This window comes from Pseudomonas sp. V98_8, assembly GCF_029967975.1.
Lineage (GTDB): Bacteria > Pseudomonadota > Gammaproteobacteria > Pseudomonadales > Pseudomonadaceae > Aquipseudomonas > Aquipseudomonas umsongensis.
The window spans coordinates 285,432-340,178 of the sequence record NZ_JASCAE010000001.1; the positions used below are offsets into that span (position 1 = coordinate 285,432).

Consider the following 54,747-nt stretch of genomic DNA (forward strand, 5'->3'; position numbering starts at 1 on the left):
ATCAGCACCAGTTGGTATTCCGGATTGTCCGTAGGCATGCGGTAAATCAAGCGTGTCTGGGTGACTTGCAGAGCATCGCGGGTTTTTGGCGGCCAATGGCTCGGTGGCCAGGCTTGCGAGACGCCCAGTACCGGAATGGCCCGGGTGCCATGGTCAAGTACGACCAGCAGGCTGCTTCCCGGCGAAAGGTCGACCATGTCGGTCAAATGGCCGCGAGACGTCGCAACCCGGAAATTGCCGCGTCCGAGCATCAGCGCGGCACGGTTTTCATCAGGTTCGGTGGTGGTATTCAACCAGTAGCTATAGGTGGGGCCCTTGATGTCCGGTGGGCGTATCAATGACAAACCTTCCTGGCGCGGACGGTTGGAGCAGATTCGCGAGGCGTCCATGTAGGCTGCCTCATAGACGAAGCGATAATTGAAGGTGACCTGCTGCAAAGTCGCGATCATGTCGTCGTCGCAGCTGCGCAACGGCTGGGCTTCCAGGTCGTCAAGGCTTTCACGCAACTGGCCGAACAGTTGCTCCAGACGAGCGAGAAAACGTTCACCCTGGGCGTTCATTTCCCAGCTTTCGTTTTGCTCAACCTGGTGAATGGCAACGAAGTAACTGCCGGCCATCATCAACGTAGCGCTCAAGACAGCAGCCAGCATCGCCAGAAACCAAGGGCGATAGAACCAGCTGCGAAGTGTCTCTCGAGCAACAGTCATTATGTAATATCCGACGAATTACCAATGAGTTATAGCTGCTATTTGAGAAACGCGCTGACCGTCGGGCGATCGTCATTATTTTGTCTGATTTAAAACCTGAAGCAGCGCTGCCGTTTGTGCGTCCGGCGTACCGTCGAAGCGCGACGGTCGAAAATGCATCTGGAAGGCCGCCAGCACGTGGCGGGTGGCAACGTCCAGTTCGCCCGTTTGCGGCGTGTCATAACCGACGCGTGCCAGTTGTGCCTGGTACCAGCTGATGCTCGGCAGCTGTGTTTCGAACCGGGTCTGCTGACGGGCTACGGCTTGTTCGTTCGGCCAAATACCCAACCCTTGCTCGGCCAGGCGCTTCCAGGGAAACAGGGGGCCCGGATCCAGCTTGCGCAAGGGCGCGATGTCGCTATGGCCGACAATGCTGCGAGGACTGATTGCGTAGCGCTGGCTGATATCCTTGAGCAGGACGATCAGGGACTCGACCTGCGCTTCGGAGTAGGGATACCACAGGCGCCCGGTCGGGGTGTCCTTGAAGCCCGGATTGACGATTTCGATGCCGATGGAACTGGAGTTCATCCAGGTGCGGCCTTGCCATTGGCTTTCCCCGGCGTGCCAGGCCCGCAGGTTTTCATCCATCAGCTTGTAGATGGTCGCCTTCTTGTCGTCGCCAATCAGGTAGTGACTGCTGACTTCGCCATGGGTCAGCAGTTGCAGCGAGCGCTCCTGCGATGCATTGGTGTAGTGGAGCACGACGAACTGAATACGACTGTCGTGATTGGCCGAAGCATGGCTGGTGTCGTAGCGGGGGCCGCTGGCGCAGCCCGCCAACAGGATCAGCGACACGATGAGAGAAAGATATTTCATGGGGGAAGCCAACACGCTAGAGACAGTAATGCAACAGTGTAACGTACTGGCTGGTGCGTGTTGGGCCACCGCAATGATTTGAATAAAATGGAGCGACAATCGCTCAGCCTGGCTCGACCCGGTTGCGCCCGGCATTTTTCGCCCGGTACAACGCCTGATCGGCTCTTTTGAGCACTACATCGCCATGCTCGCCATGCCTGAATGTTGCCAAGCCTATGGAGAGGGTGACGGTCACCGGTTCACCCCTGAAGTGAAATGGGCAGGCTTCGATAGAGGCGCGCAGGGTTTCCAGGAGTTTCATGCCGTCCGCCGGGACTGTGGACGGCATTAGCAGGACAAATTCCTCGCCGCCAAAACGCGCAATGAAGTCCGTTGGGCGCAGGCGTTTACGCAGCACATTGGCAATGATTTTCAGGACTTTGTCGCCTGCCAGGTGCCCATAATTATCATTGATGCGCTTGAAGTGATCGAGGTCGAGCATGGCCAGCATCAGGGTGTTGCCGTGTTTCTGCCATTGGCCGATCTCATACTCAAGGCGCTCGCTCCAGGCCGCGCGGTTTGGCAGGCCGGTCAGCGGATCGATCAAGGCTTTCTGGCGTTGCTCTTCGAGGTGTTCGCGAAATCCCTGGGCTTCCTGCTCCATGTGGGCGACCCGCTCGGCCAGGCTTTGCAGGCGGGCCGCCACTTCCTGCTCACGCTCATCGCGCTGCTGGCGGTGCTGGTCCATGGTGCCAAGCAAGACTTCCAGATGATTTTCCAGCACGTGCTTGAGATCATCCAGGTCGGCCGCTTCCTGCACGCTGCTCTGCAGGCCGTCGACCTGTTCGCGAATCTGCGTGTCCATCGCCTGTGCGGCGGATCGGCTGTCGGCATGGCCGGCGCTGGCGGCCTGCAAGTTGCTCTGGAACGATTCCAGGCGTTCGTTGAGCCGCTGCAGATAAGCTTCGAATTCGTGTTGGCCACCGTCGGAGATTGCCAGCATCAAAGTCGCCAGATCGTCGAGAATCGGCAGCAACTCGTACCAGTTAAGGCCATTTTTCAGCCGTTCACGCATGGATTCGGCTTGGGGGCGATGACGTTCCGGTACGGTCAGATCATCGAGCAATCCCAGCAAGGTATCTTCGATGTGTTTGGCCACCGAGCTGTAGGACGGCTCGGGCGAGTCGGGCAGGGCGTAGAGCGTGTCTTGCTCGGGCTGCTGCGGATCGATGGCAGCCAGTGCTTGGGCAATGGGCGAGGGCAGTGGCAGGGTATCGAGCAGTACCGCCGGGCTCAATTCGTCGGGATTGACTGCCATTTCAGCCGGGAGGGTGGGAGTGCCGACAGGTTCGGACAGTCTCACGGGTTGTAGCGTTTCGGCTTCGGGCATGACTTGCGCAGGCCGGGCTGGCGCGTGCTGCGGCTCGAGGGTTGGCGCAACAGCAATGGGCTGGGTTACATCTGGCGTTTCGTGCAGCAACGGCGGCACGGTGTCTGCAATGACCGGTGGGGTTGCGACGACGGACGCCGGAACGGTTTCGGCCGTCTGCGCGATAAGAGCGTGTCCTGCGGGGACGGTCGCCTCTTCGGTGTCACGCTGACCGAACAGCCGCTGCAGCAGTCCCGGTCGTTCCGGTTCCGCCGGACTCTCCAGCTGGCTCAGGGCCTTGCCCTGCAGTCCGCTCAGCTCGCCGAGCAGTAGCGGGATCTCGCGTGCCTGGCTGACGCGACTGTCCAGTTGTTTGGCGAAGTGCTTGAGGGGGCGGCTCACTTCTCGGGGTAGCGGTAATGTTTGCAGCTGCGTGACCAGAGCGGTGAGTGCGGCGCTGGTCTGGTAGACCCGGGTTTCCCGACGCTGCTCGGAATCGAGTACGGCTTTTTCCAGGCGAGGCAGCAGGGCGGCGAGTCCGGCGTCCATGTCGTCGGTACGCACGACTTCGCGCATCTCCTTCATGCATTGGTCAACGGCGCGGTCGGTGCCTTCCGCCGCCAGCGTGCTGCGCACCAGTCCCCGGCGCAGCAGGTCTAGCCTGGCATCCCAGCGACGTTCGAGCTTTTCCTGGTGTTCGATGCTTTGCAGGTACTTCTCTTTCCAGCGTTGTGCTTCGTCGCTCATTCATGGGATCCGCGGAGGGGCAGGACTCAACGCGGGCAATGCATCGGCCGTGAGCGAACCCGGCAGACGAATCTCTACCGCGACCGGCAGGTGATCGGAAATGGGTTGTGCCAGCACCTCGACCTTTTCAAGGGTCAGGCTCGGGCTCAGTAGAATATGGTCCAGGCAGCGCTGCGGGCGCCAGCTTGGGAACGTCGCTTCCATTTGTGGGGCCAGCAGCCCGAGGTCGCGCAATGGAGAGTGTTGCAGCAGGTCACTGGCGTGGGTGTTCATGTCACCCATCAGCACTTGATGCTTATAACCGCCAATGACTTCACGAATGTAAGCCAATTGCATGCTGCGCGCTCGTGCGCCCAGTGCCAGGTGCATCATGACCACCACCAGCGCTTCCGGACCTTCGCCGAAGCGCACCAGAATCGCTCCGCGGCCCTTCGGCCCTGGCAGTGGATGATCCTCGATCGCCCAAGGCCGCAGGCGGCTGAGCACGCCGTTGCTGTGCTGGCCGAGGCGTCCGAGATTGCGATTGAGTTGTTGATACCAGTAGGGAAAGGCGCCGAGCTGGGCCAGGTGTTCGACCTGGTTGACGTAGCCTGAACGCAGGCTTCCACCGTCGGCCTCCTGAAGGGCGACCAGGTCGAAGTCACCCAGCAGATTGCCGATTTTTTGCAGATTGTCGGCACGCCCGGTGTGCGGCAACAGATGTTGCCATCCCCGGGTCAGGTAATGCCGATACCGCTCGGTGCTGATACCCACCTGGATATTGAAGCTAAGCAAGCGCAGACGGCTGTCGGCGGGCAGGCCTGTCGATTCCAGATGATGTTCGTTGACCCGCGGATCATGCAGGCCAACGATGCGTTCGGTTCCCCAGCGGCGCATGGCAGGCGCCTCGCTTAGTTGGCGGCAGCCTTGTTAGCCGCTCGCTCTTGATCGACCAGTTTATCGGCCAGTTGCAGGGCTTGTTCAGCGCCGCCAGCCGAACCTACGTCAAAACGATATTTGCCGTTGACGATCATGGTCGGAACCCCGGTGATTTCATATTTTTTCGCCAGCTCACGCGCCTTGTTGATCTGGCCCTTGATGGCGAAGGAGTCAAACGTGGCGAGGAACTTGTCCTTGTCGACGCCCTGGGTGGCCAGGAAGTCCGCCATGTCGTTCTTGTCGGTCAGCTTCTTGTGTTCTTTCTGGATGGCTTCGAACACTGCAGCATGGACCTTGTGCTCGACGCCCATGGCTTCGAGGGTCAGGAACATCTGGCCGTGTGCATCCCATGGGCCGCCGAACATGGCCGGAATACGTACGAAATTCACGTCCGAAGGCAGTTTTTCAACCCATGGGTTGATCACGGGTTCAAAGGCGTAGCAGTGCGGGCAACCGTACCAGAACAGCTCCACCACTTCGATCTTGCCGGGCACGGCGACCGGAACCGGATTGCTCAGCTCGACATAAGGTGCAGCGGGGGCTTCAGCGGCTTGGGCAGTCATGCCGAACAGGCTGGCAGCGGCAAAAACGGCGCTGATGATCAGATTACGCATGCTTTACTCCTGGACAATTTTTTCGCCTCGCGAGACCTGATTTCAGACAGGTCATGGCGGGCCTTAGTTCTGTAGTGTAACGGCAGCGGCCACAAAAAAGGGCGGCCAAAGCCACCCTTTTTATACTTGCTGTGACGGATTAATCGAGCGTTAACGCTGCAAGGGTTCGATGCCTTGCGCAACGCCCGATCCATCGCTCTTAGTGCAGGCCCTGGATATAGCTGGACACTGCGGCGATGTCTTCGTCGCTCAGCTTTTTGGCAATGCTCTGCATCGGTTTGGTATCGCCGTCGTTATTGCGACCGCCTTCTTCCTTGCGGAAGTCAGTCAGTTGCTTGGCGATATATTGAGCGTGCTGGCCACCCAGGTGTGGGAAGCCGGCGGCCGCGTTGCCCGCGCCGTTTGGCGAGTGGCAGCCGGTGCACGATGGCAGACCCTTGGCCAGGTCGCCGCCACGGAACAGTGCTTCACCGCGAGCCACGACTTTCGGGTCGGCGGCACCGACGCTGCCCTTCTGGCTGGCGAAGTAGGCGGCGATGTCTGCCAGATCCTGGTCACTCAGGTTGGTCAGCAGGCCGGTCATTTCCAGGACGGTGCGCTTGCCCGACTTGATATCGTGCAACTGCTTGGTCAGGTAGCGTTCACCCTGGCCTGCCAGTTTTGGAAAGTTAGGTGCCATGCTGTTGCCATCCGGGCCATGACAGGCGCCACATACGGCGGCTTTTGCCTGGCCTGCGGCGGCGTCACCAGGTTTGACTGGCTCACCTGCAGCATGGGCAATGCCGGAGATCCCCACGGTCAACAGCAGACTCACGATCAATTTGTTCATCAGCTAATCCAACTACGGCTAAGGGTTAAGTTATGGACCGGGTTTACTCGCTCATCCAGCGGATGATGGCTTGGTAATCCTCGGCACTGCAGTCCATGCACAAACCACGCGGCGGCATCGCCTTGAAACCCTGGGTCACGTGTTGCACCAGCGTCTCCATACCTTTCGCCAACCTCGGCGTCCAAGCTTCCTGAACGCCCTTGCGGGGCGCCGTGGGTAGTTGGCCGGAATGACAGGCACCACAAACACGGTTGTACACAGTTTCCGGATCCTGTGTAGCCTGAGCGCTGTAAAGCGGCATCAAGACTCCGGCAACTAGCAGCCATTTCGTCATAAAACGACCTTTTCAGGGTTGAGAGCGATCTGCGTTCTAGTGCGCAATCAAGGTCTGTCGCTCTCGTGAACTTCATCCTGCGTCGGGACAAAGCGCACACAAAATCTGCGGCATTATATACTGGCGTCACTGAAACGGAAGCGACACTGCTTGCCGCGCCCATTCCTGGCGCCGCCCACATCGGAAATCCCATGCAACTCAAGAATCCCATCCTCGGTCTGTGCCAACAGTCCACCTTCATGCTCAGCGCCGCCAAAGTCGACCAATGTCCAGATGACGAGGGCTTTGAAGTCGCCTTCGCCGGGCGTTCCAACGCCGGCAAGTCCAGTGCTCTGAACACCCTGACGCATGCCAGCCTGGCGCGCACCTCGAAAACACCGGGGCGCACGCAACTGTTGAACTTCTTCAAGCTAGACGATGAACGCCGTCTGGTCGACCTGCCGGGCTACGGTTATGCAAAAGTACCGATCCCGCTCAAGCAACACTGGCAACGTCACCTGGAAGCTTACCTGGGCGGTCGCGAGAGCTTGAAAGGTCTGATCCTGATGATGGACATCCGCCACCCGATGACCGACTTCGACCTGTTGATGCTCGATTGGGCCGTTGCAGCCGGCATGCCGATGCACATTTTGCTGACCAAGGCGGACAAGCTGACCTACGGCGCGGCCAAGAACACCCTGCTCAAGGTGCAGGCGCAAATCCGCAAGGGTTGGGGCGACAGCGTGACGATCCAGTTGTTTTCGGCACCCAAGCGCATGGGCCTGGAAGACGCCTACACTGTATTGGCAAACTGGATGGAACTGCCGGACAAAGGCGCTGACGAAGTAACTGGATAAGCGTGAAAAAACTGTCTCAGGAGCGGTCAGGCCAGCGTGGCATGACCGCATCAGGCAGTTTTCAGGCAAAAAAAACCCCGGACTTCTATGGGGAGGGGGAAGTTCCGGGGTTCAAGTTCTAGACCGCTAGGGCGGGGTCCAGATATCTGCCAACACTTAACACAACATAGGAGCATCGAAGGGCTTCACCAGCCATTCAGTAAATCTGAGTGGTCCTGGCGAGATTAGTTCAGTTTATTTTCAGAAGCTTTGGAATAAACCCAATCACTTTTTGGACTAAGCAGCGCAGATTGGGGCCTGCCGCGGCATCATGCCGCAGCAGCGTTCATGCTCAGTGCGCCTCATCCCAGTTATTGCCGACCCCGACTTCCACCAGCAGTGGCACATCCAGTTTCGCCGCGCCGCCCATGTGCAGGCGAATCTCGTTGCTGACGTGATCGACAAGGTCCTCGCGCACTTCAAGTACCAATTCATCGTGGACCTGCAGGATGACCTTGGCGTCCAGGCCGGAAGAGGTCAGCCATTCATCCACGGCCACCATGGCTTTCTTGATGATGTCGGCTGCCGTGCCTTGCATCGGCGCGTTGATGGCCGTGCGTTCGGCTGCGGCACGCTCTTGCGGCTTGTTGGAATTGATCTCCGGCAGGTACAGCCGTCGCCCGAAGAACGTTTCCACGTAGCCTTGATCCGCGGCCTGCGCGCGGGTGCGATCCATGTATTCGCGCACACCGGGGTAACGGGCGAAGTAGGTGTCGATATACGCCTTGGCGGTCTTGGTATCGACGCCGATGTCCTTGCCGAGTTTCTGCGCACCCATGCCATAGATCAGGCCGAAGTTGATCGCCTTGGCGCTGCGACGCTGATCGGAGGTGACCTGGTCCAGTTCGACCTTGAACACCTCGGCAGCGGTTGCAGTGTGCACGTCCAGGTTATTGCGGAAGGCATTCATCAGGCCTTCATCGCGAGACAGGTGCGCCATGATCCGCAGTTCAATCTGCGAGTAGTCGGCCGCCAGCAGCTTGTAGCCGGTCGGGGCAACAAAGGCCTGGCGGATACGCCGCCCTTCCGCTGTGCGCACCGGGATGTTCTGCAGATTCGGGTCGCTGGATGAGAGACGCCCGGTGGACGCCACGGCCTGGTGATAGGAGGTGTGGATGCGCCCGGTGCGCGGATTGATCTGTTCCGGCAGACGGTCGGTGTAGGTGCTTTTGAGCTTGCTCATGGAACGGTATTCCATCAGCACCTTGGGCAGCCGATAGTCGTCCTCGGCCAGCTTGGCCAGCACTTCTTCGGCGGTGGACGGTTGGCCCTTGGCGGTCTTTTTCAGTACCGGCAGCCCGAGCTTCTCGTAAAGGATGACGCCGAGCTGCTTGGGTGAGCCCAGGTTGAATTCCTCTCCGGCAATCTCGAAGGCTTCACGCTCCAGCGCCACCATCTTGTCGCCCAGTTCGATGCTCTGCACGCCCAGCAGGGCGGCATCTACGAATGCGCCTTGGCGTTCGATACGTGCGAGCACAGGCACCAGGGGCATTTCGATGCTCGTAAGCACGCTGGCCAGGGTCGGGATGGCGGTCAGCTTGTCGAACAAGGCCTGGTGCAGGCGCAGGGTGATGTCCGCATCCTCGGCGGCGTAAGGCCCGGCCTGCTCCAGCGCAATTTGATCGAACGTCAGTTGCTTTACGCCTTTGCCGGCAATGTCCTGGAAACTCACGGTGGTGTGATCCAGGTATTTCAGCGCCAGGCTGTCCATGTCATGGCGGGTGGCTGTGGAATTGAGCACATAGGATTCGAGCATGGTGTCGAAAGCGACCCCGCGCACGGTGATGCCGTTTGCCTGATCGCCACCGATGGCGCAGTTGGCGAGAATGTTCATGTCGAACTTGGCGTGCTGGCCGACCTTGAGTTTGTTTGGATCTTCCAGGATCGGCTTGAGGGCGCGCAGGACCGTGTCGCGATCCAGTTGCTCAGGTACGCCGATGTACGAGTGGGTCAACGGGATGTAGGCCGCTTCGTTTGCTTGCACCGCAAAAGACAGGCCCACCAGTTGTGCCTGCTGTGCGTCGATGCCGGTGGTTTCGGTGTCGAAGGCGAACAGCGTGGCGTTTTTCAGTTTATTCAGCCAAACGTCGAATCGCGCTTGATCGAGGACGGTTTCATAGCGGGTTTCTGACGTTGTCGCGGGTACTTCAGCTTCAGGGCCCGCTTCGGCGGCGCTGAACAGATCGACGATTGGAGCAGGCTCGGAGGCAGCACCGCTCAATTCAAGACGCTTGGCGTCCCGATCAAGATCGTTCAGCCAGCTTTTGAATTCCAGCAGGGTGTAGAGCTCGTAGAGCTTGGCCGGATCTTCCGGGCCCATTTGCAAGTCATCGAGGCCAATGTCCAGCGGCACATCTACCTTGATGGTCGCCAATTGGTAGGAGAGGAACGCCATCTCCCTGTGCTCTTCGAGCTTGGCCGGCAGGGTCTTGGCGCCGCGGATCGGCAGGGTTGGAACGATGTCGAGCTGCGCGTAGAGCTCGGTCAAGCCGCCATTCACGCCCACCAGAAGGCCGGAAGCGGTCTTTGGACCGATGCCCGGAACGCCAGGGATGTTGTCGGACGAATCGCCCATGAGTGCCAGATAATCGATGATCTGCTCGGGAGCGACGCCGAATTTCTCCTTCACGCCCTCTACGTCCATGCTGCTACCGGTCATGGTATTGACCAAGGTAATGTGGCCGTCGACCAGCTGCGCCATGTCCTTGTCCCCGGTGGAGATGATCACCGGGCGATCGGCCGCCGCGCTGCTGCGGGCCAGCGTGCCGATTACATCATCGGCCTCGACGCCTTCTACGCACAGCAGCGGGAAGCCCAGGGCGATCACGCTTTGATGCAGGGGCTCGATCTGCACGCGCATATCGTCGGGCATGCTCGGCCGATTGGCCTTGTATTCTGCGTACATGTCATCGCGAAATGTCCCGCCCTTGGCATCGAATACCACGGCGAAGGGACTGTCCGGGTACTGCTTGCGCAGACTCTTGAGCATGTTCAGCACGCCCTTGACCGCGCCGGTGGGCAGGCCTTTGGACGTGGTCAGCGGTGGCAACGCATGAAAGGCGCGGTACAGGTAAGAAGAACCGTCCACCAGGACGAGGGGGGCTTGGCTCATGAGCAGGATCAACCTTTTCGGCGGGTCCGGCGCTAGAATAGCGGGACCGTTGACGACAAAGGGACAAGGTTATCATGCGCACACTAAATCGCCTGTTGCTGGCTGGCTTGTTTGCAATTACACCGCTGGCCGTGATGGCGGCGGACGATGCGCCATCGCCAGATCCGGAAGTAACCATTCGCACGGAAGGCGACAAAACGATTCAGGAGTACCGACAGAATGGTTTTCTTTACGCCATCAAAGTTACGCCGTCAGTGGGTAAGCCCTATTTTCTGGTGCGCGCCGATGGTTCAGACGGTAATTTCATCCGCTCGGATCAGCCGGATATGCTGATACCGTCGTGGAAGATCTTTGAGTGGAAGTAGTTTCTTAATTTCAATCGGCGTTGGCTCAAGGGCGGCGCCTCCTACTGGCAGTTTTAATCATGTCTGTGTTTACCCCCCTGGCTCGGCCCGAGCTGGAAGCTTTTCTCGCCCCTTATGGCCTAGGCCGCCTGCTTGATTTCCAGGGGATTGCCGCCGGTAGCGAAAACACCAATTTCTTTATCAGCCTGGAGCAGGGCGAATTCGTCCTGACCCTGGTCGAGCGCGGCCCGGTCCAGGAGATGCCGTTCTTCATCGAATTGCTCGACGTGTTGCACGAAGCCGACTTGCCGGTGCCTTACGCGCTGCGCACTACCGACGGCGTCGCGTTGCGCGAGCTGGCTGGCAAGCCTGCGCTGCTGCAACCGCGCCTGGCCGGCAAGCACATCAAGCAAGCCAACGCACAGCATTGCGCGCAAGTAGGCGAGTTGCTTGCTCACCTGCACCTGGCGACCCAGGCCAAGATGATCAAGCGCAAGACCGATCGTGGCCTGGACTGGATGCTGGAAGAGGGCACGCAATTTCTCTCGCACCTCAACGCCGGGCAGAAAGCTTTGCTGGAGCGGGCGCTGGAAGAAATCACACAGCAGAAAGAGAGAATTCTGGCGTTGCCGCGCGCCAATATCCACGCCGACCTGTTCCGCGATAACGCGATGTTCGAAGGCACGCACCTGACCGGTCTGATCGATTTCTACAACGCCTGCTCGGGGCCAATGCTCTACGACGTGGCGATCGCCTTGAATGACTGGTGTTCGGACGATGACGGCTTGATCGACGGCCCTCGGGCGCGGGCGTTGCTGGGGGCTTATGCCGCGTTGCGTCCATTCACCGCGGCCGAGGCCGAGCTGTGGCCGACCATGTTGCGGGTGGCGTGCGTGCGCTTCTGGTTGTCGCGCTTGATCGCGGCGGAGTCGTTTGCCGGGCAGGACGTGTTGATTCACGATCCGATGGAGTTTGAGCTGCGGTTGGCGCAGCGGCAGACGGTCAATACGCCGCTGCCTTTCGCCCTGTAGGAGCGAGCTGGGTTGTTACAACGACTCCAGGCACCCCGCCAAATCGTTACCCAGCTTCTCCAGCACCTGCTCATACCCTTGGGCGGTCGCCGGCGTATACCCGCCCAGCGCATCCAGCTGCGCCAGTTTCACCGGGAGCCCGGCCACCAGGGTTTCCGCCAGGCGCGGGCGCAGTGGTGGTTCGCTGAATACACAGGTCTTTCCAACTTCCTGCAGCCGCGCACGCATTGCCGCAACGTGCTGGGCACCAGGTTGTACTTCAGCGGCGACACTGAACACACCGGCGTGCTTCAGGCCGTAGGCGTCTTCGAAGTAGTCGAACGCTTCGTGGAACACGAAGTAAGGTTTGCCTTCAATACCCCCCAGGCGTTTCTTCAGGCGTGCGTCCAGCGCATCGAGGCGCTCGTCAAATGCCTTCAGGTTGCTCTGGTAGCGTGCCGCGTTGACCGAGTCGGCTGCACTCAGGTCCGCCGCCATCTTCGCTGCAATAACCCGGGCGTTGGCCGGCGATAGCCACAAATGCGCATCCAGGCTGCCTGGGCGATGGTCGTGGTCATGTTCGTCCGCTTCTTCAGCGTGGGAGTGGTTGTCCTCGGCGAAATGTCGCAGTTTCAGGCCAGGAAGGTCCTGCACGGCAACGCTCGGCAGCGTTCGACCATTGAGCACCCGCGGCATGAAACCTTCCATGTCCGGCCCGATCCAGTACAGCAGATCCACCGATTGCACCTTCCGTACGTCGGATGGACGCAAGGCATAGTTATGCGGCGAAGCGCCGGGTGGCAACAAGACTTCCGGGATCGCCACACCGTCCTGTACGGCAGCGGCGATCAGCTGTAGCGGCTTGATGCTGGTGAGGACCTTGACCTCGGCTTGCGCCGTGCCGATCAGCAGAAAACTTGTGAAAAATGCGACAAAGATGGAAAAAAGTCGGGACACGATGACCACTCGAAGAGGCGAGAACGGGTAACATAATAACGTCTCTCACAATACTCGTCGCCGCTCATGCCTAAAACACCGATAGCCAGCCGTCCCCACGACCACTCTCATTGCGTTCACAGCGCACTGTCTGAGGCCGATGCCCTGTGTGCGCGCCAGGGCTTGCGCCTGACCGCGTTGCGTCGGCGGGTGCTGGAACTGGTGTGGCAAAGCCATAAGCCACTGGGCGCCTATGACATTCTTGCGGTCCTCAGTGAACAGGACGGGCGCCGGGCCGCACCACCAACGGTTTACCGCGCGCTGGATTTCCTGCTGGAAAACGGCCTGGTCCACCGTATCTCCTCGCTCAATGCCTTCATCGGCTGTAATCACCCGACGCACGCCCACCAGGGTCAGTTCCTGATCTGCCGTGAATGCCACGCCGCCATCGAACTCGAACAGAAGTCCATCAGCGACGCGATCATCGCCAGTGCCAGGGACGTCGGGTTTGTCGTCGAAGGCCAAACCGTTGAAGTGATCGGTCTCTGTTCGGGCTGCCAGGGGGCTTGATGAGCAACGCGCTGATCCGCCTCGAGCAGGTTGCCGTCACGTTTGCCGGGCAACCGGTGCTGGATAACATCGAACTGAGCGTCGAGCCGGGGCAGATCGTGACCCTGATCGGCCCCAATGGCGCCGGCAAGACCACACTGGTGCGCGCCGTGCTCGGTCTGCTGAAGCCCGACAGCGGCAGCGTCTGGCGCAAGCCGAAACTGCGGGTCGGCTACATGCCGCAAAAGCTGCATGTTGACCCGACCCTGCCGCTCTCGGTGCTGCGCTTCTTGCGCCTGGTGCCGGGTGTGGACCGCGCGATGGCGTTGGCCGCGCTCAAGGAAGTCGGCGCCGAGCAGGTGATCGACAGCCCCGTGCAAAGTGTTTCCGGCGGTGAAATGCAACGTGTCCTGTTGGCCCGGGCCTTGTTGCGTGAGCCTGAGCTGCTGGTGCTCGACGAACCGGTACAAGGCGTCGACGTGGCCGGCCAAGCTGAACTCTATAGCCTGATCACCCGCCTGAGAGACCGTCACGGCTGCGGTGTGTTGATGGTTTCCCACGATTTGCACCTGGTGATGAGCACCACCGACCAGGTCGTTTGCCTGAATCGCCATGTCTGCTGCTCGGGCCACCCCGAGCAGGTCAGCGGCGATCCGGCATTTGTCGAGCTTTTCGGAAAAAACGCACAAAGCCTGGCGATTTATCACCACCACCACGACCACGCCCACGATCTGCACGGCTCGGTGGTCAAGGCGCCGACATCGGGTCATACCCATATTCACGGAGATAGCTGCAAGCATGGCTGATTTTCTGCTCTACGCCCTGCTTGCAGGATTGGCTCTGGCAGTTGTGGCGGGCCCGTTGGGCTCCTTCGTGGTCTGGCGGCGCATGGCCTATTTCGGCGACACCCTGTCCCACGCGGCATTGCTGGGCGTGGCGCTGGGCTTCTTGCTGGATGTCAGCCCGACTGTAGCCGTCACCGTCGGCTGCTTGCTGTTGGCGGTGTTGCTGGTGACCTTGCAACAGCGTCAGCCGCTGGCCTCCGACACCCTTTTGGGAATTCTTGCACCCAGCACCCTCTCTTTGGGCCTGGTGGTACTAAGCTTCATGCACGAAGTGCGGATCGACCTGATGGCCTATCTGTTCGGTGACTTGCTGGCGATCAGCCCGACCGATCTGGCATGGATCCTCGGGGGTAGCGCCGCGGTGCTGGCGTTGCTGGTGACGTTGTGGCGGCCGTTGCTGGCAATCACGGTGCACGAAGAGTTGGCGAGGGTCGAAGGGCTGCCGGTGGCGGGATTGCGCCTGGCGCTGATGCTGTTGATTGCCGTAGTGATTGCCGTGGCGATGAAAATCGTCGGTGTGTTGCTGATCACATCGTTGTTGATCATTCCGGCCGCCGCGGCACAACGTCACGCCCGTTCACCGGAGCAGATGGCACTGGGCGCCAGCCTGCTGGGCGTGCTCGCCGTGTGCGGCGGGTTGGCGTTGTCCTGGTTCAAGGACACCCCGGCGGGCCCGTCGATTGTAGTGGCGGCCGCCGCGCTGTTTCTGCTGAGTTTTGTTCTGCCCCGTCGAGGGGTGTAGACTTGCTCGTTTTTTGCGCAAATAGAGAGTCGCAGGAATGAAGTCGTTCGCCTCCCGTTATCTGCTCCTTGTCGCATTTTCTTTGCTGCTGGGCGCTTGTCAAAGCACGCCACCGGCAGCCACCGAGGCCCCGGATGCGCGAGCCACGGCCATTGCACAGCTGGAACAAAGCCTGGCCAGCAGCGAGCTGGCCACAGCCGAGAATCAATTGGCAGCGTTGCAGGCCGAGTCCCCCAACGATCAGTCCCTAGAGCAATACCAGCGCCAACTGGCCGAAGCCTATCTGCTGCGCAGCCAGATCGTTTTGCAAAAGGGCGATGTAAATGCTGCTGCCACTGCATTGGCCCGGGCGCGGGTCCTGATGCCTAAAGCGCCTGCGCTGACTGGTGGCGTCAACGGCGCCATCGCACAAGCCCGCAAGGCTGAACTGGAAAAGGCCGAAGCAGACCTCAAGTCCGCCGAAGCCAAGCGCAAGGCCAAGGTCATTGACCCTGAGGCTGAAAGCACTACCGTGAAGCTGAAAATCACCGATATGGGGAAAATGCGACGTCAATTGGATGCTATTGCCGCCGATGTGGTGAATTTTCAGTGCGATGTGAGCATTCAGGTTCCGCGTACCGATGATTATCCTTGGGTGGCCAACTTGCTGACCAAGCGGGTGAAGAAGCTTGATCCACAGTTTGATCTGAAGCTGGATCGGCAGATTCTGCGCAGCGTTCCGGCGCAGATGGTATTGAGTCCCCGCAAAGCCCCTTGAAAGCATCGCGGGCTAGCCCGCGATGGCATCCTATGCGACGAAAAAGCTTTCTAGGCCGGAATCGCTTTAGCCTTCGGCTCCCTGTCCCAAACCCGATGCTGTCCAATCGCAGCAAAGAATGGCTTGGCCAACTTGCTGTCCGCCCCTACGACCAACCCCGCATCAACCTCCAGTTTCAACACATCCAGCAACTGCTTCGCCTCACCGTGCAGCGCAATCGCTTTCAAATGCTTGTAAGCCTCCAGTACGTAATGCAACGCCACACCGTCAGTGCTCAGCGCCTTGATCGATGCCGCGCCTCCAGGCACGAACACAGCGTCGAATGTTACTGAAGGCGAGCCTTCCATGGACGCATCTACCGGCAACGACTTGCCATCGGAGGTTTTCACCGGGGCTGAGGTCGGGCCGAGCAATTTGGCATGCGCCCCTTCAGCTTCCAGCGCTTTCTTCATGGCATCGATTGCTGCCCCGTCCACGCCATCCGCCGCCAGGATCGCTACCTTTCGGGTTTTGATGTCGCCTGGCAGCAGGTTGGCCTGGCTCAGGGCCGGCGAGCGGTCCGGGGACGTTTTCGGTACATCGACGGTCCCCGCTTTCGGCGCCGCAAGCCCGAGGTTCTGTGCCACCCGTTTGGCTAGCTCCAGATCGATGTTGGCCAGGATTTCATTCACCTGCCTGGCCCGGATGAACTCACGCTCAACCTTGCCCAGCTCAAAACTGTACGCCGCGATGATGTGTTCTTGCTCATGCTTGCTCATGCTGTGGAAAAACAGCCGTGCCTGGGAGAAGTGGTCGCTGAACGACTCGCTGCGCTGCCGGATCTTGTTGGCGTCGATGCGCTCCGCATAACTTTCGAAACCGCCGTCCTGGGCTGCGGGGGGTGTTTCTTTCGGCCATCCGCCGTCGATGGAGTTGGGTTCGTAGGACGCACGCCCCTTGTCGATGGTGGTGCGGTGTAATGCATCACGCTGGCCGTTATGGAGTGGTGTTACCGGACGATTGATCGGGATTTCATGGAAATTCGGTCCACCAAGTCGGCTGATCTGCGTATCGGTGTAGGAAAACAGCCGACCTTGTAGCAACGGATCATTGGAAAAGTCGATCCCGGGCACGATATGCCCCGGGCAGAAAGCAACCTGCTCGGTTTCGGCGAAGAAATTATCCGGGTTGCGGTTGAGCGTCATTTTCCCCAGCGGCGTAATGGGCACGAGCTCTTCAGGAATCAGCTTGGTGGGGTCGAGGATGTCGAAATCGAAGGCGTGTTCGTTTTCCTCCTCAATGATCTGCACGCCGAGTTCCCATTCCGGGTAGTCACCCATCTCGATGGCTTCCCAAAGATCGCGGCGGTGATAATCAGTGTCTTTACCCGCCAGTTTCTGCGCTTCATCCCACACCAGCGAGCAGGTCCCGGCGGCGGGGCGCCAGTGGAATTTGACGAAACGCGATTTACCCTCGGCATTGATCAAACGGAAGGTGTGCACGCCGAAGCCTTGCATGCTGCGCAGGCTTTTCGGGATGGCCCGGTCGGACATGGCCCAGATCACCATATGGGCTGATTCAGGTTGCAGTGAGACAAAGTCCCAAAACGTATCGTGGGCCGAGCCGCCAGTAGGGATTTCGTTGTGAGGCTCGGGTTTTACTGCATGGACAAAGTCGGGAAATTTGATGGCGTCCTGGATGAAAAACACGGGCATGTTATTGCCCACCAGGTCGAAGTTGCCTTCGTCGGTGAAAAACTTCACAGCGAAACCCCGTACGTCCCGCACGGTATCGCCTGAACCACGGGGCCCCTGCACGGTGGAAAAACGCACGAACACCGGCGTTTTCTGCGCCGGGTCTTGCAGGAAACCGGCCTTGGTCAGTACTGAGTGGTTCTCGTAAGACTGGAAGAAACCATGGGCTCCGGTGCCGCGGGCATGCACGATGCGCTCGGGGATGCGCTCATGGTCAAAGTGCGTGATTTTTTCACGCATGATGAAGTCTTCCAGTAACGATGGCCCTCGGGCGCCGGCTTTCAAGGTGTTCTGATTGTCCGCCACCTTCACGCCCTGATTGGTACGCAAGGCCTGACCGGTGGCGTCGGAACGGAATTTTTCCAGGCTATCGAGCTTGGTATTGGTGTTGCTGCGGTCCAGGGTATCGGTCCCGGCCAGTGCGCTCTTGGGGGCGGCAGGCTTCTTGGTGCTCATCAGGCATGACTCCTCGGGGATTGTTTCGAGTGACCTAATTAGTGACTGATGACGTTTCGAGCCGTTCCTTTTATCTGACCTTTGATCGCGTTATTGCCAAATGACTGGTTGAATACGAAATAAATGCTAAGAACTGCTATACGGACAGGCTAAAATGCGCGCCCGGCTAACCGCTGATCCTTTTCCAACGCGCCCCACAAGGTTCGCTACGTGATCGAGTTTCAAAACGTCCATAAAACCTACCGCGTCGCCGGTAAGGATATCCCCGCCCTGCATCCGACCAGTCTGACGATAGAGAATGGTCAGGTCTTTGGTCTGATTGGCCATTCCGGTGCGGGAAAAAGTACCCTACTGCGTCTGATCAATCGCCTGGAAAATTCCAGCGGCGGCAAGATCATCGTGGACGGCGAAGAAGTCACTGCGCTTGATGCCAACGGACTGCGCCGTTTCCGTCAGCAGGTCGGAATGATTTTCCAGCACTTCAACCTGCTGGCGTCCAAGACCGTTGCCGACAACGTTGCGCTGCCGCTGACGCTGGCCGGTGAACTGTCCCGCCGCGACATCGATCTGCGCGTGGCCGAGTTATTGGCCCGGGTCGGTTTGTCCGATCACGCCAACAAGTATCCAGCCCAGTTGTCCGGTGGCCAGAAGCAGCGTGTCGGCATTGCCCGCGCCTTGGCGACCAAGCCGAAAATCCTGCTGTGCGACGAAGCCACCAGTGCACTGGACCCGCAGACCACGGCGTCGGTCCTGCAATTATTGGCTGAGATCAATCGTGAGCTGAAGTTGACCATCGTGCTGATCACCCATGAAATGGACGTGATCCGCCGAGTCTGCGACCAGGTAGGCGTCATGGACGCTGGCGTGATTGTCGAGCAAGGTTCGGTGGCCGAGGTGTTCCTGCATCCGAAACACCCAACGACCAAGCGTTTCGTGCAAGAAGACGAGCACATCGACGAAAGCGAACAGCGTGACGACTTCGCACACGTGCCAGGCCGCATCGTGCGTCTGACCTTCCAGGGCGAAGCGACCTACGCGCCCCTGCTGGGAACCGTCGCTCGGGAGACCGGTGTGGACTACAGCATCCTGGCTGGTCGGATCGATCGCATCAAGGACGTCCCGTATGGGCAACTGACCCTGGCCGTGACCGGTGGTGACATGGAAGCGGCTTTTGCCCGCTTCACCGCGGCCGACGTTCACATGGAGGTGCTGCGCTAATGGAAGCCCTGACTAGTTTTTTCGCCAACATCGACTGGTTCGAAATCTGGCTGGCCACCGGTGATACGCTGCTGATGCTCGGTGGTTCGCTGTTGTTCACCGTGTTGCTGGGCCTGCCGCTGGGCGTGCTGTTGTTCCTCTGCAGCCCGCGTCAGTTGCTGGAAGCCAAAGGCGTCTACGCGATGTTGTCTCTGGTGGTGAACATCCTGCGTTCGCTGCCCTTCATCATTCTGTTGATCGTGATGATTCCGTTCACCGTATTGATCACCGGTACTTCCCTGGGGGTCGCCGGCGCGATCCCGCCGCTGGTGGTCGGTGCCACGCCGTTTTTCGCGCGACTGGTGGAAACCGCTCTGCGCGAAGTGGATCGCGGCATCATCGAAGCGACCCAGGCCATGGGCGCGACGACGCGGCAGATCATCACCAATGCATTGCTGCCCGAAGCCCGCCCGGGCATTTTCGCGGCGATTACGGTGACTGCCATTACACTGGTGTCCTACACGGCAATGGCCGGTGTGGTCGGTGCCGGTGGTCTGGGTGACTTGGCGATCCGCTTCGGCTACCAGCGTTTCCAGACTGACGTAATGGTGGTCACGGTGGTGTTACTGCTGGTGCTGGTTCAGGTATTGCAAACCGTCGGCGACAAATTGGTCGTCCACTTTTCTCGTAAGTAAGACATGAGCCGGCCATTCGCTGGCAGGCGCCAATCGGGCGCCTCACATGGAGTTAGCTGAATGAAAAAACTACTCGCCGCATTCGCTGCTGTTGCAGCCTTTTCCGCCCACGCCGCCGACACCCTGACAGTCGCAGCGACTCCGGTTCCGCACGCGGAAATCCTCGAGTTCGTCAAACCGACCCTGGCCCAGCAAGGCGTGGACCTCAAGGTTAAAGTCTTCACCGATTACATCCAGCCGAACGTGCAGGTCGCGGAAAAACGCCTGGACGCCAACTTCTTCCAGCATCAGCCGTACCTGGATGAGTTCAACAAGGCCAAGGGCACCAACCTGGTCTCGGTGGCCGGCGTGCACCTGGAACCACTGGGTGCTTACTCCAGCAAGTACAAGACCCTGGAAGAGCTGCCAAGCACCGCCACCGTGGTGATCCCGAACGACGCCACCAACGGCGGGCGTGCGCTGTTGCTGCTGGCCAAGGCCGGAGTGATCAAGCTGCAGGATTCGAACAACATCCTGTCGACGGTCAAGGACATCACCGAGAACCCGAAAAACCTGAAGTTCCGTGAGCTGGAAGCCGCGACCATCCCGCGCGTGCTGACCCAGGTCGACCTGGCGCTGATCAACACCAACTACGCCCTGGAAGCCAAGCTCGATCCATCCAAGGACGCGCTGGTCATCGAAGGCAGCGACTCGCCTTACGTGAACATCCTCGTTGCCCGCCCGGACGACAAGGACAGCGAAGCGATGAAGAAGCTGGTGGCTGCCTTGCACAGCCCGGAAGTGAAGGCCTTCATTCTCGAGAAGTACAAAGGCGCGGTCGTGCCGGCGTTCTGATCTACTGACGCAACGAAAAAGGGGATGCCATAAGCGTCCCCTTTTTTTGTGCCTGGCTCCTACGGGAGCGCTATGGTGGTTATTTGCGGTTGAGCATCACCGGCAACTGCGCCACCAGTTTCACATTGTTCAAGGGAGCCCGAATAAACCCGCGCTGGGTTCCGTCCGGGCCGATCACCGCCAAGTTGCCGCTGTGGTCGACGGTGTAGTTCGGCTTGCTGGTATCGGCCGGAATGAACGGAATGCTCACCGCATTGGCGACTTTCTGCAGCTCTTCTACCGACGTTGGCGTCAGCCCGACAAACTGCGGATCGAAGTAGCCCAGGTACTGCTTGAGCTGCTTGGGCGTATCGCGGTGTGGATCGACACTGACCAGCACGATCTGCAACTTATCCACAGCCTCCGGCGGCAGTTCACTCTTGATCTGACGCAGTTGGGCGAGGGTGGTCGGGCAGATGTCCGGGCAAAAGGTGTAGCCGAAGAACAGCAGGCTCCACTTGCCTTTGAGTTCGTTGATTGCCACCGGCTTGCCGTCCTGATCGGTCATCTTCACATCCGGCAGGTTGCGGCTTTGCGGCAGCAGGATGATCCCCGCGTCGATCAGTGCCGTCGGGTCGCCCTGGCCTTTGCCGGAGAGCACTTTGTTGATGGTCAGGCCCAGGACCAGCGCGATCAGGGCGACAAGGATGAAGACGGTTTTCTGGGTTCGGGTCATAGGTTCAACAATAAGTAGTGGTCAACGAGCAGGGCGATGAACAGCAGGAACAAGTAGTAAATAGAGTACTTGAAGGTGTTGATCGCCGCGTGCGGCCGAGTGCCACGGTACAGCACCACGGCCCATTGCAGGAATCTGGCGCCAAGACCGATGGCGCAAGTCAGGTACAGCAGGCCGCTCATGTGGATCACGTAGGGCATCAGACTGACGGCCAGCAGCGCGCCGGTGTAAAGCAGGATGTGGATCTTGGTGTAGTGCTCGCCGTGGGTCACCGGCAGCATCGGGATGTCGGCCTTGGCATATTCCTCCTTGCGATGGATCGCAAGGGCCCAGAAGTGTGGCGGGGTCCAGGCGAAGATGATCAGCACCAAAAGCAGCGGTTCGGCGCTGACGTGGCCGGTGGCGGCGGTCCAGCCGAGCAGCGGCGGAGCGGCCCCGGCCAGGCCTCCGATCACGATATTCTGCGGCGTCGCGCGCTTGAGGAAACCGGTGTAGACCACTGCGTAGCCGAGCAGGGAGGCGAGGGTCAGCCATGCGGTCAGCGGATTGGTGAAGGCCAGCAACAAGGCCTGACCCAGCAGTGCCAGCACCAGGGCAAAAGTCAGCGCGGCGGCCGGAGATACCCGGCCTTCGGCCAGTGGCCGTTTGTGGGTGCGTGCCATGACCGCATCGATCCTGCGGTCCACCACGTGGTTGACCGCTGCCGCACCGCCTGCACACAAGGCAATGCCCAGGTTGCCGAACACCAGCACGGTCCACGGCACTCCGGCGCGCGTTGCGAGGAACATCCCTACCAGTGAAGTGATGAGCATCAGCACCACCACTTTTGGTTTGGTCAGCTCCAGGTAGTCACGCCAGATTGCCTGGCTGTGACGCTCGCCGATCAGAATCGCCATGGCGTCTCTCCTTTTATTGTTATGGGCCCGGCTGAATGTTTACGCGGGCTGAAACGCCAGCGTGTCGGCTGCTTGACCCGAACCAGGCTGGTCCGGGCGTGGTAATTGACCAACACCATCGTCAGCAACAGCGCTGCGCCCCCGGCGTTATGGGCGACGGCAATCGGTAGCGGCAGGTGCAACAGCACGTTGCTGATGCCCAGGGTGATTTGCGCCGCGAGGGCGATCAGCACCAACCCGGCGAGTCGCGTCATGCCGACGACTTTCAGTTGCCAGGCGAGGCCCAGTAACACCAGGGTCACCAACAACGCGCCGATCCGGTGTGTCAGGTGAATCGCGGTGCGAGCGTCGCTGTCCAGTTGCCCGCCGAGGTAGTTCGGGCCGATGTGCTGGGTCAGGTGAAAGCCGTTGGCGAAGTCCGCAGGTGGCAGCCATTGCCCGTGGCACGTCGGAAAGTCGATGCAGGCCACAGCGGCGTAGTTGGAGCTGACCCAGCCACCCAAGGCGATTTGCCCGATCACCAGCAACAGCCCCGCCGTCGCCCAGTACTGCAGGCGTCGCGGCACCGTCAATGCGGGCAGTACGCCGGACAGGCGCAAGGTCAGCAGAAACAGCAGGCTCAGGGTCGCAAAGCCGCCAAGCAGATGTCCGGTGACAACTTGCGGCCAGAGCTTGAGTGTCACCGTCCACATGCCGAACGCGGCTTGAGCGAACACTACCGCCAGCAGGAACAACGGCAGCTTCACCGGTTGTCCTGGATGCCGGCGATGGACCCAGGCCCTACCGGCCAACACCGATATCAGCAGCCCCAGCGTGCCGGCGAAGTAGCGGTGGATCATCTCGTTCCAGCCTTTATGGGCTTCTACAGGCGTGTCCGGAAAATGCAATTCGGCATGGGCCAGTTGTGCTTCGCTTTTGGGCACGCTGATAAAGCCGTAGCAGCCAGGCCAGTCCGGACAGCCCAAGCCTGCGTGGGTCAGGCGGGTATAGGCACCGAGCAACACCACAATCAGTGCCAGCAAGGTGGCAAACAGCGCGAGGCGAAATCCAGGCTTGGCCATGACGATGCCCTTATCCGATGTTCGACAGTTTCAGCAGGTGCCGCAGGTCATTGAGCAGGTCCTTGCCCTTGACTGACGGGTCGTAGCGCAAGACCAGATTGCCGTGGGGATCGATGATCCACAGGTGTGGAGAGTCATTACTCTGAGCTCCTTTGGTGTAGGTCGGCAGGTCCAGTGGATAGCGCTGCAACTGCGGGTACTCGCGTTGAAGTTTAGTCTCGTAATCACTGCTCAGCGGCTGTGTCGCCGCCAGTGCGTGACTGGCGCGACCGGCATCGCGACCCAGGCCGATCTGGATTTGGCGCGCCAGATAAACCAGTTGCTGGCAGTCCACCGAGCACTCTTTCGGTGCCGTCACCAGCAACTGCCAGCGGTCTTCCTGCGCCCGTACGCCAAGGTCGGCGCGGCTCTGTCCGTTGCCGATCAGTTCGCCGTGATAACTGCGTCCTTCCGGCACCCAGAAATTCAGTTTGTACATGCCGGTCGCCAGGATCATCGGACCGACCACCCCGAGCACAATCAGCAGTAACTGCAACCGTCCCTTGCGCCGGTTCACCGGCGTTTTGGCCTCAGACATGCTGGGTGGATTCATGGCCGTTCCCATGGTGTTTCTCCTTTGCGTTGTGCCAGCCGAGGTAGAGGTAAAGACCGAACAGGGCGATCGACATGGCGAACCACTGCACGGCATAAGCGATGTGTTTTTCCGGCCCCATGGCCACTACCGGCCAATCGGCCTGGTACGTCGCGGGTCCGGTTTCTGCGCGTAATTCGTAGGCAAAACCTTCACGGCCCAGGGCTGCCCAGAGTGCGTTCGGGTCAATGGCCGTGAGTAGTTTTGGCCAGGTGCTGGTGCTTGGGTCGGCGTGGAGCTGGAAGGTCGCGCCGGGTGAAACGTAGACCCATGCATCGAGACTCAAGGCATCGGTCGGTGTGGTGAATTGCGGCGGCGTCCGACGGTCGGGCCAAGGCAGCCAGCCGCGATTGACCAGCAGCCACAGCCCTGTTGCCTGATCCTGAAACGGTTGCAGCAGCTCGACGCCGACTTTGCCGCCACGCTGACGGTTATCCAGCAACAGGCTGTGCGCGGAATCGAACTGGCCATGCAGGTGAATCCGTCTGAAGGCCGGGTCTGCGGTGTGCTGCAGCTCGGTGCTGGCCATCGGTTCTGCAGCCCGGCGTTCAGTGTAGGTTTGCAGTAGCGCGCTTTTCTCCGCGCCCCGGCTCAATTGCCAGAACCCGAGCGACACCAGCAGGGGCAGCAACAGCGCAACCACCAATGTCGGAATGATGCCCGGCCGAAAGCGCTTCATGGCATCGCCAGAAAGTCGGTCGTCGCGATAGCTATACTCAGATGCATCGCTTGTCCCCCCGGAGTCCCACCATGCTCAAAGCAGCCATCGTCCTGATGCTGATTGCCACGGTTGTCAGCCTGTTCAGCGGCCTGTTTTTTCTGGTCAAGGACGACAGCAGCTCGAACCGCCTCGTCATTGCCTTGAGTGTTCGTGTAGCCCTTGCCGCCATTACCGTCGGCTTGATCGCCTGGGGCTTTTTCAGCGGCCAGCTTGTATCTCACGCACCCTGGTAACCGTAGGAGTGAGCATGCTCGCGAAAAACTCGAAAGCATCGCGGGGTGTCAGGTTCCCCGCGTTATCGTTGGGTACCATCGCGACCGTGCTCGCTCCTACAGCACATAGACGAAAACGAACAGCCCGATCCACACCACATCCACGAAGTGCCAGTACCAACTCGCTGCCTCGAAACCGAACTGATGTTCGCTGTCGAAGTGCCCACGCATGACCCGCATCAGCATCACGAACAGGATGATGGTGCCGATCGTCACGTGGGCGCCGTGGAACCCGGTGAGCATGAAGAACGTGGCGCCGTAGATGCCCGAACCCAGGGTCAGGCCCAGTTCGTGATAGGCGTGCATGTACTCTTCGGCCTGAAAGCCGAGAAACGCGCAGCCGAGCAGCACAGTAAGCGCCAGCCAGATTTTCAGCGCACCGCGATGGCCCTTCTTCAAGGCATGGTGGGCGATGGTCACGGTGACGCTGGAGCTCACCAGTATCACGGTATTGAGCAGTGGCAATCCCCAGGGGCTAATGACCTCCTTGGGGGGTGGGAACAGCTTGGAGTCGGGGTTGTTCAGCAGTGGCCAGGTCCACTCGAAGGCAGGCCACAGCATGTGAGCGAGGCCTTTGGCACCTTCACCGCCGAGTGCGGGGCCGGACACATGGCGCACATAAAACAGCGCGCCGAAAAAGGCGATGAAAAACATCACCTCCGAGAAAATGAACCAGCTCATGCCCCAGCGGAACGAACGATCCATCTGCGCGCTGTACAAGCCGCCGCGACTTTCCTTGATCACCGTGCCGAACCAGCCAAAGAGCATGTAGGCCAGCAACAGGCCACCGACGAAAAAGATCAGCGGGCCGTGGGATTCCGGCCGCGCCGCTTTCAGATCGTTGAACCAGGTGGCCAGGCCGAACACCGTGACGAACATCCCGACCGTAGCGATGATCGGCCATTTGCTCTGGGCCGGAACGTAATAGTGTTCATGAGTTGCCATTTATTGTTCTCCTTATCGGGCACGCTCAACCGCCAGTATTTACTGCGACCGGTGGATGTCGGGCGGTGATATCGAACAGCGTGTAGGACAGCGTCAGGTGCTTCACATCCTTGGGCATGTCACGGTCAACGATGAAACGTACCGGCATCTCGATCCGTTGACCGGGCTGCAGCACTTGTTGGGTGAAGCAGAAGCATTCGGTCTTATGGAAGTACGCCGCCGCCGCGCTGGGCGCGATGCTCGGCACCGCCTGAGCGCTCATCGGGCGATCGGTAGGGTTGTGCGCGATGAAGATCATCTCGTTCACTGCCCCGGGGTTGGCCGTCAATTCATCATGCTTGGGATAGAAATCCCAAGACATGTCGGCGGAGTTGGTCGACAGGAACTGCACGCGAACCTGCCGCGAGGTATCGACCGTTTGCTCGCCCTCATACTGCCCGGCGGTCTTGCCGTTGATGCCGAATGCCTTGCACATCACGTCGTAGATCGGCACCAGGGCAAAACCGAAGACAAACATCGCGACCACCACCAGTAACAGGCGGGTGACCAGCTTCTTCATTGAAATCGAGTCAGCCATGATTTCTCACCTGCGCCGAGAGCCCTGTGGGAGCGAGCCTGCTCGCGAAGCAGACGCCACGGTTTGGCAGGTAGACCGCGTCATCGTTTTTCGCGAGCAGGCTCGCTCCCACAAAGGCCATGGCGCTCATTTCATTTCACTTCCGGCGGCGTGGTGAAGGTGTGGTACGGCGCCGGTGAGGGAATGCTCCATTCCAGGCCTTCGGCCCCATCCCACGGTTTGGCCGGTGCTGGCGGGCCACCGCGAATGGTCTTGATCACGATGAACAGGAAGAAAATCTGCGTTGCACCGAACATGAAGGCGCCGATCGACGACACCATGTTGAAGTCGGCGAATTGCAGGTTGTAGTCCGGAATCCGTCGAGGCATGCCCGCAAGCCCGACGAAGTGCATCGGGAAGAAAGCCATGTTCATGCCGATGAACGACAGCCAGAAATGCAACTTGCCGAGGGTTTCGTCGTACATGTGGCCAGTCCATTTTGGCAGCCAGAAGTACGCCGAAGCGAAGATCCCGAAGATCGCCCCAGGCACCAACACGTAGTGGAAGTGCGCCACCACGAAGTAGGTGTCCTGGTACTGGAAGTCCGCCGGGGCGATGGCCAGCATCAGGCCGGAGAATCCGCCGATGGAGAACAGGATCACGAACGCCACCGCGAACAGCATCGGCGTCTCGAAGGTCAGCGAACCTTGCCACATGGTACTGGCCCAGTTGAACACCTTGACCCCGGTGGGTACCGCGATCAACAACGTGGCGTACATGAAGAACAGCTCACCCACCAGCGGGATACCGACCACGAACATGTGGTGCGCCCAGACGATGAACGACAGGAACGCGATACTCGCCGTGGCGTAGACCATCGAGGTGTAGCCGAACAGCGGCTTGCGCGAGAAGGCTGGAATGATCGAGCTGACGGCACCAAAGGCCGGCAGGATCATGATGTACACCTCGGGATGGCCGAAGAACCAGAACACATGCTGGAACAGCACCGGGTCACCGCCACCGGCGGCGCTGAAGAAGCTGGTGCCGAAGTGGATGTCCATCAGCATCATCGTCACGCAACCGGCCAGTACCGGCATTACCGCGATCAGCAGGAACGCGGTGATCAGCCAGGTCCAGACGAACAGCGGCATTTTCATCAGCGTCATGCCGGGGGCGCGCAGGTTGAGAATGGTGGCGATCACGTTGATCGCACCCATGATCGAACTGATCCCCATCAAGTGGATGGCAAAGATGAAGAAGGTCACGCTTTCCGGCGCGTAGGTCGTCGACAGCGGCGCGTAGAACGTCCAGCCGAAGTTGGGTCCGCCTCCGGGGGTGAACAGGGTCGAAACCAGCAGGATGAATGCCGCTGGCAACAGCCAGAAGCTGAAGTTGTTCATCCGCGGTAGTGCCATGTCGGGTGCGCCGATCATCAGCGGAACCATCCAGTTGGCAAGGCCGACAAAGGCCGGCATCACCGCACCGAAGACCATCACCAGGCCGTGCATGGTGGTCATCTGGTTGAAAAATTCCGGCTGGACGATCTGCAACCCTGGCTGGAACAGTTCGGCGCGAATCACCATCGCGAACGAGCCGCCGAGCAGGAACATGGAAAACGCAAACCACAGGTACAGCGTACCGATGTCCTTGTGATTGGTAGTCAGCACCCAGCGCATCAGGCCTTTGGCGGGGCCATGGGCGTGCTCGTGGGCGGTGCCGGTCTGAACATGGTCATCGACTACAACAGTCATGTCCTGTCTCCTGCAAACAGATGGGCTGGGCAGGTCGGGGCGTGATGCTCCGACTGGTTCCTTGGGTGCGCAATAGACTGGGTCATTTGCTTTCCGCCTGTTTCAGCTCCAGCACTTCTTTGGGGGTGACCATGTCGCCCTTGTTGTTGCCCCAGGCGTTTCGCTCGTAGGTCACGATCGCTGCGATATCGACTTCCGACAGTTGCTTGCCGAACGCCGCCATGGCGGTGCCAGGCTTGCCATGGAAGACAATGCTCAAGTGTTCCTTGATGGGGCCGGTGGCGATTTTTGAGCCTTTGAGTGCCGGGAACATGGGCGGCAGGCCCTGGCCTTCTGCCTGGTGACAGGCCACGCAGGTGGTGTGATAGACCTTGTCGCCGCGCTCTTTGAGCTCGTCGAGGGTCCATTCCTTACTGGTCAGCTCCTTGAGTTGTGCAGCCTCAGCCTTGCGTTCAGCCAACCACTTTTCGTAATCGGGCTTGTCCTTGACCTCAACCACGATCGGCATGAACCCATGATCCTTGCCGCACAGCTCCGCGCATTGGCCGCGGTAGACGCCGGGTTTTTCGATACGGGTCCAGGCTTCGTTGACAAACCCCGGGATCGCATCGCGCTTGACCGCAAAGGCCGGCACCCACCAGGAGTGAATCACGTCGGCAGAGGTCACCAGAAAGCGCACCTTGGCGCCGATCGGAAGCACCAGGGGCTTGTCGACCTCGAGCAGGTAATGCTCGCTCTTGGCTTCCTTGTTGTGGATCTGATCGGCTGGAGTGGCCAGGTTGCTGAAGAATTCAACGTCCTGGCCCAGGTACTTGTAATGCCATTTCCACTGATAGCCGGTGACCTGGATATCGATATCCGGCTCACTGGCGTCGTACATCTTGATCAGGGTGGCAGTCGCCGGAACCGCCATGGCCACCAGAATGATGAAGGGCACGATGGTCCAGAGAATTTCGACGGTGGTACTTTCATGAAATTTTGCCGCCACCTGCCCGGTAGAGCGGCGGTGCAAGATCATCGACCAGAACATGGCGCCAAAGACGATGATGCCGATCACTACACAGATCCAGAAAATGGTCATGTGCAGGTCAAACACAGCGTGACTGATTTCAGTCGCTCCAGGCGCCATATTCACAGTCCAGGCCGCTTGTGCCTGACTGAAAATCGACCACAACAGGAGGCCCATCCAGACATGTGGATGTCGCATCATTGCGGGTTCCCCTTATCGTTCTTGTTATCCCGCCGGCTTTCACCTGCGGCAAGGGAGCGGCTGCATCAGACTACGAACTTGAATCGCCGGGCCTTGCTGCATTGCAGTCGGGCGTCATCAGCTAACTCCATTCCAACCCGAGTATAGACAGCGACTCTCACCTCGCAACGTGCTGACGTAAATCATCTGAAACAGCATTAACTTGCTTTGCAGGGCACGAATGGAGAAGGATGCAGACGAGTGGTGGCCATTCGATATAGCTTTGGCGTCTCAAGGATGAAATATTTATGACAAATGCGTCTTAGCGTTTTTCACGCGCCAGCTAAGTTATGTCTTCCCTATTTCATTGCCTTTGTTTCCTGGAGTTTTCATGAACACCGCCGCATTGCGCGAGCAGATCCAAAAAGCACAACAACACGAAGCTGAAACCAGCCTGCTGACGCGTCAGCTGGAAAGCAAATTGCCTCATCTACACCCGGCGATTCAATTGCCGGAGACGGACGCCAACGGCGTGCTGACGCGGTTTGTCACCGCCTATATCGAGGAAGTACCTGATCTGCTGGATGCAGCCAATGAAGTTGCCAGGGAAGCGGGTATCGAGTCACAGATCAAGCCGGTGCTGAAAATCGCCGAACAGTACTTCCTGCAGCCGCCAGCGATCATGACCGGGCACGTCGGGCTCGATGGTCTTCTGGACGAAGCTTATTTGGCGCATCGGTTCGTCGAAGAGGTCAACGACCTGTATATCAAGCATTTCGGCCAGCCACTGATCCCGTTGGACATGACGGTCGCCAATCTGATTGCTCACCAGTTGATCGGTGAGGAATTTGCCAACCAACTGGACGAGGCGGTGCATCACGCCGTGGACGAGATGCTTAACGACGAAAGCTTTGCGCTGGAGTCGGTCGAAGCCTACCGCGAGAAACTCAGCAGCCCGGACACCGGCGCAGCATGGAAGCGCTGGCCGTGCATGTCCCGCCGCCTGGGCGTGGGCCTGGAGCTGGAACAGCCGGTGGCTTGATTCAAGGGCCAACCCTATCCCAATGTGGGAGCGGGCTTGCTCGCGAAGGCGTCAAGTCAGTCGACGCTGATGTTGACTGACACACCGCCTTCGCGAGCAAGCCCGCTCCCACAGGGTTATTCAGCCAGCCGCACCAATACCGATATTGGTCCGCACCCGCCCCTCCAACCTGCGCTTTAACCCGCGCGATTCGATCAACAGCTTCGAACCCTTTGCCGCGTTGGCCCGACCCCACTCTTCCAGCAATTCCAGGCAGGAGTGATCGATATAGGTCAGGTTATTGAGCGGCACATGCACCGTTGAGCCCGCTGGGATGCTGCCCAATACCTGTGTCAAAGCCGGCACCTTGAGAAAAGTCGCCGCCCCCACCAGGCGCAGCTCCATTTCGCCGTCCCGTGGAAGGTCGATCAGGCTTATTTTCAGCCGTGAGGCTTTCAGCGCCAGCTTCACCAAGGTCAAGCCGAAGCCGATCAGCACGCCTGTCAGCAAGTCGGTGAAAATAATCGCCAGCGCTGTCGCGGCGTAGGTGAACATCGGCATTCGACCGTATCGACCCAAACCGCGAAAAGCCTTGAGATCGACCAGTTTGAAACCGGTGTAAACCAACACACCGGCCAGGCTCGCCACGGGAATGCTTTGCAGCACGCTCGACAGCAGCATCACGAACGCCAGCAGCCACAATCCATGGAAAATCGTTGAGTAGCGCGTGGTGGCACCGGCCTGGACATTCGCCGAGCTGCGTACGATCACCCCGGTCATCGGCAACGCGCCGAGCAATCCGCAAAGCATGTTACCGACGCCTTGGGCGGACAGCTCGCGGTCGAAGTCCGAGCGTTGACCACTGTGCATGCGGTCGACTGCGGCAGCGGATAGCAAGGTTTCGGCGCTGGCAATGAATGCGACCGCGAATGCCGCGATCAGCAATGCAGGGTCAGCCAGGTTCAGCAAGTCGGCAGGTTTCAGCCAGTCGATGGCTTCGGCCAGGTTTGCGGGTACTTCCACCCGTTTGACTTGCAGCGCCAAGGCCAGGCTGACGAAGGTAGCGATCCCAACCCCCAGTAGCGCGCCGGGAACGAATCGCAGGGAGTGGGGACGCAGCTTTTCCCACAACCACATGACGGCGATCGTTCCCAACCCAAGCAAACCGGCCTGCCAGCCAAAGGATGGCAAAGCCTGAGCCACGGCGGCCGGGAAGGCTGCCAGGTTATCCAGCCCCGAAGGCTTGGGCGTGGCGTCCAGCATCACATGCAGCTGTGACAGGACGATCAACACCCCGATCCCCGCGAGCATGCCGTAGACAACCGCAGGCGCAGTCACACGAAACCAACAGCCCAGTTTCAAGCGACCAGCGACCAACTGTAAAAAGCCCGCCAACAGCAGGATCGGCCCGAGCATGACCACGCCGTGCTGGCGTATCAGCTCGAATACCAACACCGCCAGGCCGGCCGCCGGGCCGCTGACCTGCAGCGGCGAGCCGGCCAGCCAACCGACCACCAGTCCACCGATGATCCCGGTGATCAGGCCTTTGGCCGGTGGCAATCCTGAAGCAATGGCAATGCCCATGCACAGGGGCAGGGCAACCAGAAACACAACCACCGAAGCCAGCAGCTCCCGTGGCAGCACAGCTTTAAGTTGCGCAGCACGCATGATGATTCTCCCGAAGTTTTCTTCAGGCATGGCAAGGCCGGGCCGCTGAAACAGCGGCCGGCATCAAACCACACAGATGGTTAGGAGGATTTAGAAGCGCGCTTTGGGCGTCGCCACCGGAATCGGATGGCTGCCGTCGAGCGGCAGGAAACGACCCTGATCCGCGTCGTAAGCTTTGATTTCGCTGGTTTCGATGTCATAGACCCAGCCATGGATGAACAGCTGACCGTTCGCCATGCGCGAGGCTACCGAGGGATGGGTCCGCAAGTGTTGCAACTGTGCGATGACATTTTCATCGGTGAGGATGTGCATGCGTTCGTTTTCGTCGGCGCAGTTGCAGTTGTCGTGCACCATGGTTTTCGCGACTTCCGCATGCCTTAACCAGGCTTTGACCGTAGGCATTTTTTCCAGGCTATCGGGATTGAGTACCGCACGCATCGCTCCGCAATCGGAGTGGCCACAGATGATGATGTGCTGTACGCCCAGCGCCAGCACTGCGTACTCGATGGCGGTGGACACACCACCGTTCATCTGGCCGTAAGGTGGTACGACATTGCCGACGTTGCGAGTGACGAACAGGTCGCCCGGCGAGCTGTGGGTGATGAGCTCGGGGACGATGCGCGAGTCAGCGCAGGTAATGAACATCGCCCGTGGCTGCTGGGCCGTGGCAAGTTTTTTGAAGAGTTCTTCCTGTTGCGGAAAGATCTCATGATGAAAATGCAAAAAGCCGTCAACGATATGCTGCAGCGCTGCATCGGCGGTTTCCGCCCCGGGTTGGGCAGAAGCCGACGCAGCCAACGGCTGTTTATCCTTGTCACTCATGATTCATCCTCTTTGGCGGAGTCAGGGATATTCCCGTTCTGTCCGGTGTGAAGCCAGTGGCTGCCTAAAAAACATCCAGGTCGTCGATCGACCCATCAGTCACTCGATGAACAAGGTAACCGCCGAATCTTAACTCAAACTGAAAAGACCGCTCTAGAACCTGTGTTCCAGGTCACAAAAAACGTGACTGGTGAAAAAGCTGAGCGCGATCCCCCGTTCTCAACCATAGGCTAATTGCCCTTAAATCAACGACATTTGACGACCCGGCGGACAGAAGGCATCGCAGTCCAGGTTGAAACCTTCCCGATGGTTGAGCCCCAGGCGTTTGATGGCTTTGGCAAAACGTTGTGCCAACAAATCGGCAAAAGGGCCTTCACCACGCATGCGTGCGCCAAAGCGACTGTCGTACAACTCGCCGCCGCGGCTCTGGCGAATCAGGCTCAGGACATGGGTCGCACGTTGCGGATAGTGGGCCGCCAGCCACTCTTCGAACAGGGGCGCGACTTCCAGGGGCAATCGCAGCATCATGTAAGCCGCGCTTTGTGCTCCGGCGGCATGGGCTTCTGTGAGCAGGTTTTCGATTTCGCTGTCGTTGATCATCGGAATCATGGGTGAGCACAGAACGCCCACAGGAACTCCCGCTTCGTGCAGCACCCTGATCGCCCGCAGCCGGGCCTTGGGGGCCGCAGCGCGGGGTTCGAGGATGCGCTTGAGCTCGTCGTCCAGCGTGGTCAGGCTGATCATCACTGCCACCAGCCTTTGACGGGCGAGTTCGGCCAGCAGGTCCAGATCGCGCAGAATCAACGAGCCTTTAGTCACGATGGTTACCGGATGACGATAGCGCAGCAGCACTTCGAGGGTTTGGCGCGTGATCTTGTACTCGCGCTCGATGGGCTGGTAAGGATCGGTGTTGGACCCCAGGTTGATGGGTGCACATTGGTAGCCACGCCTGGAAAGCTGTTCCTCCAATATGTCCGCGGCATTGGTCTTGGCAATCAGCTTCGTTTCGAAATCCAGGCCTGGCGACATGTCCCAATAGGCGTGACTGGGCCGTGCATAACAGTAGATGCAGCCGTGCTCGCAGCCACGATAAGGATTGATCGAGCGATCGAAGGGCAGGTCCGGTGAATTATTGCGGGTGATGATGGTTTTCGCAGTCTCGATGGACACCTCGGTGCCTTGGGTCATCGGCGCTTCCTGATACCAGCCGTCATCCTCGGCGACCGAGCGATGGGGTGCAAAGCGGTTGTGCGGGTTGGTCGCTGTACCGCGACCGCGTGGGGGCAATGGCGCGTTCATGGGGATAGCTCGCGTGCTGTATGCCCATACAGTATACGTGAAAGGTTCGTGTGACCAGTGCCGTTTGGCAGCACATAGGCGGGGTTTTCGAAGTCATCGAACGATACATATCGTGTCTGGTTGAATCGCTCCAGGTACCGGTATTGTTGTGGTCGCCCCACCCACTGACATGAGTATCAATTAAAAGGATTTAATGATGTCGATGTTTAATCGCCGCGGTATTTTTTTGCAAAAGCTTGGTCCGACTGTCGTCGATCCAAATGAAGTGCTTGTATCAATGCAGTTCGCATTGAAAGAAGAGACTTGGGATAACAAAAATTTCGCGACGACCACCGCTTTGCTGGACTCCACTACCCTCATTGCCTCCTCAAATGATGGGGGGCAATCATTCAAGATCCGTAATTTCAAGAAAGATGTCGATGGTGACGGCGATATTGACGCCGAAGACTTGATGAAACTTCTGGCGCTGGCTAAAGCCTACGTCAGCATTTCCACGCCTTGACTGAAAGTCCATAAGCGACACCTCCCACGGCATTGCGCCGTGGGAGGTGTTGTTTTCTACTCAGTGTTGTTCGTCAGGCTTTTTCTTCAGCTTCGGGTTCGGAAAAAACTGCACGGCCTGAACCTTGGTGTCTGCAGGTTTCAGCGCGGAAGTGTTGACCCGGGTGCCCAGTTCCTTGGGAACGGACAGGCCTTGTTCATTCAGCGTATCGGAGTAACCGCAAGCCACGCACTCGCGATGCGGTACGTCGTCTTCGCTCCACATCATCAACTTGTCCGGCTCGCTGCAGGCTGGACAAACCGCGCCGGCGATAAAGCGTCGTTTGGTAATCACGGGACTCTCACTCATGCTGCCGCGCCCTCACTCAGGCCGCTGTGGCGCAAGAGTGCGTCAATCGACGGCTCACGACCACGGAAATCGACGAACAGCACCATCGGCTCTTGAGAGCCGCCGCGCGCCAGGATCGCTTCGCGGAACGCCCGGCCGGTGTCGGCATTGAGCACGCCCTCTTCCTCGAATTTGGAGAAAGCATCGGCCGAGAGTACTTCAGCCCATTTGTAGCTGTAGTAACCCGCCGCGTAACCACCGGCGAAGATGTGCGCGAAGCTGTTAGGGAAGCGGTTGTAGGCCGGAGGACGCATCACCGACACTTCGTCGCGCACGCCTTCAAGCACTTGCAATACGCTGCGACCGTCACCATGGGTGGCGTGCAGTTCGAAGTCGAACAGCGAGAACTCCAGTTGGCGGACCATCATCAGGCCGGACTGGAAGTTTTTCGCAGCGAGCATTTTCTGCAGCAGGTCCTGGGGCAGTGGGTCGCCGGTTTCATAGTGACCGGAGATCAGCGCCAGCCCCTCGGGCTCCCAGCACCAGTTTTCCATGAATTGGCTTGGCAGCTCGACCGCGTCCCAGGCCACACCGTTGATGCCGGACACCCCGGCGTGTTCGACGCGGGTCAGCAGGTGATGCAGGCCATGACCGAACTCGTGGAACAGGGTGGTGACTTCATCGTGGGTCAGCAGCGCAGGCTTGCCGCTGTCGGCCGGAGTGAAATTGCACACCAGGTTGGCCACCGGGTTTTGCAGCACACCTTCGGCGGTGCGGCGACGATCGCGGGCACCGTCCATCCAGGCACCGCCGCGTTTGTTGGCGCGGGCGTAGAGGTCGAAGAAGAAGCGGCCGACGTGCTGGCCGTTTTCCTTGATTTCGAACAGACGCACATCCGGGTGCCAGGTGTCGAAGCCTTGCTGCTCGGCAATTTCGATGCCGTACAGGCGTTGCACGATGGCGAACAGGCCGCCCAGTACTTTATCGATTGGGAAGTAGGCTCGCAGGGCTTCCTGGGCAACGCTGTAACGTTGCTCGCGAAGTTTTTCGCCGTAGAAGCCGCTGTCCCAGCTTTGCAGGTCCGGGCAGCCCTGTTCGGCCGCGTAGGCCTTGAGCTGTTCCAGGTCCTGGGCGGCGAACGGCTTGCTGCGCTTGGCCAGGTCGCGCAGGAAGCTCAGCACTTGATCGCTGGATTCCGCCATTTTGGTGGCCAGGCTGAGTTCCGAGAAACTCGCGAACCCCAGGAGCTTGGCCAGCTCCTGACGCAGGTCGAGGATTTCCTGCATGACCGGTCCGTTGTCGTTCTGGCCGGCATTCGGGCCCTGGTCCGAGGCGCGGGTGCAGTACGCAGCGTAGACTTCTTCACGCAGCGCGCGGTCGTGGGCGTAGGTCATCACCGCGTAGTAGCTCGGGAATTCCAGGGTGATCAGCCAGCCATCGAGGTCCTTGGCTTGCGCGGCGGCGGCCATTTGCCCCTTGGCCGAATCGGTCAGGCCGGCGAGGGCAGTTTCGTCGGTGATGTGCTTGGTCCAGGCCTGGGTGGCATCCAGCAATTGGTTGGAGAAGCGGCTACCCAGCTCCGACAGTTTGCTCTGCACTTGGGCGTAGCGCTTCTGCTCGGCTTCCGGCAGGTCGATACCCGACAGACGGAAATCGCGCAGGGCGTGTTCCAGGATAGTTTTCTGCGCTACGTCAAAACCGGCGGCTTCCGGACTGTTGGCCAAGGCCTCATAAGCCTGGAACAATTCACGGTTCTGGCCCATTTCCGTGGAGTAGGCGCTCAAGGCAGGCAGGCAAGCCTCATAGGCTTCACGCAGTTCGGCACTGTTGCACACGGCATTCAAATGGCTCACCGGGCTCCACGCCGCACCCAGGCGGTCATTGAGCTCGTCCATGGCCAGCACCAGGCCGGCCCAGGTCGGTTGTTTGCCCTGGGTCTTGAGGATCTCGATAATGGCGGCGCGGTTGTCAGCCAGGATCTGTTCAATGGCCGGTTGCACATGCTCGGCACGGATCGCGGAGAACGGCGGCAGGTCGTAGGACTGCAAAAGAGGGTTGTTCACGCTCACGGTTGGCACCTTGGCTGGAAGAAACATGCAGCCATCTTAATTACAATCGACACTCACCGCAGCTATCAGCGACAGAGAGAGAACCTATCGTGTCCCTTCGCAAGTACCAGAACCACACGCCGTTGCTCGGCAAAGGCGCTTTTGTCGACAGTTCGGCGGTGGTGATCGGCGATGTTGAAATCGGCGAAGACAGCTCGGTATGGCCATTGACGGTGATCCGCGGCGACATGCACCGCATCCGCATTGGCACGCGTACCAGCGTGCAGGATGGCTGTGTGCTGCACATCACTCATGCCGGGCCGTTCAATCCGGAGGGTTTCCCGTTACTTATTGGCGACGACGTGACCATCGCCCACAAAGTCATGCTGCACGGCTGTGCGGTGGGCAGCCGGGTGTTGATCGGCATGGGCAGCATCGTCATGGACGGCGCGGTGGTCGCCGACGACGTTATTATCGGTGCCGGAAGCCTGGTACCTCCGGGTAAACGCCTGGAAAGCGGTTTCCTGTATGTGGGCAGCCCGGTGAAACAGATCCGGCCACTGACTGACAAGGAACAAGCTTTTTTCACCTACAGCGCGGCGAACTACGTGAAACTCAAGAATCTGCATCTGGCCGAAGGCTACGACCAGATCTGAAATGTCTCACTATCGCCCAGGAATCTTCATGCATTACCAAACCGTTCTGTTCGACCTTGATGGCACCCTGACCGACCCGCGCGAGGGCATCACCCGTTCGATCCAGTTTGCCCTGGGTAAGCTGGGCATCGAGGAACCCGACCTGACCAAGCTCGAACACTTCATCGGTCCGCCCTTGTTACAGGCTTTCATGCAGTTTTATAGCTTTGACGAGGCCAGGGCCTGGGAGGCGGTGAACTTCTATCGCGAACGCTTCAAGGTCACCGGGCTTTATGAAAACCGCGTATTCGACGGTGTTACGCCGCTGCTCGAAACCCTGGGTGGGCAAGGACGACAGCTGTACATCGCGACCTCCAAACCCTGGGTTTTCGCCCGGGAAATCGCTCGCCATTTCGACTTCGCCAAACACTTCAAGGTGATCTATGGCAGCGAACTGGACGGCACCCGGACCAACAAGGTCGAACTGATCGCCCACCTGATGGCCGAAGAAGGCCTCGACCCGGCCAGTACCCTGATGATTGGCGACCGTAAGCACGACCTGATCGGCGCGCGCAGCAACGGGCTGGATGCGGCAGCGGTGGGTTATGGGTTCGGTAGTCGGGAGGAGTTGAGTGCCGAAGCGCCAACTTATCATTTTGAAACATTGGACGAGATGCATCAGGCGTTTTTGCGCGTGTAGGAGCGAGCGGACGGCGATCCGACTTGCCCGCGAAGATCGATGGCGCGGTGCAGCAGATACACCGCGGCACCCGGATCGCCGGCGAGCCTGGCTCCTACAACGCCTTCAACGCCGCTTTACGCTGTTCAACCGGCAACGCACCCAACTTTTCGACCTGTGCATAAAACTTCACCCAATCCCCACCTGCTTGCCTGAACAGCGCCGCAAACGCCGGCACCCATTGGTCATACAGACCAAACGGCAGCAATCGCGCATTGTTCATCGGCGCATTAATCCAAGCGTCGTAGCGTTTGTCCCCGGCCCATTGTTCATCACGCATCTGGCGGTATTCGGCGCGCAACTGTTCGAACGCCTCAGCTTTACGCTGGCGCATTTGTTCGGGCGGCAGCGGTAGGCTGTACAGTTTTTCCAACCGGGTGCGGGTGTCCAGGATCAGCTGGATAAATTGGTCCCTTTGCTGCGCCTTTGTTTCGCTTTCGGGGGGCAGGCTGCGAAATGCCCGCCACTGTCGAGTGCCTTCCTGCTCGACAAAGGTGGCGAATGACTCGTTGAACTCAGTGTCATCCTTCACATAAACACGCTGATGCGCGAGTTCATGAAAAATCAGCGTGGCCAGTCGTTCATCGCCCCAGCCCATCATTGAGTTCATGATCGGATCGTTGAACCACCCCAGGGTCGAATAGGCCTCTACGCCACCGATGGACACGTCCATGCCTTGCAGGCGCTGCAGCGCCGCCTCACCGCGAGCCGCACTCTGGCTGTAATAGCCGCGATACGCCACACAACCGGCTATGGGGAAGCAATGGTTTTGTGGCTTCAGGGAAAATTCCGGTGTGACAAACACGTTCCAGACCACGTAGGGACGGCCAATGTCGGCATACAGGCGGTAACTCTGATTATCCGGCAGGTGCAGTTGCTGGGTGGCAAAGGTCCGGGCTTTTTGTGATTGGACCAGGTGCGCGCGCAGTTTCTGATCGCGCTGTGGGTCGGCAATGACGCGGGCAACGGGTTCCCGGGCCCGCAGCAGTTGCAGTTGACCACTGGCCAACTGGCTGTAGTAGCTGACGCTGGAACAACCGTTGAGTAACAAAAACAGCACACCCGGAAACAAAATGCGTAAAACGCGATCAAGTAACCCGAGGCTTCGATGCGGCCTGATCAAAATAAAAAAATCCCTGGAAAGTCTGCTCGCAAGACTATCCCGCTTGACTGGAGCTCCGCTATGCGCAAGTTGATGCTGACGGGAGGCCTGCTGATGCTGGCCGGATGTGCTGGATTCGGATTACCTCGCCATGATCCGACGCAAGCATGGATCGATCTGGAGTCACATCAGGAAGACACGGCCCTGCTGGCGCTTGAAGTGGACAACAAAGCGGCAACCGACAAGCGCTATTTCGAGGTTCAACCCGGCAGCCATGAGTTGACCGTTCGCTACCAGTTCCCCGTCCAGCCTACCAATATTGGTCCCGATGCCCAACCACTGTGGCGAGACTGCCAGATGAATGTGAAATTCAACGACTTCAATGCAGGCGAGCGCTATCAACTGCAGGCGGGGAATATTGGCTTCCGGCCATGGGCCAAGCTGTATGATCAACAGCGAAAAGTGATTGGCCAGGGCACACCAGCGGGCTGCCAACGAACCTGATCGGCGCTATCCTGAATATCCTGACATTGGGATATTTATCATGCGCAGGTTGATGCTATTACTGGCTGCAGGTGCCGTGGCCGGCTGTTCGACGCCTATGCCGGCGGCCAATCCGCATATGGCGTGGGTAGACTTCTCTACGCCATTTCCTAACGATAAATTGCTGATGGCGGAGCGACTGGATAACCAGCGCTTGCGTGACGGGCGTTTTTTCCAGGTCACTCCCGGTAGACACGAGCTGACCGTGCGCTTCGATTTTGAAGTGCCAGGCGGGAGCTCGGACTTGTTCGGCGGTACTACGGAGCGGCTTTGCTACATAATCGTTAAGTACGATCATTTCGAAGCCGGTCAGCGTTATCTGTTACAAGCCCGCTCCATGGCGTTCACCCCTGAAGCGCGCCTGTATAACGCCAGGCGCGAGATCGTCGCCGAAGCGAGCCAGATCAACTGTGTGCCTTGATTCAGGTCAGCGGTCATTCTTCTGGTAGATGATTTTCTTGGTGCCACCTTCGCACGAGCCAACGACCATGTTCTGATCGTGCACTTCGTCGTTGGTAACGATTTCCAGGGTGTAGGACGTCACCCCTCGGGCCTGGATCTTGGCTTCGATTTCGGCCTTGAGCTCTTCACAAGGTTTGGGTGCCGCCAGGGCCGAGGTGGCCAGGGCGCAGCAGATAATCGCCAAGGTAAAACGTTTCATGGTTGAAGCTCCTTGAGGCAGCGCGCATAGGTCATGCGTTTGTGCTGCTGTCATTTATTCGACCACAGTTTTACCGGGCAAATCTGTTTCAAATCAAAAAAGATCGCAGCCCGCGGCAGCTCCTACAGGATCAGGGAGTTGCCGAAGGCTGCGATCATGCGAACTTAGCTGACCAGCGTGGCCTCCAGGCTGATTTTCGCATTCAGCACCTTGGAGACCGGACAACCCTCTTTGGCCTTGTTGCTCAACTCATCGAACTGCGCCTGGCTCGCCCCGGGGATTTTTGCCTTGAGGATCAATTTCACGGCGGTGATCGCAAAACCACCTTCTACCTGGTCGAGGGTCACTTCGGCGTGGGTATCGATGCTGTCGGCCTTGAGGCCGGCATCACCGAGAATCATCGAAAACGCCATGGAGAAACAGCCCGCATGGGCCGCACCGATCAACTCTTCCGGATTAGTGCCCTTTCCGCCCTCAAAGCGGGCCTTGAAGCCATAGGGCGCGTCCCTGAGCACACCGGTTTCGGTGGAAATCGAGCCGATGCCGGTTTTCAGATCACCTTCCCAATGGGCCGATGCTTTCTTGGTGATAGCCATGCCTGTCTCCTCAAGATCCGGCGCGAAGCGTCGCGCCGTTGTGGTTTCGGTCGTTAGGGTTCTGAGGGTAGACCGGGGAGCAAAGTTCAGCGCATCTGATCGTTCGGTTTTTTGTCGCTAAATTTCGCCCTGCTATTGAAACTCGGGTATATGCCCTCATTGCATGAAACACGCTTATGGATTCGGCAGGTTTTCGTTTGTATGAAAAACCTGCGTCCTCAATTGGAGAAGCAGGTTTATGAAACGACTGTCCGATATCAAGTTCTCGACCCTCGACCTGGTGCCCGTGCGCGAAAACGGCAGCGCCGCCCAGTCGTTGCGCAACTCGCTGGACCTGGCGCAGCACGTCGAGAAGTTCGGCTATAACCGCTTTTGGGTGGCTGAACACCACAACATGGACGGTATTGCCAGTTCTGCAACCTCCGTGCTGCTTGGCTATCTGGCCGGTGGTACGTCGACCATCCGTGTCGGGTCCGGTGGGGTCATGCTGCCCAACCACGCACCGCTGGTCATCGCTGAACAATTCGGCACGCTGGAAAGTCTGTATCCAGGGCGCATCGACCTGGGACTTGGCCGTGCGCCCGGTTCCGACCAGATGACAGCCCGTGCGCTGCGTCGCGAACGTTCCGGCAGCGCCGACGACTTCCCGGAAGATGTGGCCGAACTGGTGCGTTATCTCGGCCCGCGCACCCCGGACCAGCGCGTCATTGCAATGCCGGGTACCGGAACGAATGTGCCGGTCTGGTTGCTGGGCTCAAGCCTTTTCAGTGCGCAGCTGGCAGGGGAGCGCGGTTTGCCTTATGCGTTCGCGTCACATTTCGCTCCGCGCTTCATGCATGAGGCCATTCGCGTCTATCGCAATCACTTCAAGCCTTCCGCCGTGCTGGACAAGCCTTACGTGATGCTTGGCGTGCCTTTGGTCGCCGCCGACACGGATGAACAAGCCGATTATCTGGCGACTTCGGTATTCCAGCGTATTCTTGCGCTGATGCGTGGTCAGAGCCTGGTGCAGCGCCCGCCGGTGAAGACGATGGAAGGGCTGTGGTTGCCTCATGAGAAAGAGGCGGTCAGCGATTTCCTGGGATTGGCGATGATCGGCAGCCCGCAAAAAATCCGCGCCAAGCTGGACGTGCTGATCGAGCAGACCCAGGCCGACGAGCTGATTTTTACCTGCGACCTGTACGAACATGCGGATCGGCTGCATTCCTATGAGCTGCTGGCGCAAGTCATGAAGGGCTGAACACGTTGACCGCAAAAAAGCCGACGCGATGGCGTCGGCTTTTTGCTGGCAATCGGTTGGGGGCCGTTTTCTGAGGCTACTGCTTATAGACTATTTCCTTGCTGCCCTTCTCGCAGGTGCCGACGATTTTCCCGCCAGACGCATTGCCTTTATCGACAATTTCCAGCGAATAGCCGGAAATGCCCTTGGCGTCGAGCTTTGCTGCGATTTCGGCTTTCAATTCTTCGCAGGACTTGCCGTCAGCTAAAGCAGTCCCCGCCAGGCTCAATAAACCCACTGCCCAAATAAACTTCTTCATCGGTCGCAATCTCTGGTCGGATCAAAAAAGGCATCCAGCCATTGGCCGGAAAAACGCACATAGCGTATTGCCACTTCCTATGGCATTCGGCCAGCGCTCAAGTTCAGAAGACTAGACTAACGTCAGCTACTGGCAATCCGGAACCCGACCTTGAGCGTCACCTGGAAGTGCGCCGCCTTGCCGTCCTTGATATGGCCTCGGGTCTCGGTGACTTCGAACCATTCCATGTATTTGAGACTTTTGTTGGCCTCGGCCAATGCGTTGTTGATCGCGTCTTCAATACTGCTGGTGGACGAGCCGACGAGTTCGACTTTCTTATAGGTGTGATGGTCAGTCATGGCGTTCTCCTTAGGGTGTGAAATACAGCCTAGCAGTGATTTTCTGTCTTACTCCCTTCGGTCGCTGTGACATCGATACTCACATTTACTGCACTTTCTCGAGTCCCTGAAGTCCCAACCAACACACGCCACTCATCAACAATGCAGGAGAGCCACCATGGCCAACAGCTCGTTACGTAAAGCCTCATTGCAAAGCATGGAAGCGGAGATCGAGAGTCTGCTCAAATCCTTGGAAAGCCTGAAGGACGACGCCTCGGACGAGTCGCGTAAAACCCTCAAGGTGCTTAAAGGCAATGCCGAGAACGCTCTGAGGCATTCACGCCATCTGCTCTCGGATGCCTACGAAGAGGTCAAGGTCAAAACCCGTGAAACCGGAATTGCCACTCGGGATTACGCACAGGAACACCCTTGGACGACTGCTGGTGTTGCCGTTGGTGCGCTGGGCCTGTTGGCGGCCTATTTGCTGTTTAAACGCGGGGAATGATCTGTCTGGCGCAGCTCAGCCTTGAGCCATTGCGCCAGTTGCCTGGCGCGCCCGTCCGCGGCGCGCTTGGGTAGCCACAGGGCCAGATAAGCGGGTGTTTCGCAAAATCCCCAAGGGGCGACCAGGCGACCTGCCTTCACGTCCTCGGCCACCAGCGGCTCGGGAGCAATCGCAACACCCAGACCGGCTACGGCCGCTTCCAGTAAATAATACAAATGCTCGAAACCTTGCCCGTACTTCAACGCTTTGGCGTCGAGGCCGCTTTGCTGCGCCCAACTGGGCCAGGCTTGCGGTCGCGAAGTGGTATGCAGCAAGGATTCAGTGAGCAGCGCTGCAGCCGGCGCTGTTTCCAGGTGCTCATAACCGGCGAACCGTGGGCTCATGACCGGGCCGATCCGTTCGCTGGCCAGTTCGAACACCTGCATATCTGCAGGCCAGGGCGGTTCGGCAAATACGAGCAGGGCATCCAGGCCGGGGCGACGGGGATCGAGATCGCCTTCGCCGGCTGACAGGTGCAGGCGCAAATCAGGCAGATCAGCGTTCAGTCGTCCCAGGCGCGGTATGAACCAGCGGGCCAACAGGCTTCCTGAGCAGCCCAGGACGAACGGTGCATCGGCAGTGCTTTGCGTGAGCTCGGCGCACACCGTGCGCAGGCGTTCGAAGGCGTCGGTACTGGCATCGCGTAATCGCATGCCGGCATCTGTGAGTTTCAGGCCACGACCTTCCTTGGTGAACAGGCTCACCCCGAGGTGTTCTTCAAGCACCTTCAGTTGGCGACTGACAGCACCGTGGGTGACATGCAGCTGCTCGGCGGCCTGGCTGACGCTGTTCAAGCGCGCAGTGGCTTCGAAGGCGCGCAAGGCGTTCAGTGGTGGCAGATCGTGGCTCATGATATCTGTGAGTTTTCCTGACAGGTTGTGGCGATCTTATCGGTTTTCAGAGGCTGGCGTCAGGGGTAGAGTTAAGCCCATTGTCATATCACGCATTCAATTGGAGCGCTCCATGACCCAGACTAATCTGCGCAACGGCCCTGACGCCAACGGCCTGTTCGGCGCGTTTGGCGGCCGTTACGTCGCTGAAACCCTGATGCCACTGATCCTTGACCTGGCCCGCGAATACGAAGCGGCCAAGGAAGATCCGGCATTCAAGGAAGAGTTGGCGTACTTCCAGCGTGACTACGTCGGTCGTCCGAGCCCGCTCTATTTCGCCGAACGTCTGACCGAATTCTGTGGCGGCGCGAAGATTTACCTCAAGCGCGAAGAGCTGAACCACACTGGCGCGCACAAGATCAACAACTGCATCGGCCAGATCCTGTTGGCGCGACGCATGGGCAAGAAACGTATCATTGCCGAAACCGGCGCTGGCATGCACGGGGTGGCGACCGCGACCGTGGCTGCGCGTTTTGGCCTGGACTGCGTGATCTACATGGGCACCACCGACATCGAACGCCAGCAGGCCAACGTGTTCCGCATGAAGCTGTTGGGCGCTGAAGTGATTCCGGTCGTGGCCGGCACCGGCACCCTGAAGGATGCGATGAACGAAGCCCTGCGCGACTGGGTGACCAACGTCGACAACACCTTCTACCTGATCGGCACCGTGGCCGGTCCACACCCTTACCCGGCAATGGTCCGCGACTTCCAGGCCGTAATCGGCAAGGAAACCCGTGACCAGCTGCAAGCCCAGGAAGGCCGCCTGCCGGACAGCCTGGTGGCGTGCATCGGTGGTGGTTCCAATGCCATGGGCCTGTTCCACCCGTTCCTGGATGACAAGAGCGTGGAGATCATCGGCGTGGAAGCGGCTGGCCACGGCATCGAGACCGGCAAGCACGCGGCCAGCCTGAACGGCGGCGTACCGGGTGTGCTGCACGGCAACCGGACCTTCCTGCTGCAGGACGACGATGGCCAGATCATCGACGCCCACTCGATCTCCGCTGGCCTGGACTACCCGGGCATCGGCCCGGAACACGCCTGGTTGCATGACATCGGCCGTGTCCAGTACACCTCGGTGACCGACGACGAAGCGCTCGCTGCATTCCACCAGTGCTGCCGTCTGGAAGGGATCATTCCTGCCCTGGAAAGCGCCCATGCCCTGGCTGAAGTGTTCAAGCGCGCGCCAACGCTGCCGAAGGATCACCTGATGGTGGTCAACCTGTCGGGCCGCGGGGACAAAGACATGCAGACCGTGATGCACCACATGGAACACTCTCAACACGAGCAATCCAAGCAGGAGAAACACTGATGAGCCGCCTGCAAACGCGTTTTGTCGAACTCAAGGAACAGAACCGCGCCGCCCTGGTGACCTTCGTCACCGCCGGCGACCCGGAATACGACACCTCCCTGGCGATCCTCAAGGGTTTGCCAGCCGCTGGCGCCGACGTGATCGAATTGGGCATGCCTTTCACCGATCCGATGGCCGACGGCCCGGCGATCCAGCTCGCCAACATTCGCGCGCTGGCAGCCAAGCAGAACCTGGCGAAAACCCTGCAAATGGTGCGTGAGTTCCGCAAGGACAACAACGAGACGCCACTCGTGCTGATGGGGTACTTCAACCCGATCCACAAGTACGGTGTACCGCGTTTCATCACCGATGCAAAAGAGGCCGGTGTCGATGGCCTGATCGTGGTGGACATGCCGCCCGAGCATAACGGTGAATTGTGCGACCCGGCCCAGGCCGCCGGTCTCGATTTCATTCGCCTGACTACCCCGACCACTGACGATGTGCGTCTGCCAACAGTCCTTAATGGCAGCTCCGGGTTTGTTTACTACGTATCGGTGGCCGGTGTGACCGGTGCTGGCGCAGCAACCCTGGAACACGTCGAAGAAGCGGTCACTCGCCTGCGCCGTCACACCGATCTGCCGATCAGCATCGGTTTCGGCATTCGCACGCCAGAGCAAGCGGCGTCCATCGCGCGCCTGGCGGATGGTGTGGTGGTGGGTTCGGCATTGATCGATCACATCGCCAATGCCACGACGCCGGAACAGGCGATCGATGGTGTGCTGAGCCTGTGCTCGGCATTGGCCGATGGCGTGCGTAAGGCCCGCGTCAGCTAACCGAACAGTTGCCATACAGAGGAATCAGACCCTCTCGTCACAGTTTGATCAGCAAGACCGAGGGCTTCAGTACCCTGTTCTGAAGCCCTTTTGCTTTTTTAGCCTCAAGGCAATTGAAGACCACCTGCTGCCTTGTGCAATTTACGCAGATGCTCCCCGATCTGTTTCACGTTGGCTTCGTTGGCCGCCATTTCGGCTGCGCGGTCTGGATCGAGCAGGGCCCGGACTTCCTTGTCCAGATCCCCGGTCAGTGCCTGAAGCTGCTTCTGCCGCAGGCTGGTCTCCGATTCCAGGCGTTGCCATTCAGCAGGTTGTGGCAAACCATACCCGCCGCTGCCGAGTAATTCCGCCGGACGACTGAGGAAACCGCTGTTATCGAGAATTTGCCTCAGTGTCGCGTTGGCTTTGTCCATTCCACCGTTTTTCAGCTCACGGGCACCCAGATAACGTTGTTTGACCTCGTCCTGGGCCAGTAGCAACTGCTGGCGATAGCTTGCCTGTTCCAGCAAGAGCAATGCCGCGCTGGTGCGCAAATCTGCCTGATCGAACCATTGGCGGCGTTGTGCGGCGGTCAGGGACAGCCAGTCTTCGACCTTCTCCTGTTTGATCGGTAGCTGTTTTCTCAATACCTCGAACATTGCTTGATAGCGATCGCGGAAAGAGTCAAAGCGATAGCCCAGGCGAAGCGCCTCACGTGGATCGTCCAGCACGCTGGTATCCGCCAGCCCGCGCCCCTTGAGCACCTCCAGCAAACCATTGGGCATGATGTTGTCCAGGGCAACCAGTTTTGAGTTGTTGGTGCCGCCCCGCAATAACTTCAGCTCTTCGACAGCGCAGTTGTTCGACAGGAAGAAGTAGTTGCCGTCATAACTCCAGTGCATCTCTGCGGCACGCTCCACCACGTTTTCAATCTCGTCACGTGACAGCTTCAGCGGCACGGAGGCGAGGCTGCGCAGCTCGGTCTTGGTGTACTCGTCGATCACCTGGGCCAGCGGCAACACGAACAGGCGTGAGGGGTATTTACCCACCAGTCCATCCCAGCTCGATAGCTGCACGTCGCCCACGAACGCACGGTAGGACAACACCAGGTGCTGGTCCAGGTCGAGGCGACAATCCGGCCCGCGTGGCCGTCCGGGTGCACAGATCACCAGGCGCAACATGCTGTGGCCCCAACGGCTGACCCAGTTCTGATTGGCCTCTGCCAGTAGATAATCGACGGAGTAGACCCGCTCCGGATCGACCTGGCCCAAAGGCGTCTTGGCAAAGTCATTGCCGGCGTTGAGGAAGGCGAAGGTCTTGCCGCAATCGTTCTTGGCCGCCGGTGCCCAGCCGAAACGCTCCTTGTAGTAGCGGTACAGCGCAGGGCGACGACAGGCGTAGCTCGGGTCGAGGAGGAAATACTCCATGTTGACCGCGACGAATTCCTTGGGGCTGCTGGTCTCGTAGATATCCGGGCTGCGGGCGATCTGGCGGTTGTGCTGTTCGCGCTCGCCCCGACGGCCAACATACTGTTGCCAGCCAGCAAGGTCGAGCAGGCGCGGATCATCGCTGAAAGTAAAGCGTCTATCGGACTGCCCACGGCATTGATCGGGAATACCGATCAGCCCTGAACTGCCGGCGCGTTGGGTGCAGCGCTGGATCAGCGTGCGTTCCGCGTTTGGCCAAAGGCGCGAGCGATCATAAATATGGGTCAGCTCATGCAGCACCGTGGCGAGCATTTCCCGGCGTACAGTGCCATGGGGGCGATAGGTTTTCTTGGTGGCGGCGCTGCCATCGGTGAGGCTCGCCAACAAATTGCGATTCAGATCGAGTTCGGAAACCAGCGACGCCTGACCGTAGGCATCGCTGCGCATATTATCGGTCCAGCCGACGTCGATACGCCGGTCAAGCTGCTCGACGAACCGTGGCGGCAATGCCTGCATGGCTTCATCAAGCAAAGCCTGGCTGGCCCGCTGTTGCGCGGGGCTAAGGCCTTCGGTCTTGAGGTGTAGTTCGAGGTCGGCGTGGGCCGTGCTGCCAAACAGCAGCAGGGCCCCGGCCAACAGCCAGGAAGCTGGAGACCTCACAGTGCGAGGATGGCTTCGGCGAGATCCTGATCACTGGCATCGCGGGCTTCAGGAACGCGAGTGCGCAACAAATTGAGAGCAGATTCCAGATGTGCACCACGAATATCGCCGTTGCTGGCGACGAAACTGGCGGCATCGTCCTGGGCTTCACGGACGATTTTAGAGTCGCGGATCGACGTCGTGGTGTCGGAAGTGAAATCCAGTGTGCGCTGGGTGGCACGAATAAGGATGTTGCTGGTGGCAACCAGGGTTTGGGCCTGGGCCACATCAGCCAACAACAATAGGCCAAGGGTGGCGACAATCAGCGGGTTACGCATGGAACGACTCCGGAGAAACATGGGATAACTATTGGACGAGAATTGCTTGTGCCAGTTCAAGGTCACTGGCATGAAGTTTTGGCTGGGCCTGGCGCAGGTAATCCAAGGCCGACTCCAGTCGTGCGCCTCTCATTCGACCATCACTGGCGATGAATACCGCGGCATCATCCCGGGCGGCGAGCAGTTTATGGTCGAAGGGGGCGGAGGTCACCAGGCTTGAAGCATAACTGCTGGCCACAACGCCCTGGGTAGACAGGTTGAACGCGTCGAAGGCATGGACAACCCCCGAGTAACTGGCCGCTAGAAATACTGGAGCAATCAGCAGGTTTGAAAGAAAACGCATGAGACTCGATAGTTGAAAGTGAGTCCCAAGGCTAGCGCACGGCCCGGGCTAGAGCCAGTGCTGAAACATTGGGACACGTCACCCGTGTCCCACATCAGGTAAACGCTTAGATGGTCAGGATTGCCTGGGCCAACTGTGCGTCTGTTGCGTTCAGCTGTGGAGCCTGATGACGAATGTGGTCAAGTGCACTTTCCAGTTTCACCCCGCGGATGCTGCCTTCGCTGGCGACGAAGCTGGCGGCGTCGTCACGGGCCGCGAGCACGATTTTGTCATCCTTGAACGAGGACGTGACATCGGAGGTTGCGTCGGAGGTGGCCTTGAGTGCATTGACGACGGCATCGGTGGTCACGATGAAGCTGGTGGCGTGGGCATTGGCCGCGACGGCAAGCAGGGCTGCAGCGCTGAGCAGACGAAGACGGGACATGGTGTAACTCCTTTGGATAAGACGATAAAGGTGGTGCAGTGTCTGGTGATTCAGACACCAGGCACTCGGGGGTGGCGCCACGTTCTGACTTGATATTAGGCCTTAGCAGGTCGTTTCGAACAGCCTATAAGAGAAAAGGTTGCTAAAAATCGGTTCGAGCGGTTGATCGTCGATTGCAAACTGTATCGGTATAATCTTCAAATACGAAAACTGTACCTGTTTGCGCATTGATATCACCTGAAACGACAAAGCCCGTCGTGGAATCCCACGACGGGCTTTGTTTGTGCAATTCGGGTTGCTGGCGGTGGACCCTGCGGGTCAGAGCCAGCGACGCTAACTTAGCGCCAGAACGGCTTGCTCAGCTCTTCATAGCGTTGTGCTTCGCTAATCCCGGCGTCAGCCAGCAGACGCGAATCCAGGCGAGCCAGTTGGTGGCGGCTGGAGATGCGGCGCTGCCACAGCATCAGGTTGGCGATAACGCGCAAAGGCATGGAAGCCTGGGTTTTTGCAGCAGTGTCTTCGAAGAACAGATCGGAACTGAGTGTACGTTCCATGGTTTTCATCCTTCCGCTTGTGGCGGGATTAGGTAGTGGCTTAACTGGTGCCCATGATCCTCTTGTTTGCCTAGCCTCTGTAGATACAGTTCACCTGTATTGTGAGAGCTCAGTTAACTGTTTATAGGGGGTGTACTGGTCGAAAATGAGGCAACTGTACCTGTCTGCGCTATTATGGTGCGATTTTGCTGATTTTCATGAGAGAGGTAGGAAAATTCGGTAGGAAATGACCGGTACAGCAGTACAGTTTCTGTCAGATTTTGAAGTAACAACAGCGAGCTGACGAAACTGTGTTTGCGTCAGCTGCCATCTGTATCAATCAAACAGCGATCATTCTCCCGGTTTCTTCCAGGTTCATGTGCCAGCTCAGTGCATCGCGCAGGATATGGGGGGTGTGTCCGCCGATGGCGCAGGCGGCCGTGAAGTAGTCGTTCAGTGCCTCGCGATAATCCGGGTGTACGCAATTGTCGATGATGACGCGTGCCCGCTCCCGGGGTGCCAGGCCGCGCAGGTCCGCCAGGCCGACTTCGGTGACGAGGATGTCGACATCATGTTCGGTATGGTCAACGTGGCTGACCATCGGCACCACGCTGGAAATCGCCCCGCCCTTGGCGATCGACTTGGTGACGAAAATCGCCAGGTGCGCATTACGCGCGAAGTCGCCCGAGCCGCCAATGCCGTTCATCATCCGCGTGCCGCAGACATGGGTGGAGTTGACGTTGCCATAGATATCGAATTCAAGGGCGGTGTTGATGCCGATGATGCCGAGACGGCGGACCACTTCCGGGTGGTTGGAGATTTCCTGAGGTCGCAGCACCAGCTTGTCCTTATAACGCTCCAGGTTGCCGAATACGTCAGCGTTGCGGCGGCTCGACAAGGTGATCGAACTGCCAGAGGCAAAACTCAGCTTGCCGGCATCGATCAAGTCGAACGTCGAGTCCTGAAGCACCTCGGAGTACATGGTCAGGTCTTCGAATGGCGAATCGATCAAACCACACATCACTGAGTTGGCGATGGTGCCGATCCCGGCTTGCAGTGGGCCGAGCTTGTTGGTCATGCGTCCCGCGTCGACCTCTTGCTTGAAGAAGTCGATCAGATGATCGGCGATCGCCTGGGTATCCACGTCCGGGGGCAGCACGGTGGACGGCGAGTCAGACTGATTGGTGACCACGATCGCGACGATCTTTTCCGGTGGAATCGGGATGGCGGTGCTGCCAATGCGATCGTCGACCTTGACCAAGGGAATCGGCGTACGGGTCGGACGATAGGTCGGTATATAGATGTCGTGCAGACCTTCGAGGTTGGGGTTGTGCGCCAGATTGATCTCGACGATCACGTGCTTGGCGAAAATCGCGAAGCTGGCCGAGTTCCCCACGGAAGTGGTCGGCACGATATGGCCTTGCTCGGTAATGGCCACGGCTTCGATCACCGCGATGTCCGGCAGCTTCAGTTGCTGGTTGCGCAGTTGCTCGACGGTTTCCGAAAGGTGCTGGTCAATGAACATCACATCGCCAGCGTTGATCGCCTTGCGCAAGGTGCTGTCCACCTGGAACGGCATGCGTCGTGACAATACGCCAGCTTCGGTGAGCTGTTTGTCGAGGTCGTTGCCCAGGCTGGCGCCGGTCATCAGGCTGATCTTCAGCGGGGTGACTTTGGCCCGTTCGGCCAGTGCGTGGGGCACGGCCTTGGCTTCGCCGGCGCGGGTGAAGCCGCTCATGCCGACGGTCATGCCGTCCTCAATCAGAGCGGCAGCCTCGGCGGCGCTCATCACTTTATCCAACAACGAAGGCAGGCGAATACGGTCACGGTACATGGATTGTTATCTCGGGCAACGGGTAGCAGGACATGCAGTCTAGTGAATTTCACGGCGCTGTGTCCCGCTACCAAGGTCGCAAACGAGGTGTCTATTCCGGTGCTTTCAGACAAAACACCGTTACCGTTTCGGTAACAACGCGACGGTTTGGCCATTGATTATCGCAAACAAAAACGCCCCGACGAGTCGGGGCGTTTTGGTACTGCGAAACGGTCTTACTCGACGGCTTTAACCATGTCTTCGATGACTTTCTTGGCGTCGCCGAAGACCATCATGGTTTTGTCAAGGTAGAACAGTTCGTTGTCCAGGCCGGCGTAGCCGCTGGCCATCGAGCGCTTGTTGACGATGATGGTCTTGGCCTTGAACGCTTCGAGGATCGGCATACCGGCAATCGGCGATTTCGGATCGTTCTTCGCGGCCGGGTTGACCACATCGTTCGCGCCCAGCACCAGCACCACGTCGGCCTGGCCGAACTCGGAGTTGATGTCGTCCATCTCGAACACCTGGTCGTAAGGCACTTCAGCCTCGGCCAGCAGTACGTTCATGTGGCCAGGCATACGACCGGCAACCGGGTGGATCGCGTACTTCACGGTCACACCACGGTGGGTCAGCTTCTCGGTCAGTTCCTTCAGCGCATGCTGGGCACGGGCTACCGCCAGGCCGTAGCCCGGAACGATGATCACGGTGTCGGCGTTGGTCAGCAGGAAGGTTGCATCGTCAGCCGAACCGGATTTCACCGGACGCGCTTCTTTCGAGCCTGCAGGGCCTGCGTCTGCCGTGTTGCCGAAACCGCCGAGCAATACGTTGAAGAACGAGCGGTTCATCGCCTTGCACATGATGTACGAGAGGATCGCACCGGACGAACCTACCAGCGAACCGGCGATGATCAGCATCGAGTTGTTCAGCGAGAAGCCGATACCTGCTGCCGCCCAACCGGAGTAGCTGTTGAGCATGGACACCACGACCGGCATGTCGGCACCGCCGATCGGGATGATGATCAGCACGCCAAGCACGAAGGCCAGCGCCAGCATCACGGCGAAAGCGGTGTAGTCGCCGGTGAGCATGAAGGTCACGCCCAGGGCCAGTGTGGCCAGGCCCAGCAGCAGGTTCAGCTTGTGCTGACCGCCAAACTGTACCGGCGCGCCTTGGAACAGGCGGAACTTGTACTTGCCCGCCAGTTTACCGAAGGCAATGACCGAGCCGGAGAAGGTGATCGCACCGATGGCAGCGCCCAGGAAAAGCTCCAGGCGGTTACCGGCCGGAATCGCATCGCCGAGGTTCTGGACGATGCCCAGCGACTGTGGCTCGACCACGGCGGCCACGGCGATGAACACCGCAGCCAGGCCGATCATGCTGTGCATGAAGGCGACCAGTTCGGGCATCTTGGTCATTTCAACGCGTTTGGCCATGATCGTACCGACAGTGCCGCCGATCAGCAGGCCGACGATCACGTAGACGATACCGTCGTGGGCCAGCTCGGCGCCCAGCTTGTAGATCAGGCCAACCGTGGTGAGGATCGCCAGGCCCATGCCAAGCATGCCGAACAGGTTGCCGCGACGCGACGTGGTTGGGTGCGAGAGTCCCTTGAGCGCCTGGATGAAGCAGACCGAGGCGATCAAATACAGGGAAGTAACCAGGTTCATGCTCATGCTTGCTGCACCTCAGCCTTGATTGCTTCGGCCTTGGCTGCCGGAGCTTTTGCTGGAGCCGCTTTCTTCTTGAACATTTCCAGCATGCGCCGGGTAACCAGGAAGCCACCGAACACGTTGACCGCAGCCAGGGCCACGGCGAGGGTGCCCATGGTCTTGCCCAGTGGGGTCACGGTGAGGGCGGCAGCCAGCATGGCGCCGACGATGACGATGGCCGAGATCGCGTTGGTCACGGCCATCAGGGGGGTGTGCAGTGCAGGGGTCACGTTCCAGACCACGTGGTAGCCGACATAGATGGCCAGCACGAAGATGATCAGGTTGTAGACACCGTGAGAGATCAGCATGTCTTCCATTGTTTTTATCCTCAGCCGTTCTTGCGCACGATCTGGCCGTCGCGGCACATCAGGCACGCGGCGACGATATCGTCTTCAAGGTTGATCACCAGTTGTCCTTCTTTATCGAACAACAGTTTCATGAAGTCCAGCAGGTTGCGTGCATACAGTGCCGAGGCGTCGGCAGCGACTGCGGCCGCCAGGTTGGTCGGGCCAACGATGGTTACGCCATTCTCGACAACCACCTGGTCGGCCACGGTCAGCGGGCAGTTACCGCCTTGGGCAGCCGCCAGGTCGATGACCACCGAGCCCGGTTTCATCTGGGCCACGGTCTCTGCGCTGAGCAGCGTCGGCGCCTTGCGACCCGGAATCAGCGCCGTGGTAATGACGATGTCGGCCTGTTTGGCGCGTTCGTGCACGGCCACGGCCTGGCGCTGCATCCAGCTGGCCGGCATCGGGCGAGCGTAGCCGCCGACACCGACGGCGCATTCGCGCTCTTCGTCGGTCTCGTAAGGTACGTCGACGAACTTGGCGCCCAGGGATTCGATCTGTTCTTTTACCGCCGGACGCACGTCAGACGCTTCGATCACCGCACCCAGGCGCTTGGCCGTAGCGATGGCCTGCAGCCCGGCAACACCGGCGCCGAGAATCAGCACCCGCGCCGCTTTCACGGTGCCCGCGGCGGTCATCAGCATCGGCATG

The 54,747-nt window shown here is 59.2% G+C and carries 60 protein-coding genes (2 of these 60 running past the window's edge); 21 read left to right on the top strand and 39 right to left on the bottom strand.

The window, feature by feature from the left end:
- The 7 genes from QLG10_RS01265 to QLG10_RS01295 all read right to left on the bottom strand — a co-directional run.
- Positions 1-707: the beginning of an EAL domain-containing protein gene (locus tag QLG10_RS01265; RefSeq protein WP_110748456.1), read on the bottom strand. Its footprint begins 904 nt before the window's first position; the window shows 707 of its 1,611 coding nt (coding positions 1-707); the start codon lies at positions 705-707; the stop codon falls past the left edge of the window.
- A 75-nt stretch (positions 708-782) separates the two neighbouring features.
- Positions 783-1,562, bottom strand: coding sequence for an N-acetylmuramoyl-L-alanine amidase (locus QLG10_RS01270; protein WP_188263303.1), 780 nt, complete (start codon positions 1,560-1,562; stop codon positions 783-785).
- Between the two features lie 103 nt (positions 1,563-1,665).
- Positions 1,666-3,657: a diguanylate cyclase gene (locus QLG10_RS01275; RefSeq protein ID WP_282485288.1), complete on the bottom strand. Its 1,992-nt coding sequence runs from the start codon at positions 3,655-3,657 to the stop codon at positions 1,666-1,668.
- Positions 3,658-4,533: an endonuclease/exonuclease/phosphatase family protein gene (locus QLG10_RS01280; RefSeq protein ID WP_008064696.1), complete on the bottom strand. Its 876-nt coding sequence runs from the start codon at positions 4,531-4,533 to the stop codon at positions 3,658-3,660.
- Between the two features lie 14 nt (positions 4,534-4,547).
- Positions 4,548-5,189 (bottom strand): thiol:disulfide interchange protein DsbA/DsbL, encoded by a 642-nt coding sequence (locus QLG10_RS01285; RefSeq protein WP_020798035.1) that lies wholly within the window; start codon positions 5,187-5,189, stop codon positions 4,548-4,550.
- Between the two features lie 199 nt (positions 5,190-5,388).
- Positions 5,389-6,018, bottom strand: a complete 630-nt coding sequence (locus QLG10_RS01290; RefSeq protein WP_110748467.1) for a c-type cytochrome — start codon at positions 6,016-6,018, stop codon at positions 5,389-5,391.
- A 43-nt stretch (positions 6,019-6,061) separates the two neighbouring features.
- A complete protein-coding gene (locus tag QLG10_RS01295; RefSeq protein WP_110748470.1) occupies positions 6,062-6,352 on the bottom strand; it encodes a c-type cytochrome in 291 nt (96 codons plus the stop codon).
- A gap of 191 nt (positions 6,353-6,543) precedes the next feature.
- On the opposite strand from QLG10_RS01295, the gene yihA reads away from it, so the two are divergent.
- Positions 6,544-7,188, top strand: coding sequence for a ribosome biogenesis GTP-binding protein YihA/YsxC (yihA, locus tag QLG10_RS01300; RefSeq protein ID WP_110748473.1), 645 nt, complete (start codon positions 6,544-6,546; stop codon positions 7,186-7,188).
- Positions 7,189-7,519: 331 nt separating this feature from the next.
- On the opposite strand, the gene polA is transcribed toward yihA, so the two are convergent.
- Positions 7,520-10,339 carry a DNA polymerase I gene (polA, locus tag QLG10_RS01305; protein WP_282485289.1) on the bottom strand — a complete coding sequence of 940 codons (2,820 nt, stop codon included), beginning with the start codon at positions 10,337-10,339 and terminating at the stop codon, positions 7,520-7,522.
- A gap of 74 nt (positions 10,340-10,413) precedes the next feature.
- Between polA and QLG10_RS01310 the strand changes: the two genes are divergently transcribed.
- A complete protein-coding gene (locus QLG10_RS01310; protein ID WP_110748477.1) occupies positions 10,414-10,704 on the top strand; it encodes a DUF2782 domain-containing protein in 291 nt (96 codons plus the stop codon).
- A gap of 59 nt (positions 10,705-10,763) precedes the next feature.
- Entirely contained in the window at positions 10,764-11,714 is a 951-nt protein-coding gene (locus QLG10_RS01315; protein WP_110748480.1) for a homoserine kinase, read from the top strand.
- A gap of 15 nt (positions 11,715-11,729) precedes the next feature.
- Here the strand turns inward: QLG10_RS01315 and QLG10_RS01320 are convergent, their stop codons facing one another.
- Positions 11,730-12,650 carry a zinc ABC transporter substrate-binding protein gene (locus tag QLG10_RS01320; protein ID WP_110748589.1) on the bottom strand — a complete coding sequence of 307 codons (921 nt, stop codon included), beginning with the start codon at positions 12,648-12,650 and terminating at the stop codon, positions 11,730-11,732.
- Between the two features lie 66 nt (positions 12,651-12,716).
- On the opposite strand from QLG10_RS01320, the gene zur reads away from it, so the two are divergent.
- The 4 genes from zur to QLG10_RS01340 are packed head-to-tail and all read left to right on the top strand — an operon-like array spanning position 12,717 to position 15,522.
- On the top strand, positions 12,717-13,199 hold the full coding sequence (gene zur, locus QLG10_RS01325; protein WP_033038868.1) for a zinc uptake transcriptional repressor Zur: 483 nt from the start codon (positions 12,717-12,719) through the stop codon (positions 13,197-13,199).
- A complete protein-coding gene (gene znuC, locus QLG10_RS01330; RefSeq protein WP_188263299.1) occupies positions 13,199-13,984 on the top strand; it encodes a zinc ABC transporter ATP-binding protein ZnuC in 786 nt (261 codons plus the stop codon). Before zur ends, znuC begins: the two co-directional genes overlap by 1 nt.
- On the top strand, positions 13,977-14,765 hold the full coding sequence (znuB, locus tag QLG10_RS01335; protein ID WP_020798047.1) for a zinc ABC transporter permease subunit ZnuB: 789 nt from the start codon (positions 13,977-13,979) through the stop codon (positions 14,763-14,765). Before znuC ends, znuB begins: the two co-directional genes overlap by 8 nt.
- 37 nt (positions 14,766-14,802) lie before the next feature.
- A complete protein-coding gene (locus QLG10_RS01340; protein ID WP_110748485.1) occupies positions 14,803-15,522 on the top strand; it encodes a PA5502 family lipoprotein in 720 nt (239 codons plus the stop codon).
- Positions 15,523-15,572: 50 nt separating this feature from the next.
- Here the strand turns inward: QLG10_RS01340 and katE are convergent, their stop codons facing one another.
- On the bottom strand, positions 15,573-17,732 hold the full coding sequence (katE, locus tag QLG10_RS01345; protein ID WP_282485301.1) for a catalase HPII: 2,160 nt from the start codon (positions 17,730-17,732) through the stop codon (positions 15,573-15,575).
- 189 nt (positions 17,733-17,921) lie between these two features.
- On the opposite strand from katE, the gene QLG10_RS01350 reads away from it, so the two are divergent.
- The 3 genes from QLG10_RS01350 to QLG10_RS01360 are packed head-to-tail and all read left to right on the top strand — an operon-like array spanning position 17,922 to position 20,437.
- Positions 17,922-18,929 carry a methionine ABC transporter ATP-binding protein gene (locus QLG10_RS01350; RefSeq protein WP_282485290.1) on the top strand — a complete coding sequence of 336 codons (1,008 nt, stop codon included), beginning with the start codon at positions 17,922-17,924 and terminating at the stop codon, positions 18,927-18,929.
- Positions 18,929-19,603: a methionine ABC transporter permease gene (locus QLG10_RS01355; protein WP_008002212.1), complete on the top strand. Its 675-nt coding sequence runs from the start codon at positions 18,929-18,931 to the stop codon at positions 19,601-19,603. The genes QLG10_RS01350 and QLG10_RS01355 overlap by 1 nt, the downstream gene beginning before the upstream one ends.
- 60 nt (positions 19,604-19,663) lie before the next feature.
- A complete protein-coding gene (locus QLG10_RS01360; RefSeq protein WP_282485291.1) occupies positions 19,664-20,437 on the top strand; it encodes a MetQ/NlpA family ABC transporter substrate-binding protein in 774 nt (257 codons plus the stop codon).
- A gap of 79 nt (positions 20,438-20,516) precedes the next feature.
- Here QLG10_RS01360 and QLG10_RS01365 read toward each other — a convergent pair whose 3' ends face one another.
- From QLG10_RS01365 to QLG10_RS01385, 5 genes are read right to left on the bottom strand one after another with little or no spacing between them, the layout of a single operon-like run.
- Positions 20,517-21,152 (bottom strand): SCO family protein, encoded by a 636-nt coding sequence (locus QLG10_RS01365; protein WP_110748494.1) that lies wholly within the window; start codon positions 21,150-21,152, stop codon positions 20,517-20,519.
- The gene (gene cyoE, locus QLG10_RS01370) at positions 21,149-22,048 is read right to left on the bottom strand and encodes a heme o synthase (RefSeq protein WP_110748497.1); all 900 of its coding nucleotides are present in this window, start codon (positions 22,046-22,048) and stop codon (positions 21,149-21,151) included. The genes QLG10_RS01365 and cyoE overlap by 4 nt, the downstream gene beginning before the upstream one ends.
- The gene (locus QLG10_RS01375; protein WP_110748499.1) at positions 22,036-23,109 is read right to left on the bottom strand and encodes a COX15/CtaA family protein; all 1,074 of its coding nucleotides are present in this window, start codon (positions 23,107-23,109) and stop codon (positions 22,036-22,038) included. The genes cyoE and QLG10_RS01375 overlap by 13 nt, the downstream gene beginning before the upstream one ends.
- 10 nt (positions 23,110-23,119) lie before the next feature.
- On the bottom strand, positions 23,120-23,713 hold the full coding sequence (locus tag QLG10_RS01380) for a hypothetical protein (RefSeq protein WP_110748502.1): 594 nt from the start codon (positions 23,711-23,713) through the stop codon (positions 23,120-23,122).
- Positions 23,679-24,419, bottom strand: coding sequence for an SURF1 family protein (locus tag QLG10_RS01385; RefSeq protein WP_188263295.1), 741 nt, complete (start codon positions 24,417-24,419; stop codon positions 23,679-23,681). Before QLG10_RS01385 ends, QLG10_RS01380 begins: the two co-directional genes overlap by 35 nt.
- A 71-nt stretch (positions 24,420-24,490) precedes the next feature.
- On the opposite strand from QLG10_RS01385, the gene QLG10_RS01390 reads away from it, so the two are divergent.
- Positions 24,491-24,694 carry a twin transmembrane helix small protein gene (locus tag QLG10_RS01390; RefSeq protein ID WP_008064738.1) on the top strand — a complete coding sequence of 68 codons (204 nt, stop codon included), beginning with the start codon at positions 24,491-24,493 and terminating at the stop codon, positions 24,692-24,694.
- A 96-nt stretch (positions 24,695-24,790) separates the two neighbouring features.
- On the opposite strand, the gene QLG10_RS01395 is transcribed toward QLG10_RS01390, so the two are convergent.
- From QLG10_RS01395 to coxB, 4 genes are all read right to left on the bottom strand, one after another.
- Entirely contained in the window at positions 24,791-25,678 is an 888-nt protein-coding gene (locus tag QLG10_RS01395) for a cytochrome c oxidase subunit 3 (protein WP_110748507.1), read from the bottom strand.
- Positions 25,679-25,703: 25 nt separating this feature from the next.
- Positions 25,704-26,255, bottom strand: a complete 552-nt coding sequence (locus QLG10_RS01400) for a cytochrome c oxidase assembly protein (protein ID WP_033038877.1) — start codon at positions 26,253-26,255, stop codon at positions 25,704-25,706.
- A gap of 131 nt (positions 26,256-26,386) precedes the next feature.
- On the bottom strand, positions 26,387-27,985 hold the full coding sequence (gene ctaD / locus QLG10_RS01405) for a cytochrome c oxidase subunit I (protein WP_110748509.1): 1,599 nt from the start codon (positions 27,983-27,985) through the stop codon (positions 26,387-26,389).
- Between the two features lie 82 nt (positions 27,986-28,067).
- Entirely contained in the window at positions 28,068-29,195 is a 1,128-nt protein-coding gene (gene coxB / locus QLG10_RS01410) for a cytochrome c oxidase subunit II (protein ID WP_282485292.1), read from the bottom strand.
- Between the two features lie 370 nt (positions 29,196-29,565).
- On the opposite strand from coxB, the gene QLG10_RS01415 reads away from it, so the two are divergent.
- Entirely contained in the window at positions 29,566-30,216 is a 651-nt protein-coding gene (locus QLG10_RS01415) for a hypothetical protein (protein WP_110748515.1), read from the top strand.
- A gap of 120 nt (positions 30,217-30,336) precedes the next feature.
- Here the strand turns inward: QLG10_RS01415 and QLG10_RS01420 are convergent, their stop codons facing one another.
- The 3 genes from QLG10_RS01420 to QLG10_RS01430 form a co-directional block, all read right to left on the bottom strand.
- Positions 30,337-31,863 (bottom strand): SulP family inorganic anion transporter, encoded by a 1,527-nt coding sequence (locus tag QLG10_RS01420; protein ID WP_282485293.1) that lies wholly within the window; start codon positions 31,861-31,863, stop codon positions 30,337-30,339.
- 90 nt (positions 31,864-31,953) lie between these two features.
- Entirely contained in the window at positions 31,954-32,685 is a 732-nt protein-coding gene (locus QLG10_RS01425) for a carbonic anhydrase (protein WP_110748521.1), read from the bottom strand.
- 240 nt (positions 32,686-32,925) lie between these two features.
- On the bottom strand, positions 32,926-33,984 hold the full coding sequence (locus QLG10_RS01430; RefSeq protein ID WP_282485294.1) for a PA0069 family radical SAM protein: 1,059 nt from the start codon (positions 33,982-33,984) through the stop codon (positions 32,926-32,928).
- A gap of 196 nt (positions 33,985-34,180) precedes the next feature.
- On the opposite strand from QLG10_RS01430, the gene QLG10_RS01435 reads away from it, so the two are divergent.
- Entirely contained in the window at positions 34,181-34,486 is a 306-nt protein-coding gene (locus QLG10_RS01435) for a hypothetical protein (protein ID WP_110748526.1), read from the top strand.
- Between the two features lie 60 nt (positions 34,487-34,546).
- Here QLG10_RS01435 and QLG10_RS01440 read toward each other — a convergent pair whose 3' ends face one another.
- Positions 34,547-34,834 (bottom strand): YheV family putative zinc ribbon protein, encoded by a 288-nt coding sequence (locus tag QLG10_RS01440; RefSeq protein WP_008064765.1) that lies wholly within the window; start codon positions 34,832-34,834, stop codon positions 34,547-34,549.
- Positions 34,831-36,882, bottom strand: a complete 2,052-nt coding sequence (gene prlC / locus QLG10_RS01445) for an oligopeptidase A (protein ID WP_282485295.1) — start codon at positions 36,880-36,882, stop codon at positions 34,831-34,833. Before prlC ends, QLG10_RS01440 begins: the two co-directional genes overlap by 4 nt.
- Before the next feature lie 89 nt (positions 36,883-36,971).
- Here prlC and QLG10_RS01450 point away from each other — a divergent pair, with 89 nt between their 5' ends.
- Together QLG10_RS01450 and QLG10_RS01455 are read left to right on the top strand one after the other, a co-directional pair.
- Positions 36,972-37,517, top strand: coding sequence for a gamma carbonic anhydrase family protein (locus QLG10_RS01450; protein ID WP_282485296.1), 546 nt, complete (start codon positions 36,972-36,974; stop codon positions 37,515-37,517).
- A gap of 28 nt (positions 37,518-37,545) precedes the next feature.
- The gene (locus QLG10_RS01455; RefSeq protein WP_110748535.1) at positions 37,546-38,196 is read left to right on the top strand and encodes an HAD family hydrolase; all 651 of its coding nucleotides are present in this window, start codon (positions 37,546-37,548) and stop codon (positions 38,194-38,196) included.
- 94 nt (positions 38,197-38,290) lie between these two features.
- Here the strand turns inward: QLG10_RS01455 and QLG10_RS01460 are convergent, their stop codons facing one another.
- Entirely contained in the window at positions 38,291-39,358 is a 1,068-nt protein-coding gene (locus QLG10_RS01460; RefSeq protein WP_282485297.1) for an aminopeptidase, read from the bottom strand.
- Between the two features lie 60 nt (positions 39,359-39,418).
- Here QLG10_RS01460 and QLG10_RS01465 point away from each other — a divergent pair, with 60 nt between their 5' ends.
- Positions 39,419-39,841, top strand: a complete 423-nt coding sequence (locus QLG10_RS01465; RefSeq protein WP_179054888.1) for a hypothetical protein — start codon at positions 39,419-39,421, stop codon at positions 39,839-39,841.
- 40 nt (positions 39,842-39,881) lie between these two features.
- Entirely contained in the window at positions 39,882-40,301 is a 420-nt protein-coding gene (locus tag QLG10_RS01470) for a hypothetical protein (protein WP_110748543.1), read from the top strand.
- Between the two features lie 6 nt (positions 40,302-40,307).
- Here the strand turns inward: QLG10_RS01470 and QLG10_RS01475 are convergent, their stop codons facing one another.
- Both QLG10_RS01475 and QLG10_RS01480 read right to left on the bottom strand, forming a co-directional pair.
- Positions 40,308-40,541, bottom strand: coding sequence for a DUF1161 domain-containing protein (locus QLG10_RS01475; protein WP_110748546.1), 234 nt, complete (start codon positions 40,539-40,541; stop codon positions 40,308-40,310).
- Positions 40,542-40,705: 164 nt separating this feature from the next.
- Positions 40,706-41,137 carry an OsmC family protein gene (locus tag QLG10_RS01480; protein ID WP_110748549.1) on the bottom strand — a complete coding sequence of 144 codons (432 nt, stop codon included), beginning with the start codon at positions 41,135-41,137 and terminating at the stop codon, positions 40,706-40,708.
- A gap of 238 nt (positions 41,138-41,375) precedes the next feature.
- Here QLG10_RS01480 and QLG10_RS01485 point away from each other — a divergent pair, with 238 nt between their 5' ends.
- Positions 41,376-42,377, top strand: a complete 1,002-nt coding sequence (locus QLG10_RS01485) for an LLM class flavin-dependent oxidoreductase (protein WP_188263291.1) — start codon at positions 41,376-41,378, stop codon at positions 42,375-42,377.
- 76 nt (positions 42,378-42,453) lie between these two features.
- Here the strand turns inward: QLG10_RS01485 and QLG10_RS01490 are convergent, their stop codons facing one another.
- Positions 42,454-42,675, bottom strand: a complete 222-nt coding sequence (locus tag QLG10_RS01490) for a DUF1161 domain-containing protein (protein ID WP_248679466.1) — start codon at positions 42,673-42,675, stop codon at positions 42,454-42,456.
- A 122-nt stretch (positions 42,676-42,797) separates the two neighbouring features.
- Complete coding sequence (locus QLG10_RS01495) at positions 42,798-43,013, bottom strand: dodecin (RefSeq protein ID WP_007940746.1); 216 nt, start codon at positions 43,011-43,013, stop codon at positions 42,798-42,800.
- Between the two features lie 157 nt (positions 43,014-43,170).
- On the opposite strand from QLG10_RS01495, the gene QLG10_RS01500 reads away from it, so the two are divergent.
- Positions 43,171-43,497: a DUF883 family protein gene (locus QLG10_RS01500; RefSeq protein ID WP_020798079.1), complete on the top strand. Its 327-nt coding sequence runs from the start codon at positions 43,171-43,173 to the stop codon at positions 43,495-43,497.
- Here the strand turns inward: QLG10_RS01500 and QLG10_RS01505 are convergent.
- Complete coding sequence (locus QLG10_RS01505; protein WP_188263290.1) at positions 43,470-44,387, bottom strand: LysR family transcriptional regulator; 918 nt, start codon at positions 44,385-44,387, stop codon at positions 43,470-43,472. The genes QLG10_RS01500 and QLG10_RS01505 overlap by 28 nt on opposite strands.
- A gap of 112 nt (positions 44,388-44,499) precedes the next feature.
- On the opposite strand from QLG10_RS01505, the gene trpB reads away from it, so the two are divergent.
- Positions 44,500-45,735, top strand: a complete 1,236-nt coding sequence (trpB, locus tag QLG10_RS01510; RefSeq protein ID WP_188263289.1) for a tryptophan synthase subunit beta — start codon at positions 44,500-44,502, stop codon at positions 45,733-45,735.
- The gene (gene trpA, locus QLG10_RS01515) at positions 45,735-46,547 is read left to right on the top strand and encodes a tryptophan synthase subunit alpha (protein ID WP_110748559.1); all 813 of its coding nucleotides are present in this window, start codon (positions 45,735-45,737) and stop codon (positions 46,545-46,547) included. Before trpB ends, trpA begins: the two co-directional genes overlap by 1 nt.
- A 104-nt stretch (positions 46,548-46,651) precedes the next feature.
- Here trpA and QLG10_RS01520 read toward each other — a convergent pair whose 3' ends face one another.
- From QLG10_RS01520 to QLG10_RS01560, 9 genes are all read right to left on the bottom strand, one after another.
- Positions 46,652-48,613: a DUF4105 domain-containing protein gene (locus QLG10_RS01520; RefSeq protein WP_282485298.1), complete on the bottom strand. Its 1,962-nt coding sequence runs from the start codon at positions 48,611-48,613 to the stop codon at positions 46,652-46,654.
- Positions 48,610-48,930 carry a DUF2388 domain-containing protein gene (locus QLG10_RS01525; RefSeq protein ID WP_020798084.1) on the bottom strand — a complete coding sequence of 107 codons (321 nt, stop codon included), beginning with the start codon at positions 48,928-48,930 and terminating at the stop codon, positions 48,610-48,612. Before QLG10_RS01525 ends, QLG10_RS01520 begins: the two co-directional genes overlap by 4 nt.
- Before the next feature lie 28 nt (positions 48,931-48,958).
- Positions 48,959-49,273, bottom strand: a complete 315-nt coding sequence (locus tag QLG10_RS01530; RefSeq protein WP_110748565.1) for a DUF2388 domain-containing protein — start codon at positions 49,271-49,273, stop codon at positions 48,959-48,961.
- Between the two features lie 106 nt (positions 49,274-49,379).
- The gene (locus QLG10_RS01535) at positions 49,380-49,697 is read right to left on the bottom strand and encodes a DUF2388 domain-containing protein (protein ID WP_110748568.1); all 318 of its coding nucleotides are present in this window, start codon (positions 49,695-49,697) and stop codon (positions 49,380-49,382) included.
- A 338-nt stretch (positions 49,698-50,035) separates the two neighbouring features.
- Positions 50,036-50,251, bottom strand: coding sequence for a DUF1127 domain-containing protein (locus QLG10_RS01540; RefSeq protein ID WP_007947887.1), 216 nt, complete (start codon positions 50,249-50,251; stop codon positions 50,036-50,038).
- Between the two features lie 319 nt (positions 50,252-50,570).
- Positions 50,571-52,064 (bottom strand): acetyl-CoA hydrolase/transferase family protein, encoded by a 1,494-nt coding sequence (locus QLG10_RS01545; RefSeq protein WP_110748570.1) that lies wholly within the window; start codon positions 52,062-52,064, stop codon positions 50,571-50,573.
- A gap of 215 nt (positions 52,065-52,279) precedes the next feature.
- Positions 52,280-53,713, bottom strand: coding sequence for an NAD(P)(+) transhydrogenase (Re/Si-specific) subunit beta (locus QLG10_RS01550; protein WP_083349961.1), 1,434 nt, complete (start codon positions 53,711-53,713; stop codon positions 52,280-52,282).
- The gene (locus tag QLG10_RS01555) at positions 53,710-54,066 is read right to left on the bottom strand and encodes an NAD(P) transhydrogenase subunit alpha (protein ID WP_282485299.1); all 357 of its coding nucleotides are present in this window, start codon (positions 54,064-54,066) and stop codon (positions 53,710-53,712) included. The genes QLG10_RS01550 and QLG10_RS01555 overlap by 4 nt, the downstream gene beginning before the upstream one ends.
- A gap of 11 nt (positions 54,067-54,077) precedes the next feature.
- Positions 54,078-54,747 carry the 3' portion of a Re/Si-specific NAD(P)(+) transhydrogenase subunit alpha gene (locus QLG10_RS01560; RefSeq protein ID WP_110748572.1) on the bottom strand. The gene runs 452 nt beyond the window's last position, so the window shows 670 of its 1,122 coding nt (coding positions 453-1,122); its start codon lies off the right edge, out of view; its stop codon occupies positions 54,078-54,080.

Excerpts from the sequence above, each read along its gene's own strand:
- QLG10_RS01380 (WP_110748502.1), bottom strand. The coding sequence starts at position 23,713 with ATGGGAACGGCCATGAATCCACCCAGCATGTCTGAGGCCAAAACGCCG.
- coxB (WP_282485292.1), bottom strand. The coding sequence starts at position 29,195 with ATGATGCGACATCCACATGTCTGGATGGGCCTCCTGTTGTGGTCGATT.
- QLG10_RS01340 (WP_110748485.1), top strand. The coding sequence starts at position 14,803 with ATGAAGTCGTTCGCCTCCCGTTATCTGCTCCTTGTCGCATTTTCTTTG.
- QLG10_RS01375 (WP_110748499.1), bottom strand. The coding sequence starts at position 23,109 with ATGGCCAAGCCTGGATTTCGCCTCGCGCTGTTTGCCACCTTGCTGGCA.
- QLG10_RS01295 (WP_110748470.1), bottom strand. The coding sequence starts at position 6,352 with ATGACGAAATGGCTGCTAGTTGCCGGAGTCTTGATGCCGCTTTACAGC.
- QLG10_RS01355 (WP_008002212.1), top strand. The coding sequence starts at position 18,929 with ATGGAAGCCCTGACTAGTTTTTTCGCCAACATCGACTGGTTCGAAATC.
- QLG10_RS01365 (WP_110748494.1), bottom strand. The coding sequence starts at position 21,152 with ATGACCCGAACCCAGAAAACCGTCTTCATCCTTGTCGCCCTGATCGCG.
- QLG10_RS01485 (WP_188263291.1), top strand. The coding sequence starts at position 41,376 with ATGAAACGACTGTCCGATATCAAGTTCTCGACCCTCGACCTGGTGCCC.
- QLG10_RS01465 (WP_179054888.1), top strand. The coding sequence starts at position 39,419 with ATGCGCAAGTTGATGCTGACGGGAGGCCTGCTGATGCTGGCCGGATGT.
- QLG10_RS01535 (WP_110748568.1), bottom strand. The coding sequence starts at position 49,697 with ATGTCCCGTCTTCGTCTGCTCAGCGCTGCAGCCCTGCTTGCCGTCGCG.
- yihA (WP_110748473.1), top strand. The coding sequence starts at position 6,544 with ATGCAACTCAAGAATCCCATCCTCGGTCTGTGCCAACAGTCCACCTTC.
- QLG10_RS01470 (WP_110748543.1), top strand. The coding sequence starts at position 39,882 with ATGCGCAGGTTGATGCTATTACTGGCTGCAGGTGCCGTGGCCGGCTGT.
- QLG10_RS01540 (WP_007947887.1), bottom strand. The coding sequence starts at position 50,251 with ATGGAACGTACACTCAGTTCCGATCTGTTCTTCGAAGACACTGCTGCA.
- QLG10_RS01390 (WP_008064738.1), top strand. The coding sequence starts at position 24,491 with ATGCTCAAAGCAGCCATCGTCCTGATGCTGATTGCCACGGTTGTCAGC.
- zur (WP_033038868.1), top strand. The coding sequence starts at position 12,717 with ATGCCTAAAACACCGATAGCCAGCCGTCCCCACGACCACTCTCATTGC.
- QLG10_RS01550 (WP_083349961.1), bottom strand. The coding sequence starts at position 53,713 with ATGAGCATGAACCTGGTTACTTCCCTGTATTTGATCGCCTCGGTCTGC.
- QLG10_RS01455 (WP_110748535.1), top strand. The coding sequence starts at position 37,546 with ATGCATTACCAAACCGTTCTGTTCGACCTTGATGGCACCCTGACCGAC.
- QLG10_RS01415 (WP_110748515.1), top strand. The coding sequence starts at position 29,566 with ATGAACACCGCCGCATTGCGCGAGCAGATCCAAAAAGCACAACAACAC.
- znuC (WP_188263299.1), top strand. The coding sequence starts at position 13,199 with ATGAGCAACGCGCTGATCCGCCTCGAGCAGGTTGCCGTCACGTTTGCC.
- QLG10_RS01310 (WP_110748477.1), top strand. The coding sequence starts at position 10,414 with ATGCGCACACTAAATCGCCTGTTGCTGGCTGGCTTGTTTGCAATTACA.
- QLG10_RS01505 (WP_188263290.1), bottom strand. The coding sequence starts at position 44,387 with ATGAGCCACGATCTGCCACCACTGAACGCCTTGCGCGCCTTCGAAGCC.
- QLG10_RS01495 (WP_007940746.1), bottom strand. The coding sequence starts at position 43,013 with ATGACTGACCATCACACCTATAAGAAAGTCGAACTCGTCGGCTCGTCC.
- QLG10_RS01545 (WP_110748570.1), bottom strand. The coding sequence starts at position 52,064 with ATGTACCGTGACCGTATTCGCCTGCCTTCGTTGTTGGATAAAGTGATG.
- QLG10_RS01530 (WP_110748565.1), bottom strand. The coding sequence starts at position 49,273 with ATGCGTTTTCTTTCAAACCTGCTGATTGCTCCAGTATTTCTAGCGGCC.
- trpB (WP_188263289.1), top strand. The coding sequence starts at position 44,500 with ATGACCCAGACTAATCTGCGCAACGGCCCTGACGCCAACGGCCTGTTC.
- QLG10_RS01385 (WP_188263295.1), bottom strand. The coding sequence starts at position 24,419 with ATGAAGCGCTTTCGGCCGGGCATCATTCCGACATTGGTGGTTGCGCTG.
- QLG10_RS01490 (WP_248679466.1), bottom strand. The coding sequence starts at position 42,675 with ATGAAGAAGTTTATTTGGGCAGTGGGTTTATTGAGCCTGGCGGGGACT.
- QLG10_RS01525 (WP_020798084.1), bottom strand. The coding sequence starts at position 48,930 with ATGCGTAACCCGCTGATTGTCGCCACCCTTGGCCTATTGTTGTTGGCT.
- QLG10_RS01290 (WP_110748467.1), bottom strand. The coding sequence starts at position 6,018 with ATGAACAAATTGATCGTGAGTCTGCTGTTGACCGTGGGGATCTCCGGC.
- QLG10_RS01480 (WP_110748549.1), bottom strand. The coding sequence starts at position 41,137 with ATGGCTATCACCAAGAAAGCATCGGCCCATTGGGAAGGTGATCTGAAA.
- QLG10_RS01555 (WP_282485299.1), bottom strand. The coding sequence starts at position 54,066 with ATGGAAGACATGCTGATCTCTCACGGTGTCTACAACCTGATCATCTTC.
- QLG10_RS01420 (WP_282485293.1), bottom strand. The coding sequence starts at position 31,863 with ATGCGTGCTGCGCAACTTAAAGCTGTGCTGCCACGGGAGCTGCTGGCT.
- znuB (WP_020798047.1), top strand. The coding sequence starts at position 13,977 with ATGGCTGATTTTCTGCTCTACGCCCTGCTTGCAGGATTGGCTCTGGCA.
- QLG10_RS01500 (WP_020798079.1), top strand. The coding sequence starts at position 43,171 with ATGGCCAACAGCTCGTTACGTAAAGCCTCATTGCAAAGCATGGAAGCG.
- QLG10_RS01475 (WP_110748546.1), bottom strand. The coding sequence starts at position 40,541 with ATGAAACGTTTTACCTTGGCGATTATCTGCTGCGCCCTGGCCACCTCG.
- trpA (WP_110748559.1), top strand. The coding sequence starts at position 45,735 with ATGAGCCGCCTGCAAACGCGTTTTGTCGAACTCAAGGAACAGAACCGC.
- QLG10_RS01430 (WP_282485294.1), bottom strand. The coding sequence starts at position 33,984 with ATGAACGCGCCATTGCCCCCACGCGGTCGCGGTACAGCGACCAACCCG.
- ctaD (WP_110748509.1), bottom strand. The coding sequence starts at position 27,985 with ATGACTGTTGTAGTCGATGACCATGTTCAGACCGGCACCGCCCACGAG.
- QLG10_RS01360 (WP_282485291.1), top strand. The coding sequence starts at position 19,664 with ATGAAAAAACTACTCGCCGCATTCGCTGCTGTTGCAGCCTTTTCCGCC.
- cyoE (WP_110748497.1), bottom strand. The coding sequence starts at position 22,048 with ATGGCGATTCTGATCGGCGAGCGTCACAGCCAGGCAATCTGGCGTGAC.
- QLG10_RS01440 (WP_008064765.1), bottom strand. The coding sequence starts at position 34,834 with ATGAGTGAGAGTCCCGTGATTACCAAACGACGCTTTATCGCCGGCGCG.
- QLG10_RS01395 (WP_110748507.1), bottom strand. The coding sequence starts at position 25,678 with ATGGCAACTCATGAACACTATTACGTTCCGGCCCAGAGCAAATGGCCG.
- QLG10_RS01315 (WP_110748480.1), top strand. The coding sequence starts at position 10,764 with ATGTCTGTGTTTACCCCCCTGGCTCGGCCCGAGCTGGAAGCTTTTCTC.
- QLG10_RS01400 (WP_033038877.1), bottom strand. The coding sequence starts at position 26,255 with ATGGCTGACTCGATTTCAATGAAGAAGCTGGTCACCCGCCTGTTACTG.
- QLG10_RS01275 (WP_282485288.1), bottom strand. The coding sequence starts at position 3,657 with ATGAGCGACGAAGCACAACGCTGGAAAGAGAAGTACCTGCAAAGCATC.
- QLG10_RS01270 (WP_188263303.1), bottom strand. The coding sequence starts at position 1,562 with ATGAAATATCTTTCTCTCATCGTGTCGCTGATCCTGTTGGCGGGCTGC.
- QLG10_RS01280 (WP_008064696.1), bottom strand. The coding sequence starts at position 4,533 with ATGCGCCGCTGGGGAACCGAACGCATCGTTGGCCTGCATGATCCGCGG.
- polA (WP_282485289.1), bottom strand. The coding sequence starts at position 10,339 with ATGAGCCAAGCCCCCCTCGTCCTGGTGGACGGTTCTTCTTACCTGTAC.
- QLG10_RS01425 (WP_110748521.1), bottom strand. The coding sequence starts at position 32,685 with ATGAGTGACAAGGATAAACAGCCGTTGGCTGCGTCGGCTTCTGCCCAA.
- QLG10_RS01435 (WP_110748526.1), top strand. The coding sequence starts at position 34,181 with ATGTCGATGTTTAATCGCCGCGGTATTTTTTTGCAAAAGCTTGGTCCG.
- QLG10_RS01285 (WP_020798035.1), bottom strand. The coding sequence starts at position 5,189 with ATGCGTAATCTGATCATCAGCGCCGTTTTTGCCGCTGCCAGCCTGTTC.